Below are 57671 nucleotides of genomic sequence, written 5' to 3'. Positions count from 1 at the left end.
CGCACTGAGGTGGTGATACAGAATCCCTTCCTGCAACGGTGCCAGCGGGTAAATGTCCTGCACGTTGGCCGCGCCGCCCGGCACCGTGGCGACGATGCGCTCGATACTGGCCTGATCCAGTTGCACCAGCGGCAGCATGTCCGCAGTGATGTGCGTGCAATTGGCAGGAATCAGATTGTCCGGCACGGCGACCTCGCGGCCACTGCCCACTGCCGCCGCCAGCGCAGCCAGGGTCGGTTGGCTGAACAGCACGCGCACGTCGGTGCTCAGATCGACCTGACGCATGCGCTCGATCAGCGTCACCGCCAGTAATGAATGCCCGCCCAGTTCGAAGAAGTTGTCGTGACGGCCGATCTTTTCGACCTTGAGGACGTCCGACCAGATCTGCGCCAAGGCGATTTCCACCGAACCTTGTGGCGCGGCATATTCGCGGCTCAGCCACGCCGTTTGATCCGGTTCTGGCAACGCCTTGCGGTCGAGTTTGCCGTTGGCGGTCAGCGGCAGTGCTGGCAGGCGCACGTAAGCGGCAGGCACCAGGGTTTGCGGCAACTGCGCTTGCAAATGACTGCGCAAATCCTCGATTTCGACGTTCAGGCGTTCGGTAAACCAGGCCAGCAACTGGCCGTCGCGCACCAACACCACGCAATCCTGCACAGCCTCGTGAGCGCTCAACGCCGCTTCGATTTCGCCCAATTCGATGCGCACGCCGCGCAGTTTGACCTGATCATCGTTGCGCCCCAGGTATTCGACGTTGCCGTCAGCCAGCCAGCGTGCGAGGTCGCCGGTGCGGTACATGCGCGCCTGCGGTTCATCGCTGAACGGATCGTCGAGGAAGCGTTCGGCAGTCAGCTCGGGGCGATGCAGATAACCGCGCGCCACGCCGGCACCGCCGACATACAACTCGCCAGCGACGCCAACTGGTACGGGGCGCTGCTGGTCATCGAGCAGGTAAATCTTCGCGTTGGCCATCGGCCGACCGATGTGCAGCACCTGCCCGGCCTCGACCGCGCCGCAGGTGGCAACCACCGTAGCTTCGGTCGGGCCGTAGTTGTTGATCACCGCGAACGTCTGCTGACGCGGGAACTGGCGCAATTTGTCGCCACCGATCAGCAGCGTGCGCAAGGTCGGGTGGCCGAGGTCACGACTGAAGGCGTATTCGGCGACAGGCGTGGGCAGGAAACTCACCTGCAACGGCTGCGCGCGCCACCACGCCAGCAATTCGTCGAGGTGCTCGTTGCTCACCGATTGCGGTGGCAGATGCACGGTCGCGCCGATGCACAGCGCTGGCCAGACCTCCCACGCCATGGCATCGAAACCAAACCCGGCGACACTCGACGTGTGACTGCCCGCGTGCAGGTCAAAGGCGCCGTTGTGCCAGTGCACGAGGTTTTCCAGCGTCGCGTGTTCGACCATCACGCCTTTCGGCTGGCCGGTGGAGCCCGAGGTGTAGATCACGTAGGCCAGATGCGCCGGGGTCAGCGTCGGCACCTGCGGATTGCGGTCCGGCAGATGCGCCCAGTCAAGGCGATCGAGATCGATCACAGACGCAGCACCGAGCAAATCACGCGTCGAAGCCTCGGCCAGAACCGCCAACGGCGCGCTGTCCTCAAGCAAGTAGGCAATGCGTTCCGCCGGATAGGCCGGGTCGACCGGCACATAACCGGCGCCGGACTTGAGGATCGCCAGCAGCGCCACCAGCATCTGCGGGCTGCGCCGCACGCACACGGCGATGCGGTCGTCAGGCTGCACGCCAAGGCTGAGCAGATGGTGAGCCAGGCGGTTGGCGCGTTGATTGAGCTGGCCATAGGTCAACGCTTGCCCGCCCTGCACCACCGCCAGCGCCTCCGCCCGTTGTGCCGCCTGAGTCTCGACCAGCGCATGAAGGGTTGCGCCACGGCGAAACGCGACGGCACTCCGATTGAAATCGACCAGCAGTCGCGTCTGCTCCGGCAGCGACAGAATCGGTAGCTGATTGAGTGGCATTTGGGGCTGCTGCTCCAGCGCTTGCACCAGTTGCTCCAGTGCGGTGTGCATGTAACTGCAGATCCGCTGCGCACCGATCTCGGCGAGCGCCAGCACGTCCAAGGCAAAACCGTCGCCCAGATCATCCACCGACAGGGTCAGCGGATAGTTGCTGCGCTCCTCGCCACCGAGCATGCGCACGCCTTGCCAGATCCCCTGGCCGTCGCGCGGCTGTTGTGCGGCGGCGCTGTGCCGGTAATTGAGCAAGGCGCTGAACAGCGGCGCCGAACCCGGCATGCCGCTGCAGCGTTGAGCCAGCGCCAGTGACGCGTGTTCATGAGCGAGCAGCGCCGTCAGCCGCGCGTGGGTGGTTTTCACCCCGGCGCGCACACTTTCAGCGAGCCCCACCCGCAGCGGCAGGGTGTTGATAAACACCCCCAACGTGCGGTCGGCGCCCTCACCGCCCTGCATGCGCCCCATCAACACGGTGCCGAAGACCACGTCGCGACGGCCGGAAACGACGCCCAACACTTGCGCCCAGGCCATGTGCATCAGGCTCGCCGGGCTGACGCCCAACTGCCGCGCCTGTTCACGCAGACGCCGATTGAGCGCGGCATCCACCGCTTGCAGCGCTTCTTCGATGCCACGCCCGTCGCCCTGAACATCCTGCAGACCGAAGGGCAAAGTCGGCTCGTCGATGTCGCCGAGCATCTCGCGGAAGAACGCCTCATGTTCCTGCTCATCGGCGCCGAGGCGTGCCTGCGCCACGTAATTGCGGTACGGCATCGGCGGCGTCAGCGTGTCGAGCTGATCGAACATCAACGCATGCATTTCCCGGCCGATCACGTCCATGGCGGTGTGGTCGAGAATCGAGTGATGGAACAGCACGATGGCGACGACTTGCTGTTGCGCCGGATCCTCGGCGTAGACCATGCGGATCAACGGAGCTTGATTGAGGTCGAGGCGGAAATGCCGGGCATCGAAACGCGCGTGCAGCTGTTCGAGAATGTCGCCGTCCTGCGCATCCGGCAGCACTTGTTGCACGACCATCTGCGCCGTGCGCCAGACCACCTGATGCGGGCTCGGCAAGCCTTCCCAGACCACGCTGGTGCGCAAGATGTCGTGACGGGCGATGACCTGCTGCAAGTGCTCGGCGAAGCTGTGCAGACGTTCAAGGCTGTCGAAGGCCAGACGCGATTGCAGCAGGTACGGATCGCCCTGTTCGGCACTGAGGTGGTGATAAAGAATGCCTTCCTGCAACGGCGCCAGCGGATAGATATCCTGCACATTCGCAGCACCGCCCGGCACCGTCGCGACGATACGATCAATGCTGGCCTGATCCAGCGTGGTCAGGGTCAGCATGTCCGGGGTGATGTGCGTGCAATCGGCCGCAATCAGATTGGCCGGCACTGCGATTTCCCGGCCACTGCCCAAGGCCCGCGCCAGCGCGGCCAGGCTCGGTTGGTTGAACAGCACGCGCACATCGGCGCTCAGACCGGCCTGACGCATGCGCTCGATCAGGCTCACCGCCAACAGCGAATGGCCGCCGAGTTCGAAGAAATTGTCGTGACGGCCGATCTGCTCGATGTTGAGGACGTCGGCCCAGATCTGCGCCAGCGCCATTTCGACCGGGCCTTGTGGCGCTTCATATTCACGGCTGAGCCACGCGTCCTGATCCGGTTCGGGCAAGGCCTTGCGGTCGAGTTTGCCGTGAGCCGTGAGCGGCAGGCTGTCCAGTCGCACGTAAGCGGCCGGGACCAAAGTGTCCGGCAGCCGCGCGTGCAGATACTGATGCAAATCGCCGATCTCGACAGACTCGATGGCGGTAAACCAGGCGACCAGACGGCCGTCGCGCACAAGCACCACGCATTCGCGGACCGCATCATGTGCGCTCAGCGCCGCTTCGATTTCCCCGAGTTCTATACGCACGCCGCGCAGTTTTACCTGATCATCGTTACGCCCCAGGTATTCGATATTGCCGTCCGCCAGCCAGCGCGCCAGGTCGCCGGTGCGGTACATCCGCGCATGCGGTTCATCGCTGAACGGGTCGTCAAGGAATTGTGCTGAGGTCAGTTCCGGACGATTCAGATAGCCGCGCGCAACCCCGGCGCCGCCGACATACAACTCGCCTTGCACACCGGTCGGCACTGGTTGTTGCTGACGGTCCAGCAAATAGACTTTGGCATTGGCAATCGGCCGGCCAATGTGCAAAACCCGCCCGGGTTCGATGCGCCCGGACGTCGCCACCACCGTGGCTTCGGTCGGGCCATAGTTGTTGATCACATCGAACGTCTGATCTCGCGGGAACTGGCGCAATTTATCGCCACCGATCAGCAATGTGCGCAGGGTCGGATGACCCAATTCACGACTGAAGGCATATTCGGCCACCGGGGTTGGCAGAAAGCTCACCTGCAACGGCTGCGCGCGCCACCATTCGAGCAGTTCATCAAGATGTTCGTTTTTGATCGAAGACGGTGGCAGATGCACGGTCGCGCCAACGCACAACGCCGGCCAGACTTCCCAGGCCATGGCATCGAAACCGCAACCGGCGACGCTGGCGGTGTGGCTGCCGGCATGCAGATCGAAGGCTTCGGCGTGCCAGTGCACGAGGTTTTCCAGGGTGCGGTGCTCGACCATCACGCCTTTCGGCTGCCCGGTGGAACCGGAGGTGTAGATCACGTAGGCCAGATTCGCCGGGGTCAGCCTCGACAGCGCTGGGTCGGTGTCAGGCAAGTGCTGCCAGTCGCCGGCATCCAGATCGATCACGGGAACAACGCCAAGCAGCTCGCGCGTCGACGCCTGCGCCAGCACCGCGATCGGGTCGCTGTCCTGCAACAGGTAGGCGATGCGCTCTGCCGGGTAATCCGCATCGATCGGCACGTAACCGGCGCCGGCCTTGAGAATCGCCAGCAGCGCAACCAGCATGTCCGGGCCGCGACGCAGGCACAGCGCAACACGGTCGTCGACTTGCACGCCGAGACCGATCAAGTGATGGGCGAGACGATTGGCGCGCTGATTCAGTTCGCGGTAGCTGAGCTGTTGCTCGCCCTGCACCACCGCCAGCGCCTCAGGGTGCGCCGCCACTTGCGCTGCGAACAGGCGCGGCACGGTCTGCGCCGGCGGGTATTCACGACCGCTGATGTTGAAGCCGACCAGCACGCGCTGCCGCTCACTCGGCGACAGGATCGACAGTTGCTGCAACGGTGCCTGCGACGTGTACTCCAGTGCCGTGACCAGACTGTGCAACGCGGTTTGCAAGAAATCGCAGACCCGCGCGCCGTCCACCTGTGGCACAGCTTGCACGCTCACGCGGAAGCCTTCGCCGAGGTCGTCGACGCTGACCACCAACGGATAATTGCTGCGCTCGCGGGAGCTGAGAATCTGCACGCCGTCCCACGCTACAGCGGCCGACTCGGGCGCGCTGTGGCGGTAGTTGAGCAAAGTGCTGAACAGCGCCTGCGCACCGCCGACACCACTGCAACGCTGGGCCAGTGCCAGCGAGGCTTGCTCGTGGCCGAGCAATTGCGCCAGACGCGCATGGGTACCCCGCACGCCGCTCTCTACCGAATCCGCCCCGACGCTGACGCGCAGCGGCAAGGTGTTGATGAACATGCCCAACGCCCGATCTGCGCCTTCGCCGCCCTGCATGCGCCCGAGCAATACCGTGCCGAACACCACGTCCTGCTGGCCGGACACCTGCGACAACACCTGAGCCCAGGCCTGATGCACCAGACTGGCCACACTGACACCGAGCCGCCGCGCCTGCTCACGCAGACGTTTACCGAGGTCGGCATCGAGTTCGGAATGACTGTCGAGAATGTCGCTGCCGTCGCCGTGCACGTCCTGCAGACCGAAGGCCACGGTCGGCTCGTCGATATCGCCAAGCATCTCGCGGAAGAACGCCTCATGGGCCTGATCATCAACGCCGAGCCGCGCCTGGGCGACAAAGTGGCGGTATTGCACCGGCGGCGGCAGATCCTCGCTGCGGCCAAGCATGACGTCATTCATTTCCGCGACCAGCACGTCCAGTGCGGTGTGGTCGAGGACGATATGGTGCATCAGGAGAATGCCGATCCAGCGCTGGTTTGGCTGATCTTCGGTATAGACAAAACGCATCAGCGGCGCGCGATTGAGGTCCAGACGATAGTGGCGTGGATCGAAACGCGCCTGCATCTGCTCGAGCACGTCGCCGTCGAGTTCGTCGGCATCGACGCGTTGCAGCGCCAGCGGCGCCTCGCGCCAGACCACTTGTACCGCCTCTTCAAGCCCCTCCCAGACGATGCCGGTGCGCAGAATGTCGTGGCGTTGGATGACGCCGTTCAAGGCGCGAACGAAGGTTTTGATCTGTGCCAGACCGTCGAAGGCAAATTGCGCCTGCAACACATACGGATCACCGGCACTGGTTGCCAGATGATGATAGAGAATCCCTGCCTGCAAAGGCGCCAGGCCATAGATATCCTGCACATTGGCGCTGCCGCCCGGCACGCTGGCAACGACACGGTCGATTGCGGCTTGATCGAGATTGCTCAGCGGCAGCATGGCCGGGGTGATGCGCGTACAACCCGGCTCGATCAGGTTGTCGGGAACGACGATGCCGCGTTCGCTGCTCAAGGTCGCCGCCAGCGCGGCCACACTCGGCTGACCGAACAGCACGCGCACATCACAGTGCAGATCCTGTTGGCGCATGCGTTCGATCAGCTTCACTGCCAGCAGCGAATGACCGCCGAGCTCGAAGAAATTGTCATGGCGGCCGACCTGCTCGACACCAAGCAATGTCTGCCAGAGACCAGCGATCAGATTCTCTACCGCTCCGACCGGCGCTTCGAAACCGCGCCGCGCGAATGCATCGCTGTCCGGTGCCGGCAAGGCTTTGCGGTCGAGCTTGCCGTTGGTGGTCAGCGGGAAGGCTTCCAGGCGCACGAAGGCGCTCGGCACCATGTAGTCAGCCAACCCCGCCAACAGATGATCACGCAATTGCGCCACATCCGGCGCCGCACCTTCATCGGCCAGCCAGTAGGCGACCAGACGCTGATCGCCGGGGCTGTCCTCACGGGCGATGACCACGGCTTCGCGCACGCCTTCGCAACTAGACAGACGTGCCTCGATCTCGCCCAGCTCAATGCGGAAGCCGCGAATTTTTACTTGATCGTCATTGCGACCGAGGTATTCGAGGCTGCCATCCGCAGCCCAGCGCGCAAGGTCTCCGGTTTTGTACAGCCGCGCATCGACATTTTCAGTGAACGGATCATTGATAAAACGCTCGGCAGTCAATGCTTCACGATTCAGATAACCGCGCGCCACCCCGGCCCCGCCGACGTACAACTCGCCGACCACGCCGACCGGAACCGGTTCGCGCTGAGCATCGAGGATATACAGTTGCAGATCGGGAATGCGCACGCCAATCGGGCTGACGCCGAGCAACTGCGCGTCGGCGGCTTGCAGCGGCCGATAGGTCACGTGCACGGTGGTTTCGGTGATGCCGTACATGTTCACCAACCGCGTGCCGGCATTGCCGACCCGCGCATACCACGGCTTGAGCAAGCCCGGTTCCAGCGCTTCGCCGCCGAACACCACTTCCCGCAACGAGTGTTGCAGCTGACTGCGGCCCTGCGCGGCGATCAGTTGGCGGAAGGCGCTCGGCGTCTGGTTGAGTACGGTCACGCCGGTCTGGCAGAGCAATGCATAGCAGTCGTCCGGCGAACGGCTGACGGCTTGCGGGATCAGCAGCAATTGCCCGCCGAACGCCAGCGCGGCCCAGATTTCCCAGACCGAGAAGTCGAACGCGAAGGAATGGAACAACACCCCGATGTCTTGCGGGTTGAACTGGAACCAATCGTGGGTGGCGGAAAACAACCGCGCCACGTTGCAGTGCTCGACCATCACGCCTTTGGGTAAACCGGTGGAACCGGAGGTGTAGATCACGTACGCCAGATGCGCCGGGGTCAGCTCGGGGATCTGCGGGTTGCTGTCGAGTTCGGCCTTGAGGTGAGCGCTGTCGAGGTCGATCTGCGGCACTTCGAGAGCGGCCACGCGCTCGCGCGTCGCCGCCTGCATCAGCACCGCTGCCGGGGCGCTGTCCTGCAAGGTGAAGCTGATTCTGTCGAGCGGATAGGCCGGATCGATCGGCACGTAACCGGCGCCGGCCTTGAGCACACCAAGCAGGCCGATGATCATTGGCGCGCCACGCTCGACGCAGATCGCCACGCGGTCGTCGGGACGAATGTTCAGGGCCAGCAGATGATGCGCCACCTGGTTGGCACGGCGGTTGAGTTCGCCGTAACTGAGGGTTTGTCCGTCGAATATCAGCGCCGTGGCCTCAGGCTGGGCCTGGGCATGGGTTTCGAATTGCTGATGAATCAACAGGGTTTCCGGGAACTGTGCCAGCGGCGAATTGACGCCGTACAGCAAGTGTTCGCGTTCGCTGGCCGGGAGGATGCGCAGCGTTTGCAGCGGCACATCGGCGCTGGCTTGCAAGGCTGCGAGCAGACTCTCCAGCGCCGTGTTCAGGTACGCGGCCATGCGCTCGGCCCCCAGTGCTGCATCCGCCAGCGCGGTGATGCGCAAGTCGGCGCCGAGGTCATCGATGTTGATGGTCAGCGGATAGTTGGTGCGCTCGCGGGCACCCAACACCTGCACACCGGGGGCGATGTCGATCACCTCCGCCACTTCCTCAACGCTGCTGTGTCGGTAGTTGAGGATCGCGCTGAACAGCGGCGTCGGCACCGCAACGGCGCTGCAGCGTTGCGCCAGGGCTAGCGAAGCCTGCTCGTGCGCCAGCAGCGCGGTCAGGCGCCGATGGGTCGCCAGCACGCCGGCGCGCACGCTTTGCTCGCCAACATCAACGCGCAGCGGCAAGGTGTTGATGAACATGCCCAACGCCTGCTCACCGCCCTCGCCCGCGTCCATCCGCCCCAGCAGCACGGTGCCGAACACCACCGCCGTGCGCCCGGACAATTGCCCGAGCACCCGCGCCAGCGCCAGATGCGTCAGGCTCGCGACGCTGACGCCGAGCTGCCGCGCCTGCTCGCGCAACTGCCGGCTCAAGCGGCTGTCGAGCATCAGCGAGGCTTCCTCGATGGCGCGGCCATCGCCCTGCACATCCTGCAAACCACAGGGCAGCGTCGGCTCGTCGATATCCGCGAGCATGTCGCGGAAAAACGCTTCCTGTGCCTGCTCGTTACCGGCATTGCGTGCCCTGGCCAAGTGATCGCGATACGGCACAGCGGCAGGCACTTGCGCGGTCTGCCCGAGCAGACAGGCCTGAATTTCCCGGCGCAGCACATCCAGCGCCACGTGATCCATGATCATGTGATGAAACAGCAACAGCGCGACCACGCGGCCCTGCGCGGGATCCTGCGCATACACCAGACGCAGCAAAGGCGCTTGCTGCATGTCGAGACGGAAGTGCTGCGGGTCGTGGCGTGCGAGCAGTTGCGTGAGCACGTCGGCGCCACTGTCGACGGGGACTTCCTCACACACCAGCGGCGCCTCGCGCCAGACCACTTGCAGCGCTTCGTCGAGGTATTCCCAGACGAACGAGGTGCGCAGGATGTCGTGACGGTTTACCACCCAGCGCAGCGCGTCGGCGAAGGCATCCAGCCGTTCCTGACTGTCGAATACGAAGCGCGCCTGCGAGATGTAAGGGTCTCCGGCAGCGGCCGAGAGGTGGTGATAGAGCATGCCTTCCTGCAACGCGGACAACGGATAGATGTCCTGCACGTTGGCGGCGCCACCCGGCACCGTGGCGACGATGCCGTTGAGGGCATCCTGTTGCAGATCCACCAGCGGCAGCATGTCCGGGGTAATGCGAAAGGCCGGGCTCAGCCAGTCGCCGCCGTGTTGGGCGACCAGCTCCAGCAGTTGCGCCTTGTGCGCCGCGAGGCTGTCCCACAACGCGTCATCCAGCGCGTCGTCGCTGCCCAGAATGACCAGGTCTTCATCTTCCTGTTGAAGGCGGATCGCACGGGTGGAAATGGCAGCCATCAGTTCGCTGAAATGCATGAGGTAACCTGCTGTAAATACGAAAAAAAAGAGCGCGCAGCAGCGAGTCCATGCAGGCAGCGCGCAGCCTGGAAAAACTAAAACATCGGGGCGTGGGTGTCTGACATGGGAAGCGGGGACAAGCCGCCGGCGCGAGCACCGCAAGTCCCCTGTGGGAGCGAGCTTGCTCGCGAAGGCGGTGTATCAGTCACCAGCAACATTGACTGATCCAGCGCTTTCGCGAGCAAGCTCGCTCCCACAGGTTTTGTGTCCGGTCCGTCAGAGCCGGCGTTTGCGGTTGAGGCTCGGGATGGTGGTCTGGGCGATTTCGACCTGCTTGGCCTGCCGCGAGGTCTGTGCCGCCAGCGCCGCCAGTGTCGGCTGGCTGAACAGCGTGCGCGCGTCGACATGCAGACCGGCCAGACGCATGCGCGCGACCAGACTGACCGCCAGCAACGAATGCCCGCCCAGCTCGAAGAAGTTGTCGTGCCGGCCCACCTGCTCGACCTTGAGCACCTGCGCCCAGATCTGCGCCAACGCGGTTTCCACGTCGCCTGCGGGGGCCTCGTAAGGACGACTGAGCAGCGCCTCCGCCCCCGGTTCCGGCAACGCCTTGCGGTCGATTTTGTCGTTCGGCGTCAACGGCAACGCCGCCAGCCTCACGTAGGCGCCAGGCACCATGAACTCCGGCAACTGCGCCAACACATGCGCTCGCAATGCTTCCAGCGTCGGTGCAGCCAGTTCGGCGCGCAGGGTGTAATAAGCCACCAGTCGCTCATCGCGTACCAGCACCACCGCCTCGCGGATGGCCGGGTGTTCCAGCAGGCGCGCTTCAATCTCGCCCAGCTCAAGGCGCACTCCGCGCAGCTTGACCTGAAAGTCGTTGCGACCGAGGAATTCGAGGTTGCCATCGGCGCCGTAACGCACCAGATCACCGGTGCGATACAAGCGATCACCAGGTACGAACGGACTGTCGATAAAGCGTTCGGCCTGCAATTGCGGCAGTCCCAGATAGCCCCGCGCCACGCCCACTCCGCCAATGTGCAAATGCCCACTGACGCCAAACGGCACAGGCTGATCAAAGGCATCGAGGACGTATAGCCGCGTGTTGCTCAGGGCCTTGCCGATCGGCACCAGTGTCTGCGGCACCGGTTCGCCGGGTTGCAGCGTCCAGCCACTGCTATCGACCGTGGTTTCGGTCGGCCCGTAAACGTTGTGCAGGCGCACCCACGGCAGGCGTTCGCGCACTTGCCGGGCCAGCGCAACGGTCAACTCGCCGCCACCGTTGAGCACGTCGGTCAGGCTGGTGCACTGGCTGACATCGTCCTGTTCAATGAACTGCTGCAACAAGGCCGGCACAAACTTGACCACGGTGATGTTCTGCTCACGGATCACTTGCGTGACATACGCCGAATCGCGATTGCCATCGGCCCGCGCCAGCACCAGGCGCATGCCCGAGCACAGTGGCCAGAAGATCTCCCACACCGAACTGTCGAAACTGTACGGCGCCTTTTGCAGCAACGCACCGTGTTCAGTCGGCGGCGACAACTGCGAACCCCAATGCACCATGTTGCACGCGCTGCGGTGCTCGATCATCACGCCTTTCGGCGTGCCCGTGGAGCCGGAGGTGTAGATCATGTAGGCCAGATTCGTCGCACCGAGACCGGGCACCTGCAGATTCTCGTGCGGTTGGTCCTGCCAGACGCCGAGGTCGAGATTGATCAGTGGCACGCCGGGTTCGCCGAGCAAATCACGCGTTGCGGCATGCACCAGCAGCGCGACCGGGGCGCTGTCCTGCAACATGTAGTTCAGCCGTTGCTGCGGATAATCGGGATCGAGCGGCACATAAGCACCGCCGGCCTTGAGAATGCCCAACAGACCGATCACCAGTTCCGGCCCGCGCTCGACGCAGATCGCGACCCGCGAATCCGGTTGCACGCCGAGCCCGCGCAGATGATGGGCCAGGCGGTTGGCCTGCTCGTTCAACTCGCGATAGCTCAGGCGTTGCTCGGCGAACTGCACGGCGATGGCATGCGGCTTGCGCTGCACCTGTTGTTCAAACAGCGCCTGAAGTGGCTGATCCAGCGGGCAGTCGACTGCCGTATCGTTGAACTCGATCAGCAGCCGTTGCAGTTCCTCCTGCGGTAACAACGGCAGGCTATTCAGCGGCCGCTGCGGCGTGTTCTCCAGCGCTTCGACCAACACGCTCAGCGCTGACTGCACATAACTGCATATCCGCTGCGCACCGATGCTCGACAGGGTTCGGGTGGTCAGACGCAAGCCTGTGCCGAGGTCATCGACACTCAGGGTAAACGGATAATTGGTCCGCTCCTCGTTAGCCAGGGTCTCGATGCCCTGCCAGGTTTGCCGGGAGGTTTTTTGCCCGACATCATCGCTGTGCCGATAGTTGAGCAAGGCGCTGAACAGCGGCGCCGGCGCAGCAACGCCGCTGCAACGCTGGGCCAGCGCCAACGAAGCGTGTTCATGGGCAAGCAACGCGCTCAGGCGCGCATGGGTGGACTTCAGCGCTGCGCGCGCACCCTCGCCGACATCGACCCGCAGCGGCAAGGTGTTGATGAACACCCCGAGCGCCCGGTCGGCACCCGCGCCACCCTGCATGCGGCCCATCAACACCGTGCCAAATACGACACTTTGCTGCGCGGAGGTCGCCGCCAACACTTGCGCCCAGGCGAGGTGGATCAGGCTGGCGATGCTCACGCCCGCCAGGCGTGCCTGCTGCTGCAGGCGCTGATACAGATCGCTGGCCAGCGCCTGCTCGGCTTCTTCGATGTTGCTGCCGTCGCCCTGCACGTTCTGCAAAGCGAACGGCAAGGTCGGCTCGTCGATGTCGCCGAGCATCTGCCGGAAGAACGCTTCATGCTCCTGCTCACTGACGCCCAGTCGCGTCTGCGCCACGTAGTTGCGATACGGTACTGGCGGCGCCAGCGTCTCCGAGTGCCCGGACAGGCTGGCGTGGATTTCTTCGCGCATCGCCTCCAGCGCAATGTGATCCATCGCCAGGTGATGGAACAACAAGATGCCGACCACCCGATTGTGCGCGGGATCACGGGCATACATCAGGCGCAGCAGCGGCGCCTGACTGACATCGAGGCGATAACGCCGCGCGTCGAAACGCTCGTGCAATTGATCGATGATCGCGCCACGGGCAGGATCAAATTCAACCTCCTGCACCGGCAAAATCGCCTCGCGCCAAACGACCTGAACCGGTGACGTCAGCCCTTCCCAAACCACCGCCGTACGCAGGATGTCGTGCCGCGCCATGACCTGACGCAGCGCAGCGGCAAAGGCCTCGACCCGCTCGAGGCTGTCGAACGCCAGCAGCGATTGCAGCAAATACGGATCGCCCTGCGCAGCGGTGATGTGGTGATAGAGAATGCCTTCCTGCAACGGGGCCAACGGGTAGATGTCCTGCACATTGGCGGCACCGCCCGGCACGGTCGCGACGATGCGTTCGATCATCGCCTGATCCAGTTGCACCAATGGCAACAGGTCCGGCGTGATGTACGTGCAATCGGGCGCAATGCGGTTAGCCGGCACCTCGACTTCGCGGCCGCTGCCCTCTGCCGCCGCTAACGCCGCCAGTGTCGGTTGATTGAACAGCACGCGAACATCGCTGCTCATGCCAATCTGGCGCATGCGTTCGATCAGGCCTACGGCGAGCAAAGAGTGGCCGCCCAGCTCAAAGAAATGGTCGTGACGCCCTACCCGGTCGACCTGCAGGACCTCGGCCCAGATCTGCGCCAAGGCGATTTCGACGTCACCTTGTGGCGCCTCGTATTGACGACGGATCAACGCGTCCGGCCCCGGCGCCGGCAACGCCTGGCGATCGAGCTTGCCGTTGGCCGTCAGCGGCAAACTCGCCAATTGAATGTAGGCGGCCGGCAGCATGGCGGCTGGCAAACGCGATGTCAGGTGCGCATGCAGTAGCTGGATGTCCAGCGCTTCGCGCCCGGTGAACCATGCCAACAATTGACCGTCGCGCACCAGCACCACGGCTTCCTGCACCGCGTCATGGCTGGCCAGTGCGGCTTCGATTTCGCCCAGCTCGACACGCACCCCACGAACTTTCACCTGGTCATCGTTGCGACCGATGTACTCAAGATTGCCGTCGGCACGCCACCGCGCGAGGTCGCCGGTACGGTAAATGCGCGCATCAGGCTGCGCACTGAACGGGTCGTCGAGAAAGCGTTCGGCGGTCAGGTCCGGACGATTCAGATAACCCCGGGCAACCCCGGCGCCGCCGACATACAGTTCGCCAATGATGCCGATCGGCACCGGACGCTGCTGATCATCGAGCAGATAAGTCGTGGCATTGCTGACGGGTTTGCCGATGTGCAACGCCTGCCCCGGGGTGATCAACCCCGACGTGGCGACCACCGTGGCCTCGGTCGGGCCGTAGTTGTTGACCACCGCGAACGACTGCGCGCGGTTGAACTGGCGCAGACGATCGCCGCCGATCAGCAAGGTGCGCAAGGTCGGATGATCGGCCTGTTGGCTGAAGGCGTATTCGGCAATCGGCGTCGGCAGAAAGCTGACGTCCAGCGGCTGCGCCCGCCACCAGGCGAGCAGCGCATCGATGTCTTCGCTGCCTTCGCTCGCGGGCGCAAGATGCAGCGTCGCCCCGGCACACAGCGCCGGCCACACCTCCCAGGCCATCGCGTCAAACCCGAAGCCGGCGAGGCTTGAGGTGTGCTGCCCGGGGCCAAGTCCAAACGCCGAACAGTGCCAGTCGACCAGATTGCCCAGCGTGCGGTGCTCGACCATCACGCCTTTGGGCAAACCGGTGGAGCCGGAGGTGTAAATCACATAGGCGAGGTGGCGGGTGTTCAACCCCGTCACGACGGGATCGGTCAAGTTGTCGAGCGGCCACTGGCGCCGATCCAGCTCGATCACCGGCAGCGTTGTGGCGGGCAGACGCTCACGCAGATCGCTTTGCGTCAGCAGCGCCACCGGCGCACTGTCGCTGAGCAGATAACTCAGGCGCTCGGGCGGATGCGCCGGATCAATCGGCACATAAGCAGCGCCAGCCTTGAGAATCGCCAGCAACCCGACCAGCGTGTCCAGGCCGCGGCGGGCAACGATTGCCACACGATCGTCAGGAAGCACGCCGAGGCCGATCAGATGGTGGGCGAACGCATTGGCTTGCCGATTCAGATCGGCATAACTCAGGGTTCGCCCCTGATACGTCGCGACCACAGCGTCCGGCTCTTCGGCCACTCGCGATTCGAAGCGCTGATGAATCAGTCGGCCTTGCGGATAACTGACCCGGGTGTCGTTCCACTCATTGAACAGGGCCAGTTCTGCCGGGCTATTGAGGTTGAAATCGGCGATCGCCAGCGCCGGGCATTCCAGACCTTGCTGCAGAATCAGCAGCAAGCGCTCGGTCAACGCCGCGATCTCGTCAGCCGTGAAATAGGCTGGCGAGTACACCAGATGCAGCCAGGCTTTGTCGGTGTAACGGTTGCTGCGCAGGTGAATGGCCAGCGGAGTCGCCTCGTGCTGGTTGGAGACCTTTACCGAGTGTCCCGACGCCTCACCGTAACGGTAGTCATGGTCGTCCTGCTCGTAGGACAGCGACAGCTCGAACAGTTGCGCACGATCTTCACGCAACAGCCCCAGCGCGCGGTTCATCTCGCTCAGCGGGTAGCGTTGATGGCGGAAATCCTGCTTCAGGTCAGCGCCGATCGCCTTGATCAATCCAGCGAATGACAACGTTCGACCGAAGCCCATGCGCATTGCACTGACCTGGGTGAACAAGCCCAAGGTGCTTTTGAAGCGGGCACCGGAGCGATTGAGAATCGGCAGACCGACCACCCACTCGTCACGTTGGGCGGTACGACTGAAATACACATGCAGCGCCGCGAGCAATACATGAAAGGCCGAACCGCCGAGGTGCCGCGCAGTGTCTTTCATGCGCTCGTGCAGCACGGCTGGAAAAGCCTCGACGTGGATGCGACTTGGCGCTGCTTCAACATCAAGGAATTCGCGATGACGGGGCGTCAACAAGGGCTCGGGCAAGCTACGGTACTTGTCCAGCCAGTAACGTTGATCGCGCTCATAGCGAGGTGACTGATGGTAGCGCGCGTCTTCTTCGATAAAGCCGACATAGGACGGTGCCGCCCTGCGCGGATGCTCGCCACGGCACAACGTGCTGTAGATCTCGCCCACCGACTTGAACAGCAACGCGAACGCCCAGCCATCGATGATCAAGTGATGGGCCTGGGCTGCCAGCCAGTGACGATGGCGATCGAGGCGAATCAGACTGAAGCGGAACAACGCCTGCCCGCTCAACACGAAAGCCTGCGCCATCTGTGCTTCAACCAGCGCCCGGGCCGCCGACTGCGGATCGGCTTGGCCGCTGAGATCAAACAGCGGCATGGCCACCGGCAGTGCCGGCGCAAACCCTTGCAACGGCAGTCCGTCGTGACCCACGTCCGCGAGCAGCACAATGCGCAAGGCATCATTCGCTGCCACCAGAGACTCAAGCGCCGATTGCAGCAACGCCGGATCCAGCGGCCCGGTCAGTTCGACGTAACCGCCAATGTTGTACAGCGGCGAATCGCCGCGGCTCAGTTGGTCCAGCCAGATATCCCGTTGGGCGGCAGTCAGCGCAAATGTCTCGACAGGCACGGACACATCGTCCGCCACGTTGGCAGAAGTAGGCTGCATAAGATCCATCTCATGAAATTTTGCCGGTATTCAAGCATCGGCCCCGGCGCCGACATGACACCTGAAACCCGGACAACCACCAGGCTCGTACACCCCTGTCTGACCTTGTGGGCGTGTTTACCGTAGGCACTGTCGAAAAGTTCGGAGAGGAAATACTGAAAAGCTTGTAGGAAAAAAACCACATAGCAGCGCCGCCATTTACCCGAGCGCTGCCGATCAGAATTCCCCTTCGCCAGGTTTTCCGGGGCTTGAGCGTGACTGAACAGTCACTCTCGCCGCTACGCCGGCGTTTAACAGCGTCAGAACCCCGGCGCCAATATTCAGAAATAGTGGCACTTTGTGTCCCTGTTTTCCCCTACAGACGTAGGACAAATCCATAGGCTTAAATCCCGCTCCAGATCATGTTCAAGGAGAAATGACTGCGTGGGCGGCTTTTACAGAGACGGCAGACGATTCAGTGATGGCTCTGAACCAAGGATGAAGGATATGAATCTGACCGGCAGCATTCGTAATATGGAAAACCCACACTTCTACTGGCAACTGGGTGAGTTGATTGCCAGCACCGGCGATGATCACTTCGCCACGAACATGTTCCAGTTGGTCGACACCTTGGTGCCGGTCAACCGCGTGGATCTGAGTGAGTGGACGCTGGATGAACGTCAGGCCAGCGTGGTCGACATCAAGCCGTTGGGCAGCGCCGGTTTGACGCAGACCTGTGCCGCGCCCGATCTGCTGGAGAGCCCCGACGATCATCCGCTGCTGCAGAAGATGATCGAGATGAACGACTCGCTGCTGATTCAACTGAAAGCCTCGCTCCAGCCGCGCCATCCGCAACACAGTGCGCATCAATGCAATCTGGTTTCGCGTACGTCCAACCGCCGTTGCGTGATTTCGTTTTACCGACCGCATACCCAACGGGTGTTTTCCCTGCCGGAGCTGTCGTTTCTCAAGAGCCTGTCCGACACCCTGCTGCCGCTGATCGAACGTCACGCGCAGATCAGTCGGCAAATCCTCGCCCGGCAACCGCGCCAACCGTTGGCCGAGCTGGATCAGGCGCCGCTGGCGCAGGTGTTCGATGAGCGCCTGGCATTAAGCGACATCGCCCTGTCGGTGCGCGAGAAAGAAGTCTGCCTGGGCCTGTTGACCGGCGGCACCGTGCCGCAAATGGCGGAAAAGCTGCGGGTCAAAAACAGCTCGATCGAGACGTACCTGAAACGCGCCACCGCCAAACTCGGCGTCAGTGGCCGCCATGGCCTGGCGAAATGGATGGCCGGCGCCTGAGCACAAAGCTCTCTAAATGCATGAGGCAGTTCGATGTTGACGTTGCGACTTTCCCTGCTGTCCATCGCGGTGCTGATGGGCGGTTGTTCATTGATTCCCGAGTATCAGCGCCCCGCTTCCCCCACCGCCGCGCAGTATCCGACAGCAACGCAGCCAGCCACGAGCGCCGAGGACTGGCGCACGCTGTTCACCGATCCGGCGCTGCTACAACTGATCGAAAGCGCGCTGGTCAACAACCGCGACCTGCGCGTGGCGGCACTCAACGTCGAAGCCTTTCAGGCGCAATACCGCATCCAGCGCGCCGACCTGCTGCCGGCGGTGTCGGCCAATGCCAATGAATTGCGCCAGCGCATGCCGCCGAGCGTGACCCAAGGCAAAGCGCCGATCAATTCGACGTACTCGGTCAACCTCGGCATCAGCGCTTATGAGCTGGACTTCTTCGGTCGCGTGCGCAGCCTCAGCGAGGAGGCCTTGCAAACCTGGCTTGCGACTGAAGAAGCGCGGCGCAGTGCCGAGCTGAGTCTGGTGGCCAACGTCGCCAACGCCTACCTGACCTGGCGCGCCGATCAGGAGCTGCTGGAGCTGACCCGCGACACCCTTGCTGCCGATGAACAGAGCCTGCACCTGACCACCCGCAACCGTGAGGCCGGCAAATCGTCAGCGCTGGAGCAGGCGCAGGCGAAGACCAGCGTCGACAGTTCCCGGGCCAATCTGGCGCGCTATCAGCGTCAGGTCGCCCAGGACTTGAACAGCCTGACCTTGCTGGTCGGCGCGCCCGTGCCCGAGTCACTGCCCGCCCGCCCACTGGCCAGCGAGCTGGTGCGGCAACTGCCCGCCGGCCTGCCCTCGGATCTGCTGCAACGGCGTCCGGACATCCTTCAGGCGGAGTACAAACTGAAAGCAGCCAACGCCAATATCGGTGCGGCACGGGCGGCGTTTTTTCCCAGTGTCAGCCTGACGGCGAATGCCGGGACGTCGAGCCGCGATCTGTCCGGGCTGTTCGGCGGTGGCTCTGGCGCCTGGACCTTTCAGCCGCAGATCAGCCTGCCGATTTTCAATGCCGGCAGCCTGCGCGCCAGCCTGGATTATTCGAAATTGCAGAAAGATGTGGCGGTGGCCGAATACGAAAAATCGATTCAAACCGCGTTCCAGGAAGTCGCCGACGGCCTCGCTGCGCGCAGCACTTATCAGCAGCAATTGCAGGCGCAGCGCGATCTGGTCGCGGCCACACAGACTTACTACAACCTGGCGCAAAACCGTTATCAGAATGGCGTCGACAGCAGCCTGACGTTCCTCGATGCGCAGCGTTCGCTGTTCAGTTCGCAGCAAGGCCTGATCACCGATCGCCTCGCGCAACTGGTCGCCGAGGTCAACCTTTACACCGCGCTGGGCGGGGGCTGGAGCGCCGCTGAATCAAGCGTGCAGTAAGCTGTAGTCACTTTTTCTTACACCTTTTGTCGCGCGATCCTCTGCCGTGCGGCGATCCGTGGCCGGGCTCTGCCTGCAGTTTGGTATCATGCGCCGCTTTTACGGTTAACCCCCCGCCAGTCCTGCTGACTGACGGGCTGCAAAAGGCGGTATTAGATGACGGCTTTGTTGACTCGCCGCAAGGTGCTTGCGGGAATGGGCGTACTCGGGCTCGGCCTGCTCGCCGGCTGCGACACCCGCGGCCAACTGTCGTACAAGTACGGCAAGGATCTGAGTAACAAGATCATGGGGCGCACCTTCAAACTGAAGAACACCGATGGCGAAACCATGACGCTGTCGAGCTTTCGCGGCATGATGCCGATGGTCTTCTTCGGCTTCACCCAGTGCCCGGCAGTCTGCCCGACCACCCTCGCCCGCGCGGCGAAAATCAAGAAACTGATGGGCGCCGATGGCGATCGTTTGCAGGTGATCTTCATCACCCTCGATCCCGAGCGCGATACCCCGGAAATCCTCGACGCCTACATGAAGGCCTTCGACCCGACGTTCGTTGCGCTGTACGGCACACTCGAGGAAACCGCGGCCACCGCCAAGGAATTCGACGTGTTCTACGAGAAAGTCCCGGCCGGCGACACCTATACCATCTCGCACACTGCCACCAGTTACGTTTACGACTCCAACGGCGGCTTGCGCCTGGGTCTGTCCACCTCGCTTTCGGCAGAACAATGCACGGAAGATTTGCTTACTGTTATGGAGGTTTGCTGATGCAACCTGTTCTGAACCACATCAAACGCGCTGTCATCGGTCTGTCTCTGCTGGGCCTGGCGTTCCAGGTGTCCGCGCAGACCAAAGTCGACGACGCCTGGGTCCGTGCCACCGTGCCGACCCAGTCCGCCAGCGGCGCGTTCATGACCCTCACCGCCGACAGTGACAGCAAGTTGCTCAGCGTCGCGACGCCAGCGGCCAAGGACGTGCAGATCCATGAAATGACCATGAAGAATGACGTCATGAGCATGGGCCCGGTGAAGTTCGTCGAGCTGCCGGCCGGCAAAGCCGTCAAGCTTGATCCGAACGGCTATCACGTGATGCTGATGGGCCTGAACGGTCAGCTCAAAGAAGGCGAAAGCGTACCGCTGACCCTGACCGTGGAAAACGCCAAGGGCGAAAAAGAAACCATCGAAGTGAAGGCACCGGTTCGTGCGCTGACCAACATGGAAGGTCACGATCACAGCAAAATGCACTGATCTGACTGAGCGGCAATAAAAAAGGGGCGGCCTGATCGATAATCAGGCCGCCCCTTTTTTTGTCTTTGATGGGCGCCGCATTAACGCCTGCGGGCCAATGCCTTGCGCACACTTTCCCGTGACATTCCCGAGCCGGAACGGGGCACGGCCTTATCTACGGGTGCCTTGGCCAACTGTCCCTTGCGCTTTTCCACCTCACGCCACTGGTAACCGAGATATCCGCCTGCCGCCACAATCCCCAGCCAACCGAAAACCGAACTGACGAAGAACCACAGCCCGAGGGTGATCCACACGTTTTTCGAGGTGAACAACTTCAAGCTGTCATCGGCACGCACCGGTTCAACCGGTTCAACCGCTGCCTGCGTCACCGGTACTCTGTGCACCCCATCCAGATCAATGCGCCAAGCGAAGTCCGCCCCGGCCACCGGAATGTCTAGCTGATTGCCTTCAGCACGATGCACCCGAATTTCGCCATCGACGAGCGACATGGAGCTGAAACTGATATGGGTTTCATGGTGAATCTCGCCGTTGACCAAGGTCACGACGGTTCGTTGTGGGTCATTGGGGGTCTCGCGCATGTCGATTCCTTGAGCGTTGCACGTCGGACGACGTGCGAAGGGATAATCCGTTGAGTTCGAATGCTACTGAGTGGTTATTACGCTGTCCAGAACGCGTGCCCCTACGCTGCAACTGCTCCGACACCAGCATGTTCGAGGCGACCAGCGTGATGGAAAGCGTGCTTTACATCGGATAAATCTTCGGCGACCATGTAAAGGGTCTTTTACATAGGAAGTGAAGAATGAACCGGTACTACCTCGAATTGGGCGCAGCATTAATCATCTACATGCTGGTGCTGACAGCCTCATTGGTTGCCTCGCAATATCTGATGGACGCCCCCATCGTGCTGCGCTCGGCCGTCGCAGTGACGCCGGTCATTCCGGCGGGACTGATGTGCTGGGCGATCGTGCGCAACATGCGGCGCATGGACGAGATGCATCTGCGCATCCAGTTTGAGGCGTTGGGTTTTGCCTTCGCCGCCTCGGCACTGCTGACCTTCAGCTACGGTTTTCTGGAAAACGTCGGCGCTCCGCACATTCCGTGGACGTGTGTGTGGCCGGTGATGGGGCTGATGTGGATTGTCGGTCTGCACATTGCGCGACGCCGCTACCAATGAAAAACCGCCTCAAGGAATTGCGCGCCGAGCGCAAATGGTCGCAGGTCGATCTGGCTGAACGCCTGAGCGTGTCGCGTCAGACGATCAACGCGATTGAAAACGAACGCTACGACCCGAGCCTGCCACTGGCCTTTCAGATTGCTCGGGCGTTCGAGTTATCAATCGAAAGCATTTTTGATGATGGCATGAACTGAAACGCTCCCCTCGCGTCCTCGCTACTTGCAAAAACGGACTACGCTCGGAGACACCACGGCATTGCGTGGCATCCGTTTTTCTATTGTCAGCGAGGACGACAACATGAGTCCCTTTGGCCCGGTTTTGAGCTTTCGCGGTATTCAGAATCAGAAATACTGTGTATCTGCCCTGCTGGTGCAAGACCTCAACGCACCGGCACCCACTACGCAGGTCGCGCAGGCACACAATCCGACGATCAAACGGATTGCCCGGATTCCTTTGATCAAACCGCGCATGGCCGTCTGGCGACTGGACATGCAGATCCAGCAAAGTAAAACGCAGTTGAAGATCGACTATGACTTGGGAGATGTGTCGGGCTCATTTCACGTCCCGCCTCTGGATCAGGCTCCCCGCATCGCTTACACCTCGTGCAACGGTGTGTCGGACGTCAAATACCTGAATTCGCTGGCAGATCGCTATGCCGAACGCTGGAGTCATCTCGCGCAGACCCACAAGCAAGCCGAGTACCATCTGTTGGTCATGGGAGGCGATCAGATTTACAGCGATGAACTGTTACAGACTCAAGGCCCCTTGAATGAATGGTACAAACAGTTCTCCTGGAATCGTGATGACACTCTGTGGACTGAAGAAATGGAAGTTCAGGCAGACGAGTTTTTCGCCAGTGTTTACCCGCGATACTGGGCCAGACCACAGATACTGAACATGCTCAGTTGCGTTCCGACCCTAATGATGTGGGACGATCACGACATCATCGACGGTTGGGGTTCCTATCCCCAGGCCCTGCATGAAAGCCCCGTACACCAAGGGCTGTTCCGTATTGCCAGCTATTACTTTCGTCTCTACCAATTACAGGTTGACGAAACCGAGAGCCGCCCGGGAGCGATCACTCGTCAGGGGCATACCTTCGCTTTTGAGGGCCTCGGCGGCCTCGCCATTGTCGTTCCCGACCTCAGGTCTGAACGTGCACCCGACATCAAGGGCAGAAACGGCCAGCTCAAACAGCCCACGCAAATCATGTCGCAAAAAAGCATCTCGCAGATGTTTACCTGGATCAAAAGCCTGACGGCCAGCAAACCTTCACACCTACTGTTCATATCCAGCGTTCCAGTATCGTTCGTCAACCTTGCGCTGCTTGAGGCCCTGATCGGATGGATTCCGGGAGAGATCGGACCGGAGGATGATTTCCGCGACCACTGGCGCCATCAGCCGCACAAAAACGAGCGCAAGCAACTGATCAATGGATTGCTCGATTTCGCCAAGTTGGCGAAATGCAAAGTCACCATTGTCTCCGGGGATGTGCATGTAGCGGCCGCCAGCGTCATTCGTTCGGCCAACCCCCGGCATATCGACAATGGTGCAGAAGTCATCCATCAGTTGATTTCAACCGGCATCGTCCATCCTCCTCTGCCTGTGCTGACGATCAGAAGCCTGGAAACGATCACCGGTACCCGGGAAAAGATCGACACCGACCTTACTGCCGAGATGCAAGCCATTGGATACGACGGAAATTGCCTGATTGCCAGTCGTAACTGGCTGTCCATCGAGCCAGACAAAAGTTCCGACGGGCGCAATCGGTTGTGGGTGAAATGGCACGTCGAGGGGCACGATCACCCCATTACGCGACTGATCGAGCCTGCCGGTTGAGTTCCGGAAATCCCCTGCACCGGGCCGGGTTCTTCAGCTACCGGCCCCACCATGCGCCTCTTCAAAAAAGTAATCCTTCCAGCTGTCGGCCTTGTTCTTCAGCACGCCCAGTTCCTGCAATTTCTCGGCATAAATAAAGGTGCGCTGTGGCACCACGGTGAAGTCGATTTCCGGGTCTTTGACGATTTGCTCGACCAGGGCCAGCGGCAACTTCGACTGCTCGACACGGATATAAGCCTGAGCCGCCGCCGGTTTGTCGGCCTTGATGATTTTCTCAGCCTCAGCCAAAGCGTCGTAGAACGCCTTATAGGTTTTCGGGTTTTCGTCGTGGAATTTTTCCGTGGTGTACAGCACGTTGAATGTCGCCTGACCGCCGAGCACATCATAAGAGCTCAGCACTTTGTGCACGTTGGGATTCTGCAACGCCTGGTACTGGAACGGCGGGCTGGAGAAGTGCGAGTTGATCTCAGAGCCGCCGGCGATCAGCGCGGCCGTTGCATCGGGATGCGGCAGGCTGACTGAGATGTCATCGAATTTCTTGTACTGCGCGTCACCGAATTCCTTGGCGGTTTCGATCTGCAAGGTGCGTGACTGGAAACCGACACCGGCGGCCGGCACGGCAATGCGGTCCTTGTCGGTGAAGTCCTTGAGCGTTTTGATGTTCGGGTTGTTGGTCAGCAAATAGTTGGGCATCGAACCCAGCGCGGCGATGGCTTTGACGTTCTGTTTGCCTTTGGTGCGATCCCACACGGTGAGCATCGGCGGCACGCCCGCCGAAACCACATCGAGCGAACCGGTCAGCAGCGCCTCGTTCATCGCCGTGGCGCCGGAGATGCTGTTCCAGTCGACCTTGATGTCGAGGCCCTGCGCCTTACCGTGTTTTTCGATGAGGTTCTGGTCGCGCACTACATCGAGAATCAGGTAACCGATACCGAATTGCTGGGCGATGCTGATCTTGCCTTCAGCCTGGGCGCCGGTGCTGAACAACGCACTCGCGGCCAGGGAGGCGGCCAACAGAGTCAGTGCAGAACGTTTGAACGGTGTGGCCATGACAACCTCGCAGCATGGGGGTGGTGTGCTGAAAGGCCTGACTTTATCGCTATAAAAAACAGAAATTAAATACCTTTATCGCATATCGATAGCACGGGTTGTCGAGCGAAAGGAGGCTGCAATCTTTTGATTCCGGGTTTCGATAACAAGATCAAAAGATCGCAGCGTGCCGCAACTCCTACATTGGAATCCGGTGGCGGCTCGACGGGTTAAACAGCCTGAAACAATAAATCCACCAGCCTCAATATCGTCGATTGCCGTGCCACGCGAAGGCGGGTCAGGCCTGCAGACACTCCATCACCTTCAGAGGCCACCGCACCAGCGCATCAGATGAGGGTTTAAAAGGGCGATCAGACAGCTCACCCTTGGTATCATCGCGCACACTTTTATGACGATTTAATGGCTGGAAGGTCTTTTTTGTGAGCGCTCTTTTTAACCGGTTGCGGCAGCCGCATGCCCGCCTCTTTTCCCTGATTGTTCTGGTGCTGGTGGTGCCGCTGTGCCTGCGTGCGGCGCTGGGTTGGTCGGCACCGCTGGGCTATTTGTCGGATCTGGCCATCGGCAGCCTGTTGGTGGTATTGCTGCATCGCCGGGCGTGGTGGCTGGCCTTGCCGGTGTTGCTGTTCTGGGGATTGCTGGCGGTGGCGACCGCTGAACTGGTCAGCGCGGTCGGTCGGCTGCCGACGCCTTCGGACATTCATTACCTGATCGATCCGCAGTTCGTGGAAAACTCCACGGGTGGCGGCCTGGCCCATCCTGCACTGGGCATCACTTTGCTACTGGCCCTGCTGTTCTGGCTGCTGACCCGGTTTGCCAACCGCAACCTGCCACGTCCGCCCCTGCCCCGCGCAGCCTGGAGCGCGCCGCTGGTATTGTTCGCCGCCCACTGGGGCGCGCAGAACCTGTGGCCGAGCGAAGCGGATCCGTGGCGCCAGTACAACCTGCCGCACCAATTGCTGGCCAGCGAGGTCGCCGATCTGCAGATCCAGGCCGAGGAATGGCTGGACGGCGATGTCGAAGAACCCGCGCCAGCCATGGCCGGGCTCACCGACGTCGACCTCAACGGGCAGAAACTGCTGGCCGCGCCGGGACAAGCACGCAACGTGCTGATCATCGCGCTGGAAGGCATTCCCGGGGCTTACATCCGCGCCAACCGCGAGGCGATCGGCAGCCATTATCAGGAAGACCTGATGCCCAACCTCAGCCGCTGGGCCGAGCGCGGCATGAACACCCCGGACTACGTGCTGCATACGCACCAGACCATTCGCGGTCTGTACGCGATGCTCTGCGGCGATTACGACAAACTCAACAACGGCACGCCCAAAGGCGTGGAAATGCTCACCCTCAACGAGCGCAATCAGGCCTGCCTGCCGGCGCAGCTGCGCGAACACGGCTTCAGCACCCACTATCTACAGGGTGCCGGGCTGCGCTTCATGGCCAAAGACAAGATCATGCCGCACATTGGTTTCGATGCGACTCATGGTCTGGAATGGTTCAGCAACAGCAATTATCTGGAATTCCCGTGGGGCAAGGATGACAAGGCGTTTTTCGAAGGTGCGCTGGATTATGTCGGCCAACTGAAAAAGCAGAAGAAGCCGTGGATGCTGACATTGCTGACCGTCGGCACCCATCAGCCCTACTCCGCGCCCGAGGAATACCTGGAGCGCTACGAAACGCCGAAACAGGCCGCCGTCGGTTATCTCGACGATGCGCTGGAGCAATTCCTCAGCGGCCTCGAGCGCCAGGGCGTCCTGAAAGATACGCTGGTGGTGATCACCTCGGACGAATCCCATGGCATTGACGGCGTGCGCCTGGCCTCTTCATGGGGCTTCAACCTGACCCTGGCGCCGGAGCATGAACAACTGCCACGGCTCAACAAAGGCGTGTATGGCCACGTCGATCTGAGCACTTCCATCCTCGACTACTTCGACCTGCCGGTGCCTTCCGCGCTGAGCGGCCGCTCGCTGTTTCGCGACTACGACAGCGGCCGCGAAATCATGTCGTTCACCAACGGCAAGCTGCGCTATCACAACGGTCAGGGGATTTTTTCCGAGTGCGACATGCCGCGCCGCTGCCGCTATTACGAAAGCGCCGGGTTCATCGCTGAAAGCGCCACGTACAAAGGCAACTACAGCGGTCACCCGGCCCGGCAGATCGCCGCCCGCGCCAACGCTCTCGACCTGTCGCTGCTGCGCACGCCGCTCAATCATCGCTATCAGTTCGGCAGCACCAACGTCATCCCGCTGCAAGCGCAAATCAAGGATGACTGGGCCGACAACCTGATCGGCGCGCAGTACCTGGAAATGCCCAAAGGCTCGCACACCCGCGTGCGCCTGACCGTGCGCTCGGTCGATCCTCAACAAGCGGCGTACATTCAGCTCAAGGCCAAAGAGTTTGAACAGGACGTGCAGATTGGCCTGCCGCAGGAGATGGTGGCAACCGCCGAGCAGCCACTGGAAATGAACTTCAGCTTCGACAACCCGCAAGAGCGCAAAGCGTTTTCTTTCCATTTGCTGGGGTATGGATTGGGCGCGGTTGAGGTGACGGATTTCAGTGTGATTACCGAGTTGCCAGGGCAAGAGGACATCCTTGACGACGTGCCGGAGGACGACACGGCCCAATCCACCTGATCAAGGTCATATAGGGGCGAGCGCGCAGTAAAAGGTTCTGACTATCAACGTCCAATAGTCGGCCTATTAGCTGACTTCCCCAGTCGGGTCTAGCCTTACTAGTCCGAAGTCGGCACGAGCCGGCCGTAGCAGACCTGATAAGGACCCGAACATGGCAAACGAATCGAAATGCCCGTTCAACCACGCCGCCGGTGGTGGCACGACGAACCGTGACTGGTGGCCGAATCAACTCAACCTGAAAATCCTCAGTCAGCATTCGCCAAAGTCCGATCCGTTGGGCAAGGATTTCGACTACGCCAAAGCCTTCAAAAGCCTGGACTTCCAGGCGCTGAAACAAGATCTCAATGCGCTGATGACCGACTCTCAGGACTGGTGGCCAGCCGACTTTGGCCACTACGGCCCCCTCTTCATCCGCATGGCCTGGCATAGCGCCGGCACCTATCGCACCGCCGATGGCCGTGGTGGCGCCGGCTCCGGGCAACAGCGCTTCGCTCCACTGAACAGCTGGCCGGACAACGTCAGCCTCGACAAGGCCCGGCGCCTGCTGTGGCCGATCAAGCAGAAATATGGCCGCAATATTTCCTGGGCCGACCTGATCGTTCTCACCGGGAACGTCGCGCTGGAATCCATGGGTTTCAAAACCTTTGGTTTCTCCGGTGGCCGTCCCGATGTGTGGGAGCCGGACGAAGACGTTTACTGGGGTTCGGAGCACGAATGGCTGGGCGGCGACAGCCGTTACGGCAAGGACAAGTCCGCCATGCAGGAACCCGGTGACGGTACGTTGGTCGCCGAGCCGGATTTGCATGGCAAAGAAGAGAGCCGCACCGATCAGGGCGAGCGCAATCTGGAAAACCCGCTCGCCGCCGTGCAAATGGGCCTGATCTACGTGAACCCCGAAGGTCCGGAAGGCAATCCAGACCCCGTCGCTTCAGCCCACGACATCCGCGAAACCTTCGGCCGCATGGCCATGAACGATGAAGAAACCGTCGCGTTGATCGCTGGCGGTCACGCCTTCGGTAAAACCCACGGCGCCGGCCCAGCCGATAACGTCGGGCCTGAGCCGGAAGCGGCCGGCCTCGAAGAACAAGGCCTCGGTTGGCGCAACGCGTTCGGTACCGGCAAGGGTGGCGACACCATTACCAGCGGTCTGGAAGTGACCTGGACCACCACACCGACGAAGTGGAGCAATAACTACCTGGAAAACCTGTTCGGTTTCGAGTGGGAACTGACCAAAAGCCCGGCTGGCGCGCATCAGTGGATTCCGAAAAACGGCGCCGGTGCCGGTACCGTTCCGCATGCCCATGATCCGAACAAGAAACTCTCGCCGACCATGCTCACCTCTGACCTGGCGCTGCGTTTCGATCCAGCCTACGAGCAGATCTCGCGGCGCTTCCTCGCCAACCCGGATCAACTGGCCGACGCCTTCGCCCGTGCCTGGTACAAACTGATCCACCGCGACATGGGCCCGCTGTCGCGCTATCTCGGCCCGGAACTGCCGAGCGAAGAATTGCTGTGGCAGGATCCGATTCCGGATGTCACTCATCCGCTGATCGACGACAGCGACGCGGCTGCGCTGAAAGGCAAAATCCTCGCGTCAGGCCTTTCGGTGTCGCAACTGGTCTCGACCGCATGGGCCGCTGCCTCGACGTTCCGTGGCTCCGACAAGCGCGGCGGCGCCAATGGTGGCCGTCTGCGTCTGGCACCGCAAAAGTTCTGGCAGGCCAACCAGCCTGAGCAACTGGCCAAAGTGCTGCAAACCCTTGAGGGCATTCAGAACGACTTCAACAACGGCGCTGCTGGCAAGAAAGTCTCGCTGGCGGACCTGATCGTGTTGGCGGGCAATGCCGGGGTCGAACAAGCAGCGAAAAACGCTGGCCACTCGGTCACGGTGCCGTTCACCCCGGGACGTACGGATGCAACCCAAGAGCAAACCGATGTTGATTCCTTCGGTTTCCTTGAACCGATTGCCGATGGCTTCCGCAACTACAGCAAAGGCAAATACACCGTCTCGGCCGAGGCGTTGCTGATTGACAAGGCGCAACTGCTGACGCTTACCGCGCCGGAGATGACTGTGCTGCTGGGCGGTTTGCGGGTGTTGAACACCAACGTCGGGCAAACCCGGCATGGCGTGTTCACTTCGCAGACCGAGGCGCTGACCAACGACTTCTTCACTAACCTGCTAGACATGGGTGTGGAGTGGAAGCCTACTTCGAGGGATGCGGATGAGTTCGAGGGGCGTGACCGTAAAACCGGCAGCGTGAAGTGGACGGCGACGCGGGTTGATCTGGTGTTTGGTTCCAATGCGCAATTAAGGGCGTTGGCTGAGGTGTATGCCAGTTCGGATGCGAAGGAGCAGTTTGTTAAGGACTTTGTTGCGGCGTGGACGAAGGTCACCAACCTGGATCGTTTCGACCTGAAGTAACTTTTAGTCAAAAAAAACGCCGCATTGGTTAATGCGGCGTTTTTTTATGTGTACGGCTTGGGGTTTGTGGTGATGCGTGAATCCTACCCCCTCACCCCAGCCCTCTCCCCCCAGGGGGGCGAGGGGGAAAGGGAGCCGATCTTCGTGCTTTTCAAGTCCTGAGTTCGGCTCGGACTTTCAGGTCGGTGTAACTCAACCATCCACCTCAGTCAGTCCCCTCTCCCACTGGGAGAGGGCTAGGGTGAGGGGCTTTTGATCTGTTTCAGAATCTGAGTTCGACTTCGGACTTTCAGGTCGGTGTGCTCAACCATCCACCTCAGTCAGTCCCCTCTCCCACTGGGAGAGGGCTAGGGTGAGGGCCGGTCCATCGCTGGAACACCGACACCAACACACCATCAAGCCAGGCTCTTGCTCACCACCTCATACACATCACTCGACAACTGCCCAGACGCCCGAATCCGCTCCAGCTCAGCCTTCATCAGCGTCTGCCGCGCATCGTCATATTTACGCCAGCGCGTCAGCGGCGCCAGTTGGCGCGAAGCGATCTGCGGGTTGAAGCCGTTCAACTCAATCACCAGATCCGCGAGGAAGCGATAACCCGAGCCGTCCGCCGCGTGGAAGTTGATCAGGTTCTGCCCGGCAAACGCACCGACCAGTGCACGCACCTTGTTCGGGTTCTTGATGTTGAACGCCGGGTGTTGCATCAACGCTTTCACCCGTTCCAGACCGCCCGGCAAGGTGCTGCCGGCCTGCACGCTGAACCACTGATCCATAACCAGCGGGTTGTCCTTGAAGTGCTCGGCGAAACTGGCCAGTGCCAAGGCTTTCTGCTCTTCGAACGGCGAATTGACCAACACCGCCAGCGCGGTCAGGCGCTCGGTCATATTGTCGGCTGTTTCGAACTGTTCCAGCGCCGCCGCGAGTACTTCCGGCTTGCCGCTGAGCATCAGGTACGACAGCGCGATATTCTGCAGCGCGCGACGGGCGAAATGCTCGGCTTCGGCCACATACGGGGTTTGCTTCGACAGATCACGGTTGGCCTGATACCGCAGCCACAGCGCTTCGAACAGACCTTCCGCCAGTTGCTGACGAGCGAACTCACGGGCGATATGAATCGCATCGACATCCGCCACTTCGCTGATTTCAGTGAGGTACGCCTCACCCGGCAACGAAAGCATTTCGGCGACCATGGCCTGATCCAGCGACTCATCCGACAGCACCGTACGCAGCGCCGAGACCAGGCGCGGATCAAGCTTCAGGCTCTCGCCCTTCTGCTGCTGGCCAATCAGTTCTTGCAGCACTTGCACCGACAGTTGCTGACCGGCATCCCAGCGGTTGAAGCCGTCGCTGTCGTGCTGCATCAGGAACATCAGCTGATCGCGGTTGTACGGGAAGCTCAGCTTGACCGGCGCGGAGAAACCGCGCAGCAGCGAGGGCAGCGGCTGTTCGGCGATGTCGACGAAGGTGAAGGTCTGCTCGGCTTCGGTCACCGAGATCACGCGGGTGGTACCTTGCGCCGACGCTTCGCCGCTCAGACGCAAGGCAATTTCGTTACCTTGGCTGTCGAGCAGGCCGAGTTCGACCGGAATCACGAACGGCAGTTTTTCAACTTTATCCGGGGTTTCCGGGCAGCTCTGGCGGAAGGTCAGGCTGTAGGTTTTTGCGGCAGCGTCGTACGACTCGCTCACCGCCAGACGCGGCGTGCCGGCCTGGCTGTACCAGCGCTTGAACTGGCTCAGGTCGACACCGTTGGCGTCTTCCATCGCTTTGATGAAGTCGTCGCAGGTCACCGCTTGGCCGTCATGGCGATCGAAGTACAGATCGCTGCCCTTACGGAAGCCTTCGGCACCGAGCAAGGTGTGGATCATGCCAACCACTTCCGAACCCTTCTCGTACACGGTCAGGGTGTAGAAGTTGGAGATTTCGATAAAGCTGTCCGGGCGCACAGCGTGGGCCATCGGGCCGGCATCTTCGGCGAACTGGTGGGTGCGCAGATAAGCCACGTCCTGAATGCGCTTGACCGTGGCCGAGTTCATGTCGGCAGAGAAGCCGGAATCACGGAATACGGTGAAGCCTTCTTTCAGCGACAGCTGGAACCAGTCGCGGCAGGTCACGCGGTTGCCCGACCAGTTGTGGAAATACTCATGGGCGACGATTGCTTCAACGCGCTGGTGTGCGGCGTCGGTCGCGGTTTCGGCGCGGGCCAGTACGGCGCTGGAGTTGAAGATGTTGAGGCCTTTGTTCTCCATTGCGCCCATGTTGAAGTCGTTGACGGCGACGATCATGAAGATGTCCAGATCGTACTCGCGACCGTAAACCTCTTCGTCCCAGCGCATCGACTTCTTCAGGCTGTTCATCGCGTGCTGGCACTTGTCGATGTTTTCCGGCTCGACGTAAATGCGCAGTGCAACATCGCGGTTAGTCATGGTGGTGAAGCTGTCTTCAACGCACCACAAATCACCGGCCACCAGCGCAAACAGGTACGCCGGTTTCATGAACGGGTCTTCCCAGGTTGCCCAGTGCCGGCCGTCTTCGCCCGGGCCCGAGGCAATCGGGTTGCCGTTGGAGAGCAGCACCGGATAGCTGTGCTGTTCGGCGACCACGGTGGTGGTGAACTTGCTCATCACGTCCGGGCGGTCGAGGTAATAGGTGATCTTGCGGAAACCTTCGGCCTCGCACTGAGTGCAGAACATCGTGCCGGACTTGTACAGGCCTTCCAGCGCGGTGTTGGTTTCCGGATGGATCTTCACGCTGGTGTCGACCGTGAAGCTTTCGCTGGTCGGCTGCAGGGTCAGGTGGTTTTCGGTGAGCTGGTAGTCGCCGTCAGACAGTTCCTGATCCGCCAGCGTTACCGAGAGCAACTCCAACTGCTGGCCATCGAGCACCAGCGGCGGCAGGCCCGGGCCACGTGCCGGATTGCGGCGCATCACCAACTGCGCGTGGACCAGGCTGTGATCCTCGAACAACTCGAAGGTCAGGTGTGTTTCGTCGATCAGGTACTCGGGCGCCTGATAGTCCTTCAGGTAAATCATCTTCGGTTGTTCGGTGCGCATGCTGGCGTCCTTATTGATGCACGGCGAGCTGATAAGCCGTGTACTTGCGAATATTGATCACGCCGGTGTCGAAGATCAGGTACTGGCCCTTGATCCCCAGCAGCGTGCCTTCGGCAATCGGGTTCTTGTCCAGGTTGAAGCTGACGATTTTGGCCGGGTATTGCTCGACCGGATAGCGGATTTCCAGCGGTTCGACATCGGCAATCGTCTGAATAGCCTGTAGGCCGAATCGCTCCTGCAAACCTTGCAGGCCTTCGGCGCAGCTTTCGAATAACTGGTCACGTACCTGCGCCAGATCGACCGCCGCCGCATCGCCCTTGAGCAGCGCGCGCCAGTTGGTTTTATCCGCGACCTGACTGCGGAACAGGTCTTCAACGAAGCCCGATTGCTGCCGTGTCGAGACGCGCATGATCGGCAATGCCTGACATGCGCCCTGATCGATCCAGCGAGTCGGCAGTTGCGTAGCACGAGTGATGCCAACCTTGATCCCCGACGAATTGGACAGGTAAACCACATGGTCGGTCATGCAGAATTTTTCGCCCCACTCCGGCTCGCGGCAGGTGCCGGCGTCATAGTGGCAGCGCTCCGGGCTCATGATGCACAGGTCGCACTGCGCCAGTTTGGTCATGCACGGGTAGCAGTAACCCTGACTGAAACTGGTTTTGGTCTTGCGCCCGCAATGGGTGCAGTGAATCGCCCCCAGGTATTCCAGACGCACCGTGCTGCCAATCAACGGATTGACCGGCACCTCGACGTCATCCAGACGAAACGCGTATTGCACGTTCGGCCCGTCCAGGCGCGCCGACATTTTGCTGATTGCACCGCGGCCAATCTCGATCAATGGATGGCATCCGATTTGAACAGAATGTTCGGCACTTCGATCGACTTCGATGCACATTCCTGCGGGCCCATGTAACCGGTGCGCTGGTCTTCAGGCAGGTTCTGGATTTCCCAGGCGATCATCGCCTGCAGCGACAGCTCGCGCTGTTCGGCGGTGAGTTTGCCACCGTCGGACCACTTGCCGATTTCCACGGCCAGTTTCAGGCTCTCGTAGATGTCCGGGGTGATGTTGTTGATCATGTCGTTAAAAGAGGACATCAGGGTCTCCGTGCTCTTTATCTACTGAAAATTTCAGGCGGCCAGTTTACGGCGGTTATACAAACCGCCCAACAAACCGGTGAAGCATCCGATGAGTAACCCGCCGACGTGGGCGGCGTTGGCGATTTCGCCGAAACCGATCATCGAGATCAGCCCGGACATGCACACCAGCAACCACACCAGCATCATCACCAGCACGCCACGCGGCAGGCGATAGGCCGGGTTCGGCGCCAGTAGCTGGAAGATCCAGCAATGTCCAAGCAAACCGTACAGCACGCCGGACAGGCCGCCGAACAAGGTCGGGCCGCTCCAGGCAAATTGCGCGTAGTTGGACACCAGGCTGAACAGCAGCGTCAGGCCGATCAGGTTGATACTGCCCTGACGCGACTCGATGCGCCGGCCCAGTTCCCAGTACCACATGCCGTTCATGGCCAAGTGGAGGATGCCGAAGTGGATCAGCATCGGCGTGACCAGACGCCACCACTGCCCTGCCGCCAGGCTGTCGGCCAATGGCGTGAAATGGATGTACTCGCCGACCACCTGAAAGTCGAGGAAGGTCAGCCAGCGCAGCGTTTGCAGGTTCTCGCCGAGGTACGTCAATCCGCCAACGATCAGGCACAACAACAGGATGAACCCGGTGGCCTTGGCGTATTTCAGTTGCTCGGCGAAGCTCGGCCGCTTGAAGGTCTGCGTAACGGGGATGTCCATTTGCTGATCGGGATCACCCGCCGGGAAGCGTTCGTACAAGGAGCGCACGTCTTCGCTGATTTCCGCCGGCGCCCACAACACCTGCTCGCCCGCCTCTTCGCTGACCCGATGCGGGACCTGCATGCGTTGCAGCAGCTTGACGAAACCACTCAGGTCCACCGTCAACGGCAGACGCAATACCGCTACCGCACTCATTGCAGCACCTCCGGCCGCTCGACATCGACCCAGACAAATTTATGCGGATCCAGACGTGTTTCCTGATCCAGACGATAGGCGACCAGTTTGCCGTAAAGCACCGCGCTGTAATCCAGGCACGCAAGGTTCGGGCGGATCGGCGCTGGTTTGCCGCTGCGCCAGTAATGGCCGACGAACAGCAGTGGCTCGTCGACGCCGTAGCGCAGCAGGTTGTTTTTTTCGCTGGACGTCAGCGGCTTCTGCGCCACCGGATCTGGCAGTGCATCAGGCTGGAAAACGATATCGCCGTAAGTCTTCGGATCGTCTTCCCAGAACTTGGTGCGGAAGAACGAACGCACCAGACCGTCGCCGCTGGTCATGGTCAGACCATCCGGCAGGCGCATGTCGGTGCCGCGCAACAGACGGTCGAACACGGTGCAGGCAAAGCTGTCCGGCACGGCCGAGGCCTGGAGGAAGTGTTCATCGATGCAGCCATTGGGGAACAGCGCGCGCAACGGCTCGATCAGGCCGGCATCCCAACAGGCATGCACGACGCGGAAGCGGCCGGCGTCGACAAACAGCGGCAACTCATAGAACCAGCGTTGGAAATCGTGCCAGTCACCGGGATGGTCTTCGAACTGGGTCAGGGTTTCGTGCAGCAGACGCGCGTGGCGCGGCGTGTGTTCGCGAACGAACTGCTTGCCGCTGCCTGGCGGCGCCGGCGTGCTCCAGCCCAATGCGTTGAATTCGTGGTTGCCCATGATGCACAAGGCCTGACCGGCCTCGACCATGTCGTGGACGATGTGCAACGCCTCGCGGATGCGCGGGCCACGGTCGATGATGTCGCCGACGAACACGGCCATGCGCGATGGATGCCGCCAGACCCCGCCCTGCTTGTGATAACCGAGACGGTCCAGCAAGTGTTCAAGGGTCAGGGCGCATCCGTGCACGTCACCAATCAGGTCATAACTGCGCGCGGGATCGAGCATCAGTCGCCTCCACCACCCAACTTGCTGCCCCAGCCGAGCTTGGTGCGGCAGACTTCGTAGTAGTTGTGGTCGAGCGGATGAATCAGCCGCAGCTTCTGTGCTTTCTTGCTGACGGTGATGGTGTCGCCCGGCGCGCAAGTGAAGTGGTTCTGCCCATCGCAGGAGACTTGCGGGTAAATCTGCATGTTTTTCGACACGACGATTTTCAGCTCACTGTTGCCATCGACCACAATTGGCCTGCTCGACAACATATGGGGGTACATCGGCACAATCACAATGGCATCGAGCTTGGGATGCATGATCGGCCCGCCGGCAGACAGCGCATACGCGGTGGAACCGGTCGGCGTCGCGACGATCAGGCCGTCGGCCTTCTGGCTGCAGACGAACTGACCGTCGATGTACAGCTCGAACTCGATCATCCGCGTTGATTTGCCGGGGTGCAGCACCACATCGTTGAGCGCGTCGCCCTGACCAATGGCCTCGGCGTGGCGGCGCACTTCGGCTTGCAGCAGGAAGCGGTTTTCCACCAGATAGTGGCCGTCGAGCACCTTGGCGACTTCGACTTCCAGCTCGTCCGGGCGAATGTCGGTGAGGAAACCGAGGCTGCCACGGTTGATCCCCAGCACCGGAATATTGTGTTTGGCCAGCGCTCGTGCGGCGCCGAGCAGGCTGCCGTCACCGCCGACGACGATGACCATGTCGCAGACTTCGCCGAGCATTTTGCGCGACGAGGTCTGCAGGCCGTGGCCCGGCAGGACTTCGGCGATGGTGTCTTCGAGGATCACATGCAGGTGACGATCGAGCAGAAACCGTTTCAGTCGGCGGACGGTATCCAGCACCTGGGAACTGCCCAGGCGACCGATGATGCCGATATTACGAAATTGCTCCATGGGACCTCTGCGGACAATCGAAAACGCGAAAAGCACGATTATGGGCGAAAGCGCCGGTTAGACAAAATCCTTTCAGCCTCAAGGGTGCGCTCATGTTTCAGGCTATGCTCGCAAGATGATCCTGTTTCCCGATTTGCTTCAGTTGCCCCACCAATTACGCCACCCGGAAGTGCGGGATCTGGCGTGGGTGATACTCGCCCCGCCGATGCTCGCCACCACGCCATGGCCGCAGCGTCATCCGCTGGCGGGCAGCGATTGGGTGCATGACCCGCAGCGGCTGGAGCACTGGTTGCGCCAGCTCGACCGCGACAGTTATGGCTTGTTGCATTGGCTGTCGCAGGCGCGCACGCGGCGTCTGGGCCTGTATTACGAACGGCTGTGGCAGTTTGCCGTGGAGCATGCGCCGGGCATTGAGCTGATCGCCGCCAACCTGCCGATCCGCCGCGAGGGCCACACCCTCGGCGAGCTGGACATGCTGTTGCGTGACCGCGACGGCGTGCATCACCTGGAACTGGCGATCAAGCTTTATCTGGGCCCGCAAAATGGCGACGGTCGTGATCCCGCGCAGTGGCTAGGCCCGGGTTGTCATGATCGGCTGGATCGCAAACTGGCGCATCTGGCCGAGCATCAATTGCCGATCTCGGCGCGCCCGGAAAGTCGCGAAGTGCTGGCGGCGCTGGATATCGAGGTGTTCAGCGCGCAGCTGTGGCTCGGTGGTTACTTGTTGTATCCGTGGCCCGGGCCGGCTGGATCACCGAGCGGTGCGCACCCGCAGCATTTGCGCGGCAGTTGGTTGCATCAGAAGGATTGGCCGGCATTCGTCGCTCAACGTCCGGCGGGACGCTGGCAACCCCTGCCCCGCCACGCCTGGCTGGCACCGGCGCATTATCCGGCGGACCAGACGTGGACCATGGAGCATTTACGCATGTGGCTGGAGGATCTTGAGCCGCTGGCCCCGGCGCAGCTGATGGTGCGCCTGACCGAGAACGCGCAGGGGGAATGGGAAGAGGCTGAGCGGTTGTTTCTGGTGTCGGATCTTTGGCCGAATGTCCCGGGCCAAGCCTGAGTTTGTTGGTGTTTGATATGACGCCTTCGCGAGCAAGCTCGCTCCCACATTTGGAATGCATTCCCCTGTAGGAGTGAGCCTGCTCGCGATGGGGTCACCTCGGTCTAAAGTGAAAGCCGCAAAGCCAAAGCCGCCAACGTCACCAACAACACCGGCACCGTCAACACAATCCCGACCCGGAAGTAATACCCCCAGCCAATATGAATCCCCTTGCGCTCCAGCACATGCAGCCACAACAACGTGGCCAGGCTGCCAATCGGCGTGATCTTCGGCCCCAGGTCACTGCCAATCACGTTGGCATAGATCATCGCTTCCTTGACCACTCCGCTGGCCTGACTGGCATCAATCGACAACAAACCAATCAACACCGTCGGCAAATTGTTCATGATCGATGACAGCAACGCGGTCAGCACACCCGTGCCCATTGCCGCGCCCCAAACGCCATGACCGGCAAAGACATCCAGCCAACCGGCCAGATACCCGGTCAGCCCGGCATTGCGCAGGCCATACACGACCAGATACATACCCAACGAGAAGATCACGATCTGCCACGGCGCTTCTTTCATCACCTTGCGCGTGGAAATCTTGTGACCACTGGCGGCGATGCCCAGCAACAGCGCGGCGCACACGGCAGATATCGCACTGATCGGAATGCCCAGCGGCTCCAGCGCAAAGCAGCCGATCAGCAGAATCACCAACACCGCCCAACCGGCGTAGAACGTGGCTTTATCGTGGATCGCGGTTTCAGGATGTTCGAGTTGCTCAGGGTCGTACGCCGAGGGAATATCGCGGCGGAAAAACCACAGCAGCATGCCCAGCGTCGCCGCCACGCTGACGAAGTTGACCGGCACCATCACCGCTGCGTAGCGGTTGAAGCCGATGTGGAAGAAGTCTGCCGAAACAATGTTGACCAGGTTCGATACCACCAGCGGCAGGCTCGCGGTATCGGCGATAAACCCCGCGCCCATCACGAACGCCAGCGTCGCCGCCGGAGAAAAGCGCAGTGCCAGCAACATCGAAATCACGATGGGTGTGAGGATCAGCGCCGCACCGTCATTGGCAAACAACGCCGACACCAATGCACCGAGCAGCACCATAAAAGCAAACAGCTTGCGCCCACTGCCCCGCCCCCAACGCGCCACGTGCAACGCGGCCCAGTTGAAGAACCCGGCTTCGTCGAGCAACAGGCTGATGATGATCAGCGCGACAAAGGTGCCGGTGGCGTTCCAGATGATCTGCCACACCAGCGGAATGTCGCTGAGGTGGACGACGCCGAAGATCAGCGCCAGCACCGCGCCAAGGGTTGCACTCCAGCCGACGCCGAGGCCTTTGGGTTGCCAGATGACAAGGGTAATGGTCAGCAGGAAAATCAGTGACGCAGCGAGCATCCGCAACAGCCTTAAATTAAGTAGAAGAGCTAAACACTAAAACCTGTGGGAGCGAGCTTGCTCGCGAAGACGGACTGTCAGTCACCCATGATGTGTGGCTGATGGCCTCTTCGCGAGCAAGCTCGCTCCCACAGGATGTCTGTTGTGCCAGGGATTTCGGTGAGCTTATTTTTTGTGTTGCTCTACGAATTGTCCGTAGGCATTGATAAAGCTTTGCAGAAAAGGTTTCACCGACTCGCTCAACTTGCCCGCCTCGTCAAACGCCGAACCCGCGCCGCCCAGATACGCTTCCGGTTGCTGCATGCACGGCACATTGAGGAATACGAACGACTGGCGCAGATGCTGATTCGCCCCGAAACCACCGATCGCACCCGGCGATACACTGATCACCGCCCCCGGTTTGCCACTCCAGACAGCCTTGCCATAAGGCCGCGAGCCAACATCGATGGCATTCTTCAGTGGCGCCGGCACCGAACGGTTGTACTCGGGCGTGACAAACAGCACCGCGTCGGAAGAACCCACTTTTTGCCTGAAAGTGCTGTAGGCTGCCGGCGGAGAATCGCCGTCGATGTCTTCGTTATACAGTGGCAGATCGCCAATTTCGACAATCTCAAGCTTGAGGTTCGCCGGGGCCAGCTCCGCCAGTGCCAGGGCGACTTTGCGATTGATCGAAGCTTTGCGCAGGCTACCGACCACTACAGCGACGTTGTAGACATTGCTCATGGAAGAACTCTCGATGGTCCGTGGGAGGAGCCACTAGTTATAGATGATCCGGTGACGATTCCACCAGCACACAATGGGAAATTCCCGCGCGCTGATTATTTTTTTCCTGTAGGAAAACTTACAGGCCTTGATGGCGGTCTACCAAGCCGCAAATCAAGCGTTTTATCTCCAGAGGTTCTAAGCAGATGGCAGCAGTACTGGTCGGTCAGTTCCATGCAAGAGATGCGGAAGGCCGCGTTTATTCCGTGCATGAGTTCCAGGAATCCAACCCGTCGGCAGACGGTTCCACTGGCTCGGAGCCGATTTACAAACTGGCCATTGGCGATCGCGTCAACAAGGTCAACGACAACGAGTTTCTCCTGGTTCAGTCAGGCATCACCCTGACCCGTGAGCCTGAGACCACCGTCGCTTCATAACTGGCCGTTATGAGCAGAAGTCATATGCGCAGAGTTGGGGTAGGATTCAGCCACTGACCCCACCTGCTGAACATGGACTTCACGCATGCGTTTACGTCATATCGAAGTGATTCAGGCGCTCTTGCAGACCGGTCACCTGGGCACTGCCGCCGAATGGCTGGAGTTGCCGCTGGCCGAGGTCGAAGAGCGTTTGCGCGAAGCCGAGAGTCAGTTGGGGTTCATGCTGTTTGCCAGCGTGCGCGGGCGCCTGCAATCGACGCCCGAGGCGCGGGCATTGCAGGTCGAAATCGCCCACGTTTATGAAGCGCTGGAGCCGGTGCAGCGTCTGGCCAGCAGCCTCAAGCAATACCTCGCCCCACCCTTGCGCATCATCGGCACCCCGCCGCTGGCGCAACAATTACTGCCACAAAGCCTTGCCGCCCTGCGCCGACGCCTGCCCGATGCACCGTGCAGCCTGCTCAGCGCGCCAACCCGCGATATCGTCCGCAGCCTGTTGTTGCGTGAAAGCGATCTCGGCATGAGCCTGCACGATCCCGAACACCCCGACATTGATTGCCGGCCATTGGCCCAGGGCAAGCTGCAACTGCTCGCCCCCCATGGCTGGCTGCAACCGAAACAGAAATACATTTCCCTGCAAGATCTCGCTGGCCAGGCCATGGTCGGCCTCGAAGGCCAGGACCCGCTGAGCCCGGCGCTGGAAAACAAACTCCAGGCGTTGCGCCCGGCACCGAGCATCCAGACTCGCGTACAAACCCATCAGATGATGCGCAGCATGGTCGAGGCCGGCGAAGGCCTGGCCATCGTCGATCCGTTCACCGCACTGGGCGCGCGTCCGGCAGGGCTGGATGTCTGCCCACTGTCGCCGGCCGTGCCGATCAGCCTCTATGCACTAACGTTCAAGCACATCGCGCCGGCATCGGCGATTCAGACGTTACTGGCGATCATCACGGAACAAGCCGAGGCGATGCTGGCGAGCTAACGGGGTTTTCCAGCGGGTTATCGAACAATCGATACCAGAACAGCGCCACTTCGGCGGTGTTCGGATCAATGCCGCGATAGCGCAACTGGTCCACGCCGCCAATCACGTAGCCGCAACGCTCATACAGCCGACAAGCGCCGAGGTTGTTGTTCTGGGTTTCGAGCATGATCCCCGGCAGTTTTTTCTTGCGACTCCAGAACTGCGCGACATCGAGCAACGCCTTGGCCACGCCATGGCGCCGCGCCGGCGCATGCACCGCCAGCTCATCGATATGGGCGAAGCTGTTCCAGTTGGTACTGATCACCAGATGGCCGACCGGCTGATCATCCAGATATGCCATGAAAATCGCGCTGTCCGGCGCGTTATGAAAGGCGCTGAACTCTTCCGGATCGATGCCGTAGCACTTGCGGTACGGCACGATCGGCGTCACCCGCCATTGCTCGACAGGCTGGCCGATCACGGCAGCGCCATAGGCGGTGACCTCGAAACTGAAGTCGCTGCCCCAGATATACGGCGCAAAGCCTTCATCGGCGACACGCACCGACAGCCCTGGGTATTTCGGATTCATGACCGGTTGCATACTGGGAAAAGTCCTCATTCCTTGACGCAATCGACGGTGTATTGCCGCCCATTGCCTTCATCTTCGTGCTGCAATCCATGCACATCCGCGACAAAACCGGGGAAGCTGCTATCGAACGTGCGAGCAAATTTCAGGTAATCAATGATCGAGCGTGTCGACTCGGTAAAGCGTTCGCCGGGCATGATCAGCGGAATCCCCGGCGGATACGGCACCAGCATCACCGCGGCGATGCGCCCTTCCAGCTCATCGATCGGCACCGCCTCGACTTCGCCACGCACCAGATGATCGTAGGCGTGCGCCGGTTTCATGGCAATTTCCGGGAGCACGGTGTACATGCGCTTGAGGTGTTTGGCCGTGGCATTGCTGCGATAACAGGCGTGCAGTTGATCACACAAATCCCGCAGGCCCATGCCGCGATAACGCACGATGTCTTGCTGAGCAACACACGGCAGGCAGGTGTCGAGGCGCACATTGGCGTCGTAGCTGCGTTTGAATTCCAGCAACTCGGTGAGCAGCGTGCTCCATTTGCCTTTGGTAATGCCCATGGAGAACAGCACCAGAAATGAATACAGACCCGTCTTCTCCACCACCAGCCCCCGCTCCCAGAGGAATTTACTGACTACCGCCGCCGGGATGCCCTTCTCGCTCAGCGCGCCGCCGGCGTTCAACCCCGGCATGACCAGCGTGACTTTGATCGGATCGAGCAACACGTAATCGTCGCTGACCTCCCCAAAACCATGCCACTCGGCATCCGGTTGCAATAACCAGTCTTCGGTCTGCACGCGGTCGATGCCCTCGACACCCGGCGGCTGCCAGATCGAAAACCACCAGTCATCAGCGGCGATGTGCTGCCGCAGATTGGCCAGCGCGCGACGGAAGCTCAGCGCTTCGTCAAAGGTTTCCTGCAACAGCGAACGCCCGGCCGGGCCTTCCATCATTGCCGAGGCAACGTCGAGCGAGGCGATGATGCTGTACTGCGGTGAAGTCGAGATGTGCATCATGAACGCTTCATTGAAACGGTCACGGTCCAGTTGCCGCGCACCGCCGTCCTGCACATGAATCATCGAGGCCTGACTGAAGGCAGCGAGCAGCTTGTGCGTGGAATGCGTGGTGAATACCAGCGGGCTGTCTTCGCTGCGCGAGGTGGCCATGCCGTAGCGCCCGGCGAAGAATTCGTGAAACGCCGCATAGGCGTACCAGGCCTCGTCGAAATGCAGCACCTCGACGCTGTTGCCGAGACTTTGCTTGATCAGCTCGGCGTTGTAACAGAGGCCGTCGTAAGTCGAATTGGTGACCACGGCGAGTTTGACTTTCGGCGCGCGGCCCTTGGTCAGCGGGCTGGCGTCGATCTTGGCCTGAATCGACTCGCGGCTGAATTCGCTCAGCGGGATCGGGCCGATGATCCCCAGCTCATTACGCTCCGGGCACAGATACAGCGGGATCGCCCCGGTCATGATGATCGCGTGCAACACCGACTTGTGGCAATTGCGGTCAACCAGCACTAGATCGTCGCGCGCGACCATCGAATGCCAGACAATCTTGTTGGCGGTCGAGGTGCCATTGATCACGAAAAAGGTGTGATCGGCGCCGAAATTGCGCGCGGCGTGCGCTTCGGCTTCGGCGAGCGGCCCGGTGTGATCGAGCAGCGAACCGAGCTCCGGCACCGACACCGACAAATCCGAACGCAGGGTATTTTCACCGAAGAACTGGTGAAACGCCTGCCCGACCGGACTCTTGTGATACGCCACACCGCCGCCATGGCCAGGGGTGTGCCAGGAATAATTGGAGTCGGCGGTGTGCTGCACCAACGCCTTGAAAAACGGTGGCAACAAACCATCGAGGTACTTGCGCGCCGCACGGCCCACTTGCCGGGCGAGGAACGGTACGGTGTCTTCGAACAGATAGAGAATGCCGCGCAGTTGATTGAGCTCGGCCATGGCATCGGCCGGCGCATTTTCCAGGGTGACTTGCTCGCCGAGGGCAAAGATCGGCAGATCCGGCGCACGCACCCGCGCCAGACCGATCAGCTCGGCCATGTTCTGCAACAAATGTGAGTGGGTGCTGGCGTCCTCGGCGGCAATCAGCATGCACGCCAGACCATGATGGGTCGACGCGACCAACCGCCCTTCGGCGTAGTCGGTGGCCGACACGATACTGAAACCTTCCTGCTCCAACTCTTGGGCAATGCCACGGATACGGTCACCGGCGACCGTGTCGGCCTTGATGTCGCGATGAACGATCAACACCGGAAACTTCAAATCTTTGTACATGAGGCTCAGTGTCCTGAGGCGGCCGAATTGAATCGGCCAATGCACTCAGGGTAGAGGGTTGCAGCGAATGTGGCGAGGGTGGCCAGTTGGCTTCATGCCGCCAAAAGCAAAGATCGTCCGATCCGTTGATCTTCAAGCCTGGGCGTCAGCTTCCGCGATCTGCGTCCACATCGCCGGGCCACCCGCAGACTTGGCAATAATTTCCAGCCGCACCAGATGCGCCGCCAGTTCCTCTTCGGTTGCACGAATGATCCGCGCTGGCTGACGATCAGCCGGCAAGCGGCGAATCTCGGTCGCCGAGTTGTCCGCGCCCTCGCCCGTGCCATTGCCGTCGGAAGCGTTGCCGGCCAGCGACAGGCTGGTCTGGCCACCGGTCATGGTCAGGTAGACGTCGGCGAGAATCTCCGAGTCGAGCAAGGCGCCGTGCAGTTCACGGCCGGAGTTGTCGACGCCATAGCGCTTGCACAACGCATCGAGGCTGTTGCGCTGCCCCGGGTGACGTTCCCGAGCCATCATCAGGGTGTCGAGGATTGAGCAGTGCTGGGTGATGTCAGCGCGATCGTGCTGCCCCATCAGGGCGAATTCGTTGTTGATGAAGCCAACGTCGAACGCCGCGTTGTGGATGATCAGCTGCGCGCCTTTGATGAACTCGAAGAACTCATCGGCCACTTCGGCAAAGCGCGGCTTGCCGACGAGGAATTCGTTGGTGATGCCGTGGACGCCGATGGCGCCTTCATCACTCTCGCGATCCGGCTGCAGGTAAACGTGAAAATGCCGGCCCGTCAGGCGCCGACCGATCAGTTCGACACAACCGATTTCAATGATCCGGTGACCATCGGTCACCGGCATGCCGGTGGTTTCGGTATCGAGTACAACGGATCTGGTGGCCATCAGTGTTCAGCTCTCAACGGGTCGATCTTGCAAAAAACGCGGATGTTAACACGCTCGGCGGGGTGTTTCAGTCAGACCGTGGCGCGCCCTTCGCGAGCAGGCTCGCTCCCACATTGGAATGCATTCCAATTCAGGGAAGGGCATCAGATCTGGAATGCATTTCCCTGTGGGAGCGAGCTTGCTCGCGAATGGCCGCACCACGGCTCAGAAGCGAAATCAGCTTTGCTTGTAGCCGCGCACTTCGTCAACGCCACGGTTAGCCAACTGGTCGGCCCGCTCGTTACCGTGATGGCCAATATGCCCACGCACCCACTTCCAGGTGACCTTGTGGCGGTTGACCTGCTCATCCAGCTCTTTCCACAGATCAGCGTTCTTTACCGGTTCTTTCGCGGCGGTTTTCCAGCCGCGCTTCTTCCAGTTGGCCATCCACTCGTTGATGCCCTTCATCACGTACTGCGAGTCGGTCACCAGCAATACTTCACACGGCCGCTTCAAGGCTTCGAGGCCACGGATCGCGCCGAGCAGTTCCATGCGGTTATTGGTGGTGTTGGTTTCGCCACCCCACAGTTCCTTTTCGACGCCCTTGCACACCAGCAAGGCGCCCCAGCCGCCGGGGCCGGGGTTGCCTTTGCAGGCGCCGTCAGTGAACAGCTCTACGGTGTCGACGCTTTCAACGCTTTCGCTCATGCCAATATATCCAGAAAATTGCCTGTCCTGCCGATCACGGATCGACAATGACCGAGGCCGGGACACACCCGGCCACAAATAAAAGAAAGTTTTACGGTTCGATGCGGCGGCGGTTGACCTTGGCCATCGGCAGCGGAATCAGCTTGCCCATCGGCTCGCGCCGTTCCTGACGCAACGGTCGCAGTCCGACCACAATCTTGCGCGCGACCAGTAAATAGAAGCCGCCACCCGACAGTTGCCAGTCACCGGCCTTGCGTTCCCAGCCGGCCAGACGGGCCTGCCACTTGGGTGACGCGAGCGGCGGACGATAGCACCCGAAGCGGCGTTTCTCCAGCGCGAAGCCCAGCAGATTGAGCCAGTCGGCGACCCGCGACGGCGAGATGCAGCGCGCCTGGCGCAAGGCGTCGTGGGCGAACACATGGCGCAGGCCCCAGGTGCTCCAGGGGTTGATGCCGATGATCAGCAAATGCCCACCGGGACGCACGCTGCTCGCTGCTTCACGCAGCAAACCGTGGGGCGACAGGCAGAAATCCAGACCGTGCTGCATCACCACCACATCGGCGGCATGCTCGCTCAGCGGCCAGGCCTGCTCCTCGCAGACAATCTCGACCCCGGGCAACGGTGCACCGAGGCGCACATTGCGCTGCACTTGCGGTGCCGACGGCGGGGTTTCGGCCGATGGCCCGTAGTGCACCAGATAACCGCCAAAGAAACGGCCCAACTCGTCTTCGAGCATGCGCCGCTCTTCATCGAGCAGAAATTGCCCGAGCGGGCCGGACAGCCATTCACGGGCTGCACCGATCAGGGCCAGCCAGTCAGGATCAGCCTGTGCGAACGCTTTATCACTCATCGCATTCTCCAAAGCGCCAGGAACTACTAAGATGCGCCAATGTTTTCCGCTTGGCGAATTCCGACGATGATACAGATCAGTGCCCTGCCCGCGTTCACCGACAACTACATCTGGTTGTTACAGGATCACCGCACCCAGCGCTGCGCCGTGGTCGACCCGGGCGATGCCGCGCCGGTGCAGGCGTGGCTTGCAGCGCATCCGGGCTGGGTGTTGAGCGATATCCTGATCACCCACCACCATCATGATCATGTCGGCGGCGTCGAACGCCTGAAAGCGCTGAGCGGCGCAAAAGTCTACGGCCCGGCCAGCGAAAGCATCCCGGGGCGCGACGTGGCGCTCGAGGACAACGACACGGTCAGCGTGCTCGGCTGGGACTTCGACGTCTATGCGGTGCCCGGTCACACCTTGGGACACATTGCCTATTACCACCACGGCCTGCTGTTTTGCGGCGACACCCTGTTCGCCGCCGGTTGCGGTCGCCTGTTCGAGGGCACGCCGGAGCAAATGCACCACTCGCTCAGCCGCCTCGCTGCTCTACCGGAAGATACCCTGGTCTACTGCACCCATGAATACACCCTGAGCAATCTGAAGTTTGCCGCTGCCGTCGAGCCGGGCAATCCGGACATCGCCGCCCGTCTGGAAAAAGTCACTCAGCAGCGGCAAAACGGCGTCATGACCCTGCCTTCGACCCTGGCACTGGAAAAGCTCACAAACCCGTTCTTGCGTACCTCTGAAACATTAGTTACACAAAAAGTGGACGAACGGGCAGGCGCTCAAAACCGGGCGCCGAGTGAGGTATTTGCGGCTCTGCGGGCTTGGAAAGATAAGTTCTAAGCCCCCCACTACTTGGTACAAAAATTCTGAATGGTTGACCGCAGGGGGTGCGCTTTCTAGAATCGCCCGACATTTTTGCCCGGAACTTACTTCCAGCCAATGTCGTCATCCATACGTAAGTCCGTCAATTCAGACGCATTGACCCGCCTGGCGCAAGCCATCGCGGTGGCTGTGTCCGCCACGCTGGCGGGCTGTTCCAGCCATGCTCCGCAGACTGAAGCGACCCATACGCCGAACATTGCTGCGCGAGCCAAGCAGAAGCCGATCTGGCTGTCCGAAAAGCCCAGCCCACAGGTTCCCCAGGACATCTGGGAGCGCATGCGCCAGGGCTTTCAGCTGCAGGAAGGTCTCGGCGTCAACCCGCGCATCGAGCAACAGCGCCTGTGGTTCGCCAGCAATCCCTCTTTCCTCGAGAACGCCGGTGAACGCGGCAGTCTCTATATTCACTACATCGTCGAACGCCTCGAAGAACGCAACATGCCGCTGGAACTGGCCCTGCTGCCAGTGATTGAAAGCGCCTACAACCCGATGGCCTATTCCCGGGCCGATGCAGTCGGGCTGTGGCAATTCATTCCGTCCACCGGGCGTTACTTCAACCTGCGTCAGACGCGCTTCTATGATGGCCGTCGCGACATCACCGCCTCGACCACCGCAGCGATGGATTACCTGACCCGCCTGCACGACATGTTCAACGGCGACTGGTTGCTGGCCCTGGCGGCGTACAACGCCGGTGAAGGCACGGTCAGCCGTGCCATCGAACGTAACGAAAAGCTCGGCCTGCCCACCGACTACTGGAACCTGCCGTTGCCGGCGGAAACCCAGGCCTACGTGCCGAAGCTGCTGGCGCTGTCGCAAGTGGTGCTGGCGCCGGAAGCCTACGGCGTGAACCTCAACCCGATCGCCAACGAACCGTACTTCCAGGTCGTCGAAATCAACCAGCGCATGGACCTGTCCAAGGTCGCTGCGGTGGCCAACATCGACGAAGACGAACTGTTCCAGCTCAACCCGGCCTTCAAGCAACGCACCACCATCGACGGCCCTCAGCATTTGCTGGTGCCGACGTCGAAGGCGCAATTGCTGACGGCCAGTTTGCAGACCATGCGTCCGGAAGAGTTGATCAGCCCGCGTTCGCTGAAACCAGTCTTCGAAGGCGCCGATCCGTCGGAAGTGGCGCAGCTCAAGCGTGCCTATCGGGTGAAGCGTGGCGACAACCTCGGTTCCATCGCCAAGGCCAACAAGGTCGAAGTCAAGGATCTGCAGCGCTGGAACAAGCTGACCGGCAAGAACCTCAAGGTTGGTCAGACCCTGGTGATGCAAGACACCACCAAGCGTGCGCCGGCGCGCAAATCCGGCCGGGTCAACACGGTGATTGCGGCCAACAGCAAGAGCAAAGGCAAGGACGACAGCGCGCAGCAAACCCAGTACAAGGTCAAACGCGGCGACACGCTGTACGTGGTGGCCAAGCGCTTCAACGTTGAGATGCAGCATCTCAAGCGCTGGAATCCGGGTGCGGGTAAAGCACTGAAGCCTGGGCAGATGCTCACGGTTTATCAGCCGCACTGACAGAAGAGCCCCTGAGATTTCAGGGGCTTTTTTTGGTCCGGATTTTGTGGTGTGCTTTAGATCGATCCCCCTCACCCCAGCCCTCTCCCCCACGGGGGCGAGGGGGAAAGGGAGCCGATCTCCGTGCTGTTCAAAATCCGAGTTCGACTCGGTATCGCACGTCGATGCAATTCGCCCAGACTCCACAGTCAGTCCCCTCTCCCTCCGGGAGAGGGTTAGGGTGAGGGGCTTTTCAAAACGTAAGTTCGGCTCGACAGTTCAGGTCGGCGCAGCTCGAAGAAACAACTCGGTCAGTCCCCTCTCCCCCCGGGAGAGGGTTAGGGTGAGGGGCTCTTCGCGCAAACGATTAACCCTGCATTAACTCCCGTCTTTTTCCTGTCCAGACAAGCTGTTACTGTACGGCCCACTAAGCCCAAGCCGCCTGGATCGGATCTGACTTGAAGCGTCCCCTCCTCCTGCTCCTGATCAGCCTGGCCTTGAGCTCAACCGCAAGCGCGACGATTACCGAAAGTCACGGTTATGCGCAGTTCGGCACGCTCAAGTACCCGGCCAGATTTACCCACTTCGACTGGGTCAACCCGCAAGCGCCCAAGGGCGGTACGTTGCGGGTGATGGCGTTCGGCACCTTCGATACGGTCAATCCGTACACGTTCAAAGGCACCAGCCCGGTGACCACCGCGAATTTCCTCCAGTACGGCATCAATGAGCTGAACGAGCCGCTAATGGTCGGCACCGGCCAGTATTCGCCGTCCGGTGACGAGCCGGCGTCGAGCTATGGTTTGATCGCGCAATCGGTGGAGTACAGCGAAGATCGCAGCTGGGTCGTCTTCAACCTGCGTCCCGAGGCGCGTTTCCACGACGGCACGCCGATCACCGCTTATGACGTGGCTTTCTCCTATCGAACGCTGCTCAAGGACGGCCATCCGCTGTACCGTACCGCGTTGCAGGAAGTGCTGCGGGTCGACATTCTCAACAAGCAGCGCATTCGCTTCGTGTTCAAGCGCTCGGGCAATCCGCTGCTGATCCTGCGCCTCGGCGAGTTGCCGGTGCTGCCGCAGCATTACTGGAAAGACCGCGACTTCAAGGCCACCACCTTCGAACCACCGTTGGGCAGCGGCCCGTATCGCATTACTTCGGTGACGCCGGGCCGGCAGTTGATCTTCGAGCGGGTCAAGGATTACTGGGGCAAGGACTTGGCGGTCAATCGCGGCAAGTACAACTTCGATCGCATGGAAGTCGAGTTTTACCGCGACAGCGACGTGGCCTTCGAAGCGTTCAAGGCTGGCGAGTTCGACATTTACATCGAGCATCAGGCGAAGAACTGGGCCAACGGCTACAACTTCCCCGCCGTGCTCCGTGGCGACGTGATCAAGGCGCAGATCCCGCATCAGATCCCGACCCAGACTCAGGGCCTATTCATGAACACCCGCCGTGCGACGTTCTCGGACGTTAAGACCCGTGAAGCGCTGGGCCTGATGTTCGATTTTGAGTGGACCAACCGCGCGCTGTTCAGCGATGCCTACAAACGCACCACCAGTTACTACCCCAACAGTGAGTTCACCACCTCCGGCCTGCCGGTCGGGCATGAATGGCTGATGCTCAAGCCGTACAAGGAACAACTGCCGGCCAAGCTGTTCACCGAGCCGTTCACCCTGCCGCAAACCGACGGTCGCGGCATCCCCCGGGAAACCATGCGCAAGGCATTGGCATTGCTCGCCGAAGCCGGCTGGAAGCTCAACGGTCAGCGCCTGCAAAACGCTGACGGCCAACCGCTGCGGTTCGAGCTGTTGCTGGTCAATCCGAACCTGGAGCGCCTCTACCAGCCCTATATCGAGAACCTCAACAGCATCGGCATCGACGCGCGCCTGCGCACCGTGGATCGGGCGCAGTACAAACAGCGCCTCGATCAATTTGATTTCGACATGATCTCGATGACGCTCAACCAGACCCTCAGTCCGGGGCTTGAGCAGTGGCAGTACTTCCACTCCAGTCAGGTCGGGGTCAAGGGCAGCAAGAATTACGCAGGCATTGCCAACCCGGTAGTGGATCACCTGCTCGAACAATTGCTCGCCGCGCGCACCCGCGACGAGCAGGTCGCCGCCGGCAAGGCGCTCGACCGCGTGCTGCTCTGGCAGCACTACAGCATTCCCAATTGGTACCTCAATTATCACCGTCTGGCCTACCGCAACCGGTTGGCCTTCGTCACCACGCCGCCCTACACCCTGGGCCTGAGCGCGTGGTGGCTGAAGTCTTCGGAGAAAGATCAATGAAACCGATCCGCGCCCTGCTCGTCCAGGCCAGCGGTTTGCTGTTCGCCGGGCTGGCTTTTGCCGCTCCGCAACACGCCGTGACCCTGTACAACGAGCCGCCTAAATACCCGGCCGATTTCAAGCATTTCGATTATGTGAACCCCGATGCGCCCAAGGGCGGCATCTTCCGTCAGGCCGGTTTCGGCGGCTTCGACAGCCTCAACCCGTTTATCAGCAAAGGCGTACCGGCCGATGACGTCGGGCAGATCTACGACACTCTGACCAAACACAGCCTCGACGAACCCTTCACCGAATACGGCCTGATCGCCCGGCAGATCGAAAGAGCCCCGGACAACAGCTGGGTGCGTTTCTACCTGCGCCCGGAAGCGCGCTTCCACGACGGCCACCCGGTACGCGCCGAGGACGTGGTGTTCAGCTTCAACACGCTCACAAAAGAAGGTTCGCCACTGTTTCGCGGCTACTACAGCGACGTTTCCGAGGTGATCGCCGAAGATCCGCTGAAAGTGCTCTTCAAGTTCAAGCACACCAATAACCGTGAACTACCGCTGATCCTCGGCCAGTTGCCGGTACTGCCCAAACACTGGTGGGCCGATCGCGATTTCACCAAGGGCAACCTGGAAATCCCGCTGGGCAGCGGCCCTTACAAGGTTGCCGAAGTGAAGGCCGGACGTTCAGTGCGTTACGAGCGGGTCAAGGATTACTGGGGCAAGGACCTGCCGGTCAACCGTGGTTTCTACAACTTCGACACGATGACCACCGATTACTACCGCGACAACACCGTCGCCCTCGAAGCGCTGAAGGCTGGACAATTCGATTACTGGCTGGAAATGACCGCAAAGAACTGGGCCAACGCCTACAACATCCCGGCGGTTACCGAAGGCCGTTTGATCAAGGAGCAGATCGCCAACAGCAACCCGACCGGCATGCAGGGCTTCGTCTTCAACCTGCGCCGGCCGGTGTTTCAGGATGTGCGGGTGCGTCAGGCGCTCGGTCTGCTGTTCGATTTCGAATGGACCAACAAACAGCTGTTCAACGGCGCCTACTTCCGCACTCGCAGCTATTTCGAGAACTCGGAAATGGCCGCCACCGGCCTGCCCGATGCCGATCAAGTGGCGATCCTCGAACCGTTCCGCAGCAAACTGCCGGCGCAGGTGTTCAGCGAAGCGTTCGAGAATCCGAAGACCGATGCCAGCGGCATGATCCGCGCGCAGCAGCGCGAGGCCTACCAACTGCTGCAAGAGGCCGGCTGGAAGATCGTCGACGACAAAATGGTCGACTCCACGGGCAAACCGGTGGTGATCGAGTTCCTGCTCGCGCAGACCGAATTCGAACGCGTACTGCTGCCATTCAAGCGCAACCTCAGCGACCTTGGCATCGATCTGGTAATCCGCCGCGTCGACGTTTCGCAGTACATCAACCGCGTGCGTTCGCGGGACTTCGACATGATGGTCGGCAGCTTCCCGCAGTCCAACTCACCGGGTAACGAACAGCGCGAATTCTGGATGAGCGCCGCTGCCGACAAACCGAGCAGCCGCAACACCATTGGCCTGAAGGATCCGATTGTCGATCAACTGGTCGAAAACCTGATCAACGCCGACTCACGCAAAAGCCTGGTGGCCCACGCCCGCGCACTGGATCGCGTGCTGCAATGGGGTTACTACGTGGTGCCGAACTGGCACATCAAGACCTGGCGCGTGGCCTACTGGAACCACATCGGCCACCCGAAAGTCTCGCCCAAGTACGACATCGGGATTAACACCTGGTGGGTCAAGCCCGACGCAAAACCGGCAATAGAAGTCGAAACCAAACTGCAAGCCGACCCTGTGGGCACGGAGTAATCAGATGCTGGCGTATATTTTTCGGCGACTGCTGCTGATCATCCCGACCCTGTTCGGCATTCTGCTGATCAACTTCGTGATCATCCAGGCCGCGCCCGGTGGCCCGGTGGAACAGATGATCGCCAAGCTCGAAGGCTTCGAAGGCGCCACCAGCCGGATTGCCGGCGGCGGTGCCGAGGTGTCGGTGGCCGGCTCGTCCTATCGCGGCGCGCAGGGTCTGGACCCAGCGCTGATCAAGGAAATCGAGCACATGTACGGGTTCGACAAATCGGCCCCGGAACGTCTGTGGATCATGGTCAAGAACTACGCGCAGCTGGATTTCGGCGACAGTTTCTTCCGCGACGCCAAGGTCATCGACCTGATCAAGGAAAAGATGCCGGTGTCGATCTCGCTGGGGCTGTGGAGCACGCTGATCATGTACCTGGTGTCGATTCCGTTGGGGATCGCCAAAGCCACGCGACACGGCAGCCATTTCGACGTGTGGACCAGTTCGGCGATCATCGTCGGCTATGCGATCCCGGCGTTTCTCTTTGCGATCCTGCTGATCGTGGTGTTTGCCGGCGGCAGTTATCTCGACTGGTTCCCGCTAAGGGGTCTGACCTCAAACAACTTCGATGAACTGAGCTTCGGCGGCAAGATCCTCGATTACTTCTGGCACCTGGCGCTGCCGGTGACCGCACTGGTGATCGGCAACTTCGCGACCATGACCCTGCTGACCAAAAACAGCTTCCTCGACGAGATCAACAAGCAATACGTGGTCACCGCCAAGGCCAAAGGCCTGACGCGTCATCGCGTGTTGTACGGCCATGTGTTCCGCAACGCCATGCTGCTGGTGATTGCCGGTTTCCCGTCGGCGTTCATCGGCATCTTCTTCACAGGATCCTTGCTGGTGGAAGTGATCTTCTCCCTCGACGGCCTCGGCCTGATGAGTTTCGAAGCGGCGATCAACCGCGATTACCCGGTGGTGTTCGGCACCCTGTTTATCTTCACACTGCTGGGGCTGGTGGTGAAACTGATCGGCGACCTCACCTACACTCTGGTCGATCCGCGCATCGACTTCGAAAGCCGGGAGCATTGAGATGAACCTGTCCCCTCTCAACCGCCGCCGCTTCGAACTGTTCAAGGCCAACAAGCGTGGCTGGTGGTCGCTGTGGCTGTTTCTGGTGCTGTTCGGCCTTAGCCTGGGCGCCGAGCTGATCGCCAACGACAAGCCGCTGGTGGTGCATTACGACAACAACTGGTACTTCCCGGCGATCAAGCGCTACCCGGAAACCACCTTCGGCGGCGAATTCCCGCTGGAAGCCAACTACAAGAGCCCGTACATCCGCGAACTGCTCAAGGCCAAGGATGCGTGGGTGTTGTGGGCGCCAATTCCCTACAGCTACCAGAGCATCAATTACGACCTGAAAGTCCCGGCCCCGGCGCCGCCCTCGGCGGATAACCTGCTGGGCACCGACGATCAGGGCCGCGATGTGCTGGCGCGGGTGATCTACGGTTTCCGCATCTCGGTGCTGTTCGCGCTGACGTTGACCGTGCTGAGTTCGATCATCGGCGTGATTGCCGGTGCTTTGCAGGGTTTCTATGGCGGCTGGGTCGATCTGGCCGGGCAGCGATTTCTGGAGATCTGGTCGGGGCTGCCGGTGCTGTATCTGCTGATCATCCTCGCCAGTTTTGTCCAGCCAAATTTCTGGTGGCTGCTGGGGATCATGCTGCTGTTCTCGTGGATGAGCCTGGTCGACGTGGTGCGCGCCGAGTTCCTCCGTGGCCGCAACCTCGAATACGTGCGCGCAGCAAGAGCGCTGGGCATGCAGAACGGCGCGATCATGTTCCGCCACATCCTGCCCAACGCGATGGTCTCGACCATGACCTTCATGCCGTTCATCCTCACCGGCGCCATCGGCACCCTCACCGCTTTGGACTTCCTCGGTTTCGGCTTGCCGGCCGGCAGTCCGTCGCTGGGTGAACTGGTCGCCCAGGGCAAATCCAACCTGCAAGCGCCGTGGCTGGGCATGAGTGCCTTTGCCGTGCTGGCGTTGATGTTGAGTTTGCTGGTGTTTATCGGCGAGTCCGCTCGCGATGCCTTCGACCCGAGGAAGTGAAATGAATCAGGACAATCTGATCGAAGTGCGCGACCTCGCCGTCGAATTCGGTTTCGGCGAGCGCGTGCACCGGGTCGTCGAAGGCGTGAGTTTCGACATCAAACGCGGCGAAACCCTGGCGCTGGTCGGCGAATCCGGCTCGGGAAAATCGGTGACTGCGCACTCGATCCTGCGCCTGCTGCCCTATCCGATGGCCCGCCATCCGGCCGGCAGCATCAATTACGCCGGGCAAAATCTGCTGGGGCTCAGCGAAAAGACCATCCGCCATATTCGCGGTAACCGCATCGCGATGATCTTTCAGGAGCCGATGACCTCGCTGAATCCGCTGCATTCGATCGAGAAGCAGATCAACGAAGTGCTCGGCATCCACAAGGGCCTGACCGGCAAAGTCGCGACCAAGCGCACGCTGGAGCTGCTGGAGATGGTCGGCATCCCCGAGCCGCACAAGCGCCTCAAGGCTCTGCCCCACGAGCTGTCCGGTGGCCAGCGCCAGCGTGTGATGATCGCCATGGCCCTGGCCAACGAGCCGGAATTGTTGATTGCCGACGAACCGACCACGGCGCTGGATGTGACCGTTCAGCTGAAAATCCTCGATTTACTCAAGGAATTACAGGCCAGATTGGGCATGTCGCTGTTACTGATCAGTCACGATTTGAACCTGGTGCGAAGAATTGCGCATCGCGTATGTGTCATGCAGCGCGGTTGCATCGTCGAACAGGCATCGTGCGCAGAGCTGTTCCGTTCGCCGCAGCATCCGTACACTCGGGAATTGCTCGGCGCGGAACCCAGCGGAGGCCCGGCGAGCAATAAAATCGGCGCGCCACTGCTTGAGGTCGAGGACCTGAAAGTCTGGTTCCCGATCAAGAAAGGCCTGCTCAAGCGCACGGTGGATCACGTCAAGGCAGTGGATGGCATCAATTTCAGCCTGCCTCAGGGTCAGACCCTGGGGATCGTGGGGGAAAGCGGTTCCGGCAAATCCACGCTGGGTCTGGCGATTTTGCGGCTAATTGGCAGCAAAGGCGCGATCCGCTTTGAAGGCAAGCAGCTAGACTGCCTGACGCAGAACGAGGTTCGCCCGTTGCGGCGGGAGATGCAGGTGGTGTTTCAGGACCCGTTTGGCAGCCTGAGCCCGCGCATGTGTGTCAGCGATATCGTTGGCGAAGGCCTGCGGATTCACAAGATGGGCAGCGCCGAGGAACAAGAGGCGGCGATTATTGCGGCATTGAAGGAGGTAGGTCTGGATCCGGAAACCCGGCACCGCTACCCCCACGAATTTTCCGGTGGGCAACGGCAGCGAATCGCCATTGCCCGGGCTTTGGTGCTGAAACCGGCGCTGATCCTTTTGGACGAGCCGACGTCGGCACTCGACCGGACGGTGCAGCGGCAAGTGGTGGAGCTGTTGCGTTCACTGCAAGCCAAGTACAACCTGACGTATTTGTTTATCAGCCATGATTTGGCTGTCGTCAAAGCGCTGAGCCACCAGCTGATGGTGGTCAAGCATGGCCAAGTGGTCGAACAGGGAGACGCGCAAAGTATTTTTGCCGCCCCCCAACATCCGTATACACAGCAGTTGCTGGAAGCCGCTTTTTTGGCACCAGCCACTGCGCAATAACCTGAAAGAGGAGCAACACATGGGTTTTCTCGCCGGTAAGCGCGTACTGATCGTCGGTGTCGCCAGCAAGCTGTCCATCGCATCCGGCATCGCTGCCGCCATGCATCGCGAGGGCGCTGAGCTTGCCTTCACTTATCAGAACGACAAACTGAAAGGTCGTGTTGAAGAATTCGCCCAAGGCTGGGGTTCGAGCCCTGAGCTGTGCTTCCCGTGCGACGTGGCCAGCGATGAAGAAATCGCCAAGGTCTTCGAAGCACTGAGCAAGAAGTGGGACGGCCTGGACTGCATCGTTCACTCCGTTGGTTTCGCTCCGGGCGACCAACTGGACGGCGACTTCACCGAAGCCACCACCCGTGACGGTTTCCGCATCGCGCACGACATCAGCGCCTACAGCTTCGTGGCCCTGGCCAAAGCCGGCCGCGAAATGATGAAAGGCCGCAACGGCAGCCTGCTGACCCTGTCGTACCTGGGCGCCGAGCGCACCATGCCGAACTACAACGTAATGGGCATGGCCAAGGCTTCGCTGGAAGCTGGCGTACGTTACCTGGCCGGCTCCCTGGGCCCGGACGGCACCCGCGTCAACTGCGTATCGGCTGGCCCGATCCGTACCCTGGCAGCCTCGGGCATCAAGAACTTCCGCAAGATGCTGGCCGCCAACGAAGCGCAAACCCCACTGCGTCGCAACGTCACCATCGACGAAGTCGGCAACGCCGGCGCCTTCCTGTGCTCCGACCTGGCGTCGGGCATCAGCGGCGAAATCATGTACGTCGACGGCGGCTTCAACACCACCGCCATGGGCAACATCGAAGAGTGATCTTCGCCTAGCCAATAAAAAAACCCGCCGATCTGGCGGGTTTTTTTATGCCTGCAACACTGCCCCCTGTGGGAGTGAGCTTGCTCGCGAAGAGGCCAGCACGTTCAACGGAGATGTTGCCTGACCGGACGCCTTCGCGAGCAAGCTCGCTCCCACATGGATTTGTGGTGAACCGGGATGTT

General features: G+C 60.9%; 37 protein-coding genes (1 of these 37 running past the window's edge). 20 read left to right on the top strand and 17 right to left on the bottom strand.

Annotation, left to right across the window (positions count from 1 at the left end):
* Both BMY54_RS08245 and BMY54_RS08240 read right to left on the bottom strand, forming a co-directional pair.
* Window positions 1–9963, bottom strand: the 5' portion of a protein-coding gene (locus tag BMY54_RS08245; RefSeq protein ID WP_093430741.1) for a non-ribosomal peptide synthetase. 3054 nt of this gene lie to the left of the window's left edge; only the first 9963 of its 13017 coding nucleotides appear in the window; its start codon is at window positions 9961–9963; the stop codon falls past the left edge of the window.
* Between the two features lie 258 nt (window positions 9964–10221).
* The gene (locus tag BMY54_RS08240; protein ID WP_093430740.1) at window positions 10222–16632 is read right to left on the bottom strand and encodes a non-ribosomal peptide synthetase; all 6411 of its coding nucleotides are present in this window, start codon (window positions 16630–16632) and stop codon (window positions 10222–10224) included.
* 486 nt (window positions 16633–17118) lie between these two features.
* Between BMY54_RS08240 and BMY54_RS08235 the strand changes: the two genes are divergently transcribed.
* From BMY54_RS08235 to BMY54_RS08220, 4 genes are all read left to right on the top strand, one after another.
* Complete coding sequence (locus BMY54_RS08235) at window positions 17119–17913, top strand: helix-turn-helix transcriptional regulator (RefSeq protein ID WP_093430739.1); 795 nt, start codon at window positions 17119–17121, stop codon at window positions 17911–17913.
* Window positions 17914–17946: 33 nt separating this feature from the next.
* Window positions 17947–19341: an efflux transporter outer membrane subunit gene (locus BMY54_RS08230; RefSeq protein ID WP_093430738.1), complete on the top strand. Its 1395-nt coding sequence runs from the start codon at window positions 17947–17949 to the stop codon at window positions 19339–19341.
* A 156-nt stretch (window positions 19342–19497) separates the two neighbouring features.
* A complete protein-coding gene (locus BMY54_RS08225) occupies window positions 19498–20103 on the top strand; it encodes an SCO family protein (RefSeq protein ID WP_007915980.1) in 606 nt (201 codons plus the stop codon).
* Entirely contained in the window at window positions 20103–20582 is a 480-nt protein-coding gene (locus BMY54_RS08220; protein WP_093430737.1) for a copper chaperone PCu(A)C, read from the top strand. The genes BMY54_RS08225 and BMY54_RS08220 overlap by 1 nt, the downstream gene beginning before the upstream one ends.
* A gap of 80 nt (window positions 20583–20662) precedes the next feature.
* On the opposite strand, the gene BMY54_RS08215 is transcribed toward BMY54_RS08220, so the two are convergent.
* On the bottom strand, window positions 20663–21160 hold the full coding sequence (locus BMY54_RS08215) for a cupredoxin domain-containing protein (RefSeq protein ID WP_093430736.1): 498 nt from the start codon (window positions 21158–21160) through the stop codon (window positions 20663–20665).
* Between the two features lie 221 nt (window positions 21161–21381).
* Between BMY54_RS08215 and BMY54_RS08210 the strand changes: the two genes are divergently transcribed.
* The 3 genes from BMY54_RS08210 to BMY54_RS08200 all read left to right on the top strand — a co-directional run bounded on the left by BMY54_RS08210 (window position 21382) and on the right by BMY54_RS08200 (window position 23595).
* Window positions 21382–21756, top strand: coding sequence for a hypothetical protein (locus tag BMY54_RS08210; RefSeq protein WP_093430735.1), 375 nt, complete (start codon window positions 21382–21384; stop codon window positions 21754–21756).
* Window positions 21753–21950 carry a helix-turn-helix transcriptional regulator gene (locus BMY54_RS08205; RefSeq protein ID WP_093430734.1) on the top strand — a complete coding sequence of 66 codons (198 nt, stop codon included), beginning with the start codon at window positions 21753–21755 and terminating at the stop codon, window positions 21948–21950. The genes BMY54_RS08210 and BMY54_RS08205 overlap by 4 nt, the downstream gene beginning before the upstream one ends.
* A 61-nt stretch (window positions 21951–22011) precedes the next feature.
* Window positions 22012–23595: an alkaline phosphatase D family protein gene (locus BMY54_RS08200; RefSeq protein WP_139213390.1), complete on the top strand. Its 1584-nt coding sequence runs from the start codon at window positions 22012–22014 to the stop codon at window positions 23593–23595.
* A 33-nt stretch (window positions 23596–23628) separates the two neighbouring features.
* On the opposite strand, the gene BMY54_RS08195 is transcribed toward BMY54_RS08200, so the two are convergent.
* Entirely contained in the window at window positions 23629–24645 is a 1017-nt protein-coding gene (locus BMY54_RS08195) for an ABC transporter substrate-binding protein (RefSeq protein WP_038365959.1), read from the bottom strand.
* A 419-nt stretch (window positions 24646–25064) separates the two neighbouring features.
* On the opposite strand from BMY54_RS08195, the gene BMY54_RS08190 reads away from it, so the two are divergent.
* The gene (locus tag BMY54_RS08190; RefSeq protein WP_093430732.1) at window positions 25065–27275 is read left to right on the top strand and encodes an LTA synthase family protein; all 2211 of its coding nucleotides are present in this window, start codon (window positions 25065–25067) and stop codon (window positions 27273–27275) included.
* 151 nt (window positions 27276–27426) lie between these two features.
* The gene (gene katG, locus BMY54_RS08185; protein WP_093430731.1) at window positions 27427–29697 is read left to right on the top strand and encodes a catalase/peroxidase HPI; all 2271 of its coding nucleotides are present in this window, start codon (window positions 27427–27429) and stop codon (window positions 29695–29697) included.
* 395 nt (window positions 29698–30092) lie between these two features.
* Here the strand turns inward: katG and pepN are convergent, their stop codons facing one another.
* The 6 genes from pepN to BMY54_RS08155 are packed head-to-tail and all read right to left on the bottom strand — an operon-like array spanning window position 30093 to window position 36609.
* Window positions 30093–32750 (bottom strand): aminopeptidase N, encoded by a 2658-nt coding sequence (pepN, locus tag BMY54_RS08180; protein ID WP_093430730.1) that lies wholly within the window; start codon window positions 32748–32750, stop codon window positions 30093–30095.
* 10 nt (window positions 32751–32760) lie between these two features.
* Window positions 32761–33591: a DUF2797 domain-containing protein gene (locus tag BMY54_RS08175; protein WP_093430729.1), complete on the bottom strand. Its 831-nt coding sequence runs from the start codon at window positions 33589–33591 to the stop codon at window positions 32761–32763.
* A complete protein-coding gene (locus BMY54_RS08170; RefSeq protein ID WP_007919229.1) occupies window positions 33588–33848 on the bottom strand; it encodes a YeaC family protein in 261 nt (86 codons plus the stop codon). Before BMY54_RS08170 ends, BMY54_RS08175 begins: the two co-directional genes overlap by 4 nt.
* A 33-nt stretch (window positions 33849–33881) precedes the next feature.
* Window positions 33882–34751 (bottom strand): rhomboid family intramembrane serine protease, encoded by an 870-nt coding sequence (locus BMY54_RS08165; protein ID WP_093430728.1) that lies wholly within the window; start codon window positions 34749–34751, stop codon window positions 33882–33884.
* Entirely contained in the window at window positions 34748–35719 is a 972-nt protein-coding gene (locus BMY54_RS08160; RefSeq protein ID WP_093430727.1) for a metallophosphoesterase, read from the bottom strand. Before BMY54_RS08160 ends, BMY54_RS08165 begins: the two co-directional genes overlap by 4 nt.
* Window positions 35719–36609, bottom strand: a complete 891-nt coding sequence (locus BMY54_RS08155) for an NAD(+) kinase (RefSeq protein ID WP_003224174.1) — start codon at window positions 36607–36609, stop codon at window positions 35719–35721. The genes BMY54_RS08160 and BMY54_RS08155 overlap by 1 nt, the downstream gene beginning before the upstream one ends.
* 115 nt (window positions 36610–36724) lie before the next feature.
* On the opposite strand from BMY54_RS08155, the gene BMY54_RS08150 reads away from it, so the two are divergent.
* Entirely contained in the window at window positions 36725–37675 is a 951-nt protein-coding gene (locus tag BMY54_RS08150; protein WP_093430726.1) for a DUF1853 family protein, read from the top strand.
* A gap of 104 nt (window positions 37676–37779) precedes the next feature.
* Here the strand turns inward: BMY54_RS08150 and BMY54_RS08145 are convergent, their stop codons facing one another.
* Together BMY54_RS08145 and BMY54_RS08140 are read right to left on the bottom strand one after the other, a co-directional pair.
* On the bottom strand, window positions 37780–39063 hold the full coding sequence (locus BMY54_RS08145) for an arsenic transporter (protein ID WP_093430725.1): 1284 nt from the start codon (window positions 39061–39063) through the stop codon (window positions 37780–37782).
* 165 nt (window positions 39064–39228) lie between these two features.
* Window positions 39229–39786 (bottom strand): NADPH-dependent FMN reductase, encoded by a 558-nt coding sequence (locus tag BMY54_RS08140; RefSeq protein WP_038366013.1) that lies wholly within the window; start codon window positions 39784–39786, stop codon window positions 39229–39231.
* Window positions 39787–39971: 185 nt separating this feature from the next.
* On the opposite strand from BMY54_RS08140, the gene BMY54_RS08135 reads away from it, so the two are divergent.
* Together BMY54_RS08135 and BMY54_RS08130 are read left to right on the top strand one after the other, a co-directional pair.
* Window positions 39972–40202 carry a hypothetical protein gene (locus tag BMY54_RS08135; protein WP_093430724.1) on the top strand — a complete coding sequence of 77 codons (231 nt, stop codon included), beginning with the start codon at window positions 39972–39974 and terminating at the stop codon, window positions 40200–40202.
* A gap of 85 nt (window positions 40203–40287) precedes the next feature.
* On the top strand, window positions 40288–41181 hold the full coding sequence (locus BMY54_RS08130) for a LysR family transcriptional regulator (RefSeq protein WP_093430723.1): 894 nt from the start codon (window positions 40288–40290) through the stop codon (window positions 41179–41181).
* Here the strand turns inward: BMY54_RS08130 and BMY54_RS08125 are convergent.
* The 5 genes from BMY54_RS08125 to BMY54_RS08105 form a co-directional block, all read right to left on the bottom strand.
* Window positions 41147–41761, bottom strand: a complete 615-nt coding sequence (locus tag BMY54_RS08125; RefSeq protein WP_093430722.1) for a GNAT family N-acetyltransferase — start codon at window positions 41759–41761, stop codon at window positions 41147–41149. The two genes, BMY54_RS08130 and BMY54_RS08125, sit on opposite strands and share 35 nt — an antisense overlap.
* A gap of 14 nt (window positions 41762–41775) precedes the next feature.
* Complete coding sequence (locus BMY54_RS08120; protein ID WP_093430721.1) at window positions 41776–44031, bottom strand: Orn/Lys/Arg family decarboxylase; 2256 nt, start codon at window positions 44029–44031, stop codon at window positions 41776–41778.
* Between the two features lie 132 nt (window positions 44032–44163).
* Window positions 44164–44922 (bottom strand): DNA polymerase III subunit epsilon, encoded by a 759-nt coding sequence (gene dnaQ, locus BMY54_RS08115; RefSeq protein WP_093430720.1) that lies wholly within the window; start codon window positions 44920–44922, stop codon window positions 44164–44166.
* 216 nt (window positions 44923–45138) lie between these two features.
* Window positions 45139–45609 (bottom strand): ribonuclease HI, encoded by a 471-nt coding sequence (gene rnhA / locus BMY54_RS08110; RefSeq protein WP_093430719.1) that lies wholly within the window; start codon window positions 45607–45609, stop codon window positions 45139–45141.
* A gap of 91 nt (window positions 45610–45700) precedes the next feature.
* Window positions 45701–46459 (bottom strand): class I SAM-dependent methyltransferase, encoded by a 759-nt coding sequence (locus tag BMY54_RS08105; RefSeq protein WP_093430718.1) that lies wholly within the window; start codon window positions 46457–46459, stop codon window positions 45701–45703.
* Window positions 46460–46525: 66 nt separating this feature from the next.
* Between BMY54_RS08105 and gloB the strand changes: the two genes are divergently transcribed.
* The 8 genes from gloB (at window position 46526) to fabI (ending at window position 57489) form a co-directional block, all read left to right on the top strand.
* The gene (gloB, locus tag BMY54_RS08100) at window positions 46526–47293 is read left to right on the top strand and encodes a hydroxyacylglutathione hydrolase (protein ID WP_093431663.1); all 768 of its coding nucleotides are present in this window, start codon (window positions 46526–46528) and stop codon (window positions 47291–47293) included.
* Window positions 47294–47392: 99 nt separating this feature from the next.
* Entirely contained in the window at window positions 47393–48856 is a 1464-nt protein-coding gene (locus BMY54_RS08095; protein WP_093430717.1) for a transglycosylase SLT domain-containing protein, read from the top strand.
* A 437-nt stretch (window positions 48857–49293) separates the two neighbouring features.
* Window positions 49294–51126: an extracellular solute-binding protein gene (locus BMY54_RS08090; RefSeq protein ID WP_093430716.1), complete on the top strand. Its 1833-nt coding sequence runs from the start codon at window positions 49294–49296 to the stop codon at window positions 51124–51126.
* Complete coding sequence (locus BMY54_RS08085) at window positions 51123–52964, top strand: extracellular solute-binding protein (RefSeq protein WP_093430715.1); 1842 nt, start codon at window positions 51123–51125, stop codon at window positions 52962–52964. Before BMY54_RS08090 ends, BMY54_RS08085 begins: the two co-directional genes overlap by 4 nt.
* Before the next feature lie 4 nt (window positions 52965–52968).
* The gene (locus tag BMY54_RS08080; RefSeq protein ID WP_007910584.1) at window positions 52969–54042 is read left to right on the top strand and encodes a microcin C ABC transporter permease YejB; all 1074 of its coding nucleotides are present in this window, start codon (window positions 52969–52971) and stop codon (window positions 54040–54042) included.
* A gap of 1 nt (window position 54043) precedes the next feature.
* Entirely contained in the window at window positions 54044–55063 is a 1020-nt protein-coding gene (locus tag BMY54_RS08075; protein ID WP_093430714.1) for an ABC transporter permease, read from the top strand.
* Between the two features lies 1 nt (window position 55064).
* Entirely contained in the window at window positions 55065–56675 is a 1611-nt protein-coding gene (locus BMY54_RS08070; RefSeq protein WP_007910589.1) for an ABC transporter ATP-binding protein, read from the top strand.
* Between the two features lie 19 nt (window positions 56676–56694).
* Window positions 56695–57489, top strand: a complete 795-nt coding sequence (gene fabI, locus BMY54_RS08065) for an enoyl-ACP reductase FabI (protein ID WP_007910591.1) — start codon at window positions 56695–56697, stop codon at window positions 57487–57489.
* The last annotated feature ends 182 nt before the right edge of the window (window positions 57490–57671 follow it).

Source organism: Pseudomonas sp. ok266 (assembly GCF_900110195.1).
In the GTDB taxonomy this organism is placed as follows: domain Bacteria; phylum Pseudomonadota; class Gammaproteobacteria; order Pseudomonadales; family Pseudomonadaceae; genus Aquipseudomonas; species Aquipseudomonas neuropathica.
The sequence above is the reverse complement of the archived record's forward strand: the minus strand, read 5'-3'. Positions and strand labels throughout refer to the sequence as shown.

Coding starts and splice junctions, on each gene's coding strand:
- BMY54_RS08145 (WP_093430725.1), bottom strand. CDS start 39,063: ATGCTCGCTGCGTCACTGATTTTCCTGCTGACCATTACCCTTGTCATC.
- fabI (WP_007910591.1), top strand. CDS start 56,695: ATGGGTTTTCTCGCCGGTAAGCGCGTACTGATCGTCGGTGTCGCCAGC.
- BMY54_RS08220 (WP_093430737.1), top strand. CDS start 20,103: ATGCAACCTGTTCTGAACCACATCAAACGCGCTGTCATCGGTCTGTCT.
- BMY54_RS08195 (WP_038365959.1), bottom strand. CDS start 24,645: ATGGCCACACCGTTCAAACGTTCTGCACTGACTCTGTTGGCCGCCTCC.
- BMY54_RS08165 (WP_093430728.1), bottom strand. CDS start 34,751: ATGAGTGCGGTAGCGGTATTGCGTCTGCCGTTGACGGTGGACCTGAGT.
- pepN (WP_093430730.1), bottom strand. CDS start 32,750: ATGCGCACCGAACAACCGAAGATGATTTACCTGAAGGACTATCAGGCG.
- BMY54_RS08140 (WP_038366013.1), bottom strand. CDS start 39,786: ATGAGCAATGTCTACAACGTCGCTGTAGTGGTCGGTAGCCTGCGCAAA.
- BMY54_RS08070 (WP_007910589.1), top strand. CDS start 55,065: ATGAATCAGGACAATCTGATCGAAGTGCGCGACCTCGCCGTCGAATTC.
- BMY54_RS08170 (WP_007919229.1), bottom strand. CDS start 33,848: ATGTCCTCTTTTAACGACATGATCAACAACATCACCCCGGACATCTAC.
- BMY54_RS08150 (WP_093430726.1), top strand. CDS start 36,725: ATGATCCTGTTTCCCGATTTGCTTCAGTTGCCCCACCAATTACGCCAC.
- BMY54_RS08075 (WP_093430714.1), top strand. CDS start 54,044: ATGAACCTGTCCCCTCTCAACCGCCGCCGCTTCGAACTGTTCAAGGCC.
- BMY54_RS08210 (WP_093430735.1), top strand. CDS start 21,382: ATGAACCGGTACTACCTCGAATTGGGCGCAGCATTAATCATCTACATG.
- BMY54_RS08135 (WP_093430724.1), top strand. CDS start 39,972: ATGGCAGCAGTACTGGTCGGTCAGTTCCATGCAAGAGATGCGGAAGGC.
- BMY54_RS08205 (WP_093430734.1), top strand. CDS start 21,753: ATGAAAAACCGCCTCAAGGAATTGCGCGCCGAGCGCAAATGGTCGCAG.
- BMY54_RS08085 (WP_093430715.1), top strand. CDS start 51,123: ATGAAACCGATCCGCGCCCTGCTCGTCCAGGCCAGCGGTTTGCTGTTC.
- rnhA (WP_093430719.1), bottom strand. CDS start 45,609: ATGAGCGAAAGCGTTGAAAGCGTCGACACCGTAGAGCTGTTCACTGAC.
- BMY54_RS08215 (WP_093430736.1), bottom strand. CDS start 21,160: ATGCGCGAGACCCCCAATGACCCACAACGAACCGTCGTGACCTTGGTC.
- BMY54_RS08160 (WP_093430727.1), bottom strand. CDS start 35,719: ATGCTCGATCCCGCGCGCAGTTATGACCTGATTGGTGACGTGCACGGA.
- katG (WP_093430731.1), top strand. CDS start 27,427: ATGGCAAACGAATCGAAATGCCCGTTCAACCACGCCGCCGGTGGTGGC.
- gloB (WP_093431663.1), top strand. CDS start 46,526: ATGATACAGATCAGTGCCCTGCCCGCGTTCACCGACAACTACATCTGG.
- BMY54_RS08155 (WP_003224174.1), bottom strand. CDS start 36,609: ATGGAGCAATTTCGTAATATCGGCATCATCGGTCGCCTGGGCAGTTCC.
- BMY54_RS08225 (WP_007915980.1), top strand. CDS start 19,498: ATGACGGCTTTGTTGACTCGCCGCAAGGTGCTTGCGGGAATGGGCGTA.
- BMY54_RS08105 (WP_093430718.1), bottom strand. CDS start 46,459: ATGAGTGATAAAGCGTTCGCACAGGCTGATCCTGACTGGCTGGCCCTG.
- BMY54_RS08240 (WP_093430740.1), bottom strand. CDS start 16,632: ATGCAGCCTACTTCTGCCAACGTGGCGGACGATGTGTCCGTGCCTGTC.
- BMY54_RS08120 (WP_093430721.1), bottom strand. CDS start 44,031: ATGTACAAAGATTTGAAGTTTCCGGTGTTGATCGTTCATCGCGACATC.
- BMY54_RS08080 (WP_007910584.1), top strand. CDS start 52,969: ATGCTGGCGTATATTTTTCGGCGACTGCTGCTGATCATCCCGACCCTG.
- BMY54_RS08230 (WP_093430738.1), top strand. CDS start 17,947: ATGTTGACGTTGCGACTTTCCCTGCTGTCCATCGCGGTGCTGATGGGC.
- dnaQ (WP_093430720.1), bottom strand. CDS start 44,922: ATGGCCACCAGATCCGTTGTACTCGATACCGAAACCACCGGCATGCCG.
- BMY54_RS08235 (WP_093430739.1), top strand. CDS start 17,119: ATGAATCTGACCGGCAGCATTCGTAATATGGAAAACCCACACTTCTAC.
- BMY54_RS08095 (WP_093430717.1), top strand. CDS start 47,393: ATGTCGTCATCCATACGTAAGTCCGTCAATTCAGACGCATTGACCCGC.
- BMY54_RS08125 (WP_093430722.1), bottom strand. CDS start 41,761: ATGCAACCGGTCATGAATCCGAAATACCCAGGGCTGTCGGTGCGTGTC.
- BMY54_RS08130 (WP_093430723.1), top strand. CDS start 40,288: ATGCGTTTACGTCATATCGAAGTGATTCAGGCGCTCTTGCAGACCGGT.